This is a genomic window from Paenibacillus sp. FSL L8-0708 (genome assembly GCF_038009325.1).
In the GTDB taxonomy this organism is placed as follows: Bacteria; Bacillota; Bacilli; order Paenibacillales; family Paenibacillaceae; genus Paenibacillus_AQ; species Paenibacillus_AQ odorifer.
On sequence record NZ_JBBPBC010000001.1, the window covers coordinates 3,855,229 to 3,912,899 of the forward strand.

Here is a 57,671-nt window from a genome sequence, read left to right on the forward strand (position 1 = left end):
ACGGTCTGAATACGCCTCTCTTGCTCAGCTTGTGAGAGTACGGTGACGATATGTCTGCGCAACAACAGCGTTAACAGGCGGTATAGCTCGGACTTGACGGCCAGCTCGTAACCAAATTCGCGACGTTCCAGTTCCCGAATAATCGCCAAAGCACAGTCAGTAATATGCTGATCCCCCCGGATATGGTTACGTAACAGCAGCTGGTTCCGCTGAATCGGGGCGATGAACTTGGTTTCGGCAGCGTCGCTTACCGCACTATGCAGCAAAGAAGTATCTGCAATAATCGCATAATACAATAAATCAGAAGAAGCGCTTACCCCATAATGCAGCTCGTTGCTGTTCACAGCAACTAAATCGCCAGCCCGAACGTTGATCGGTGTTCGTCCGCACTCGAAAACAGCCTCACCACTTTCAATAAATATAAACTCAAGATGCTCATGCCAATGATGTGGGAACAACATAACTCCTTCTTGGTTGAAACGCTGGGTATGTACTTTAATCGGAAACTCGGGATCCGGCATGTCCATGGGTTCCTGTAGATGTTTATCATAGTCCAACATTTATAGACTGCACCTCCTATAGCACAATTGTACAAATGAAACCGCAAGGCTCTGCATGGTGTTTAGGGTTGAAATCATTATAATACGAATCATAACCTATGCAAAATAAAGGAGCGAGTGTTAATGGATAAGATCAAAATTGGCGTAATAGGAACGGGCTCTATCTCCGGCATGCACTTAAGTGCTTATCGGAATAATCCGCAGACAACCATATATGCGGTATGTGATCTGAATGAAGAACGTGCACGCGAAGTGGCTACAGAATATAACGTCGAGAAAGTATACACGGATTACCGTGAATTACTGGCCAATTCCGAAATAGATGCAGTAAGCATCTGCACATGGAACAACTCTCATGCCGAGATCAGCATCGCGGCGCTTGAGGCAGGCAAGCATGTGCTTGTGGAAAAGCCGCTTTGCCGTACGGTTGAAGAAGCGCTTCAGGTACAGCAAGCAGTGGAAAAGAGCGGCAAGATTTTGCAAGTAGGCTTTGTACGACGTTATGACTCCAATGCCCAGCTCCTTCAGACGTTGGTGGAACAAGGAGAATTCGGCGAAATCTATTATGCAAAAGCAACGACGTTCCGGAGACTAGGCAATCCCGGCGGCTGGTTCAGTGATATTGAACGCTCCGGCGGCGGACCGCTGATCGATATTGGTGTCCATGTGATTGATCTATGCTGGTATTTGATGGGCCGTCCGAATCCAGTATCGGTAAGTGCTAACACCTACCGGAAGCTCGGCAATCGTTCTAATATTAAGAATCTCTCATTCTATAAAGCCGCCGATTACGACGCAGCGAACAATACGGTGGAAGATTTAGCAAATGCACTGATTCGCTTTGAGAATGGAGCTTCGCTGATGGTCGATGTCAGCTTTACACTGCATGCCAAAGAAGACGAGCGTTCAGTACGCCTGTACGGTGACAAGGGTGGTTTTGAAATTGATCCTGAGATAGTCCTTGTTAAAGAACAGGCGGATACGATCGTCAATACCTATCCGCAGACCGATAATAAGGGGTTTGAGTTCAACAGTGCATTCCAGAATGAAATTAATCATTTTGCGAGCAACATCAGTACCGGCTCTACACCGATTAGTCCTGTGCAAGACGGCGTTACAATTATGAAGATACTCGGCGCGATCTATGAATCCGCAGCCAAAGGTGAAGAGGTGAAACTATGAAGTTAGGAATCAGCACTTACAGTCTGCATTCAGCTTTTTCGACGGGTGAGCTCACGCTTGAAGGTGTCATTGAGACGATCGCCGATCTGGGCGCAGAACATGCGGAGATTGTACCCTTAGGTATTAATCTGGTTGAAAATCCTGAGCTAATAGATCAGATTGTACGAACAGCAGCGGGTCGTGGACTAGAGTTATCCAATTATGCTATCGGGGCGAACTTTGCCGGGCTGGAGACAGCGGAAATGCAGCGGGAAGTCGAGCGGGTAAAGCGGGAAGTAGACGTGTGCGCGGCATTAGGCATTCAGCGGATGCGGCATGATGTAGCCTCCTCAAACGATCTATCCATCAAGCATTTTTTGGAAGAGCTTCCACGTTTGGCTGAAGCCTGCCGAGAAATTGCCGATTATGCCGCAGGTTTAGGCATTACGACCAGTGTGGAGAATCATGGATACTTTATTCAGCACAGCGATCGTGTACAGGCGCTGGTTCATGCGGTGGGTAGAGACAACTTCCGTACAACACTCGACATTGGGAACTTCCTGTGCGCAGATGAGAACCCGCTAATAGCTGTACCTAACAACATCAAGCTTGCTTCAATGGTGCATTTCAAAGATTTCTATATTCGTCCGCAAGACCGCCAGCCTGGCGAAGGTTGGTTCCAATCCTCCGGTGGAAACTGGTTGAGAGGTGCCATCGTTGGTCAAGGAGACATCGATATGCCGAGTGTAATTCGAATCGTTAAGGAAAGCGGTTACGATGGATATATCTCTGTAGAATTTGAGGGAATGGAAGAGTGCCGTAAGGGAACAAGACTGGGGCTGGAATATATCAAGCGGGTTTGGAACCAAATCTAATTCATTATACTGGAGGATTATGCCATGGTTAAACCAATTATTACTAATAAAATCGGTGTTATCGTAGACAGCTTTCAGGTTGGAGTGAAAGAGGGATTGCGCAAGGCAAAAGAAGCTGGGGCAGATGGAGTTCAGATTTATGCGGTACAAGGCGAATTTGATCCCGCTACTCTCTCTCAGTCAGCACGCCGTGAATGGAAGGATTACATTGCATCGCTGGGTTTAGAAATCTCTGCCCTCGTTGGAGATTTAGGCGGACATGGCTTTCAGGACCCTGCCCAGAACCGTGCCAAAATTGAAAAGTCCAAGCGCATTATGGAGCTGGCCAAGGAGCTAGGTACAGATATCGTAACTACACATATCGGTATTGTTCCCTCTAATCCAGCCAGTAAAATCTATGAAACCATGCACATTGCGTGTGAGGAACTTAGCAGATATGCACATGAGATGAATTCTTATTTTGCGATTGAGACTGGGCCAGAACCCGCAGCACGTCTGAAGACGTTCCTCGACGGTCTGGGTTCCAGAGGGGTTTCCGTTAATTTTGATCCGGCCAATATGGTCATGGTGACTGGTGATGATCCGGTGCAAGGTGTTCATACTCTAAAAGACTACATTGTACACACCCATGCTAAAGATGGTCTCAAGCTTGCCGATATCGATCCACGCGATGTTTACGGTCAATATGGTTATGAAGCACCAGCATTAGACCATGAGAAAATCGCTGAAATGGCCGAGACCGGCTCGGCATTCCGTGAAGTTCCGCTCGGAGCGGGTTCTGTTGATTGGAACAACTATCTGCAAGCACTGAACGACATCGGTTATACAGGATTCCTGACCATAGAACGGGAAGTTGGCACTAATCCGGAGGAAGATATCCGCCAGGCTGTGAATTTTTTAAAGGGTTTTCGGGTCTGAACACGGTAGTGATAAAGAATAAATAGTTCATCCAAACAGTCCCTGTGAAAAAAGATCCTACATCCATTGGGACTGTTTGTGTTATAGAGTGTGCGGGAAAGACCTAGGACGGTAATGTTCTGAATTTGGAAAGAAGGTGTGACGATGACAGCAGAACGTTTGCTCCTCCGCCGGGCGAAAGTCCTGAATGGAGCGGAAGTGGACATTGTCATAGCTGATGGCAACGTAGTCCAGATTGTTCCCGGTGGCACCGCCGAAGACCATGGTTTCAAGGTCGTGGAAGCCAATGGGGCGCATGTCTCTAGCGGCTGGGTAGACTTGCATGTACATGCGTTTGCAGAATTGAATCCGTATGGAGACGAGATCGATGAAATCGGAATCAAATGTGGTGTGACTACGCTCGTGGACGCAGGTAGCTGCGGAGCGGAGCGTATTGGTGGGCTGGCAGAGGCGGGGAAAAAGTCAGCAACGCAACTGCTTGCTTTTCTTAACATTTCAAAGATTGGCCTGATGCGAATTGACGAGTTGTCCCAATTAGAGTGGATTGATCATGAAAAGGTGCTTCAGGCGGTAGTTGCTTATCCTGAATTTATCGTAGGCTTGAAGGCCAGAATCAGCAAAAGCGTAGTGGGTGACAATGGCATTCAACCGCTTCAACATGCACTGGAGCTTTCGGAAAAGACCGGGCTGCCACTGATGGTACATATAGGCTCCGCACCGCCGGATATCCGTGAGGTTTTACCGCTACTTCAACGCAACGACGTGATAACCCATTATCTAAATGGCAAAAGCAACAATTTGTTCGATAAGGAGAATCTACCGCTCCAGGTGCTGAGAGATGCTATTGAGCGTGGAGTTCACTTGGATGTGGGACATGGTACGGCTAGCTTCTCGTTCGCTGTGGCCGAGGCGGCCAAACAAAACGGTATTGATCCGGATACGATCAGCACAGACATATACAGAGGCAACCGTATGAATGGTCCCGTCTACTCCATGGCGAATCTGTTGAACAAATTCCTTGCACTGGGATATTCCCTTGAAGATACAATTGCACGGGTGACGAGTAGAGCAGCTCAGTGGCTGGGACGCCCGGAACTTGGGGAGATTCGGATCAACAACAAGGCGAATCTGACCCTTTTTCGTGTGACGGATGAGAAGATTGAGCTGGTAGATTCTGAGGGGGAAAGCCGGGTAGCGCAGCAAACCATTCAAGCAATAGGAGTGATCATAGGTGACAAATACATGGAATGCGAAATACGGCCTGAAAAGAGTTATTAATGCAAGCGGCCGGATGAGCATCCTCGGGGTATCGGCACCGACCGATACGGTGATGGAAGCTATGCGTCAAGGCGGACAGAGTTATGTGGAAATCGCCGATTTGATGGATAAAGCGGGGGATTATGTTGCACGTCATACAAGTTCTGAAGCAGCGGTGATCGTGAACTCGGCTTCCAGTGGAATTGCTTTATCCGTGGCGGCGCTGGTAACCCGCGGTAATATTCGTACAAGTCTACGGCTCCATCAGGATAGCATTGTTAGAAATGAAATTGTGATGCTAAAAGGTCATAACGTACAATACGGTGCACCAGTGGAAACCATGGTTTATCTCGGCGGCGGTAAAGTGGTGGAAGCAGGTTATGCCAATGAAGGACGGGCGGAGCATTTGGCTGCTGCGATCTCGGATCAGACTGCGGCTATCTTGTATGTCAAATCTCATCATGCTGTTCAAAAGAATATGATCTCTGTAGAGGAAGCTTGGGCTGTGGCCCAAACTCATAACGTGCCGCTTATTGTAGATGCTGCAGCGGAAGAGGATCTGCAGAAATACGTGCAAATATCCGATCTGGTCATTTATAGTGGCTCCAAAGCCATAGAAGGTCCAACATCCGGACTTGTGGCGGGAAAACGTCTTTATATTGAATGGCTGAAAGTGCAGCTTCACGGCATTGGACGCAGCATGAAGGTTGGTAAGGAAACATCCTTCGGCCTGATGCAAGCGTTGGATGAATATGCTCACAAACAGGATACAAGCGAAAAGGAAAAAGCTACGCTCCAATTGCTGATGCCGCTCGACGGGCTTCCCGGAATTCGGGTAACTATCGTGCAGGATGAAGCAGGCCGGGCGATTTACCGTGGACGCATCCATGTGGACCCGAATCAGTGCGCAATAACAGCACTTGAGCTGTCCCAGCAGCTTCAACAAGGTGAAGTAGCTATTTACACTAGAGACTATGGGGTAAGGCAAGGTTATTTTGATATTGACCCGCGTCCGCTAATGGGTGATGACATAGAAATGATTACAGCGAGGATAAGGGAATTGACAGGAGGGGCAAGCAATGTCTGAAATTAACAAGCGGTTCTATAAAGGTCGGGTGGCCTTAAACGTATTGGCTAAGGATATAGAAAATGCCAAAGAGGTGTTTGCTGCTGCCGAAGGTTATGTACTGGTCGGTGTATTGTCCAAAGACTATGCAACGGTAGAGGAAGCCGTGCAGGCGATGGAGGCGTATGGGCGGGAAATTGACGGTGCGGTATCAATAGGACTAGGTGCGGGTGATAATCGGCAAGCTGCTGTTGTTGCAGAGATTGTCAAATCCTATGCTGGCAGCCACATTAATCAGGTGTTCCCGGCAGTTGGTGCGACCCGTGCCAACCTTGGAGCGAAAGATAGTTGGATTAACAGCATGATCGCACCAACGGGACAACCTGGTTTTGTGAATATCTCCACCGGCCCGGCCAGTGCGGCACAATCTGTACCCGCTGTAATTCCCGTAAATGCAGCGATTGCATTGGTTCGGGATATGGGTGGAAATGCTTTAAAGTATTTTCCGATGCAGGGGCTGAGCCGTAAAGCGGAGCTAATCGCTGTGGCCAAAGCCTGTGCAGAAGAGGGTTTTGCGCTGGAGCCGACCGGCGGTATCGATCTGGACAACTTTGAAGAGATCTTGTCTATTATATTGGAAGCGGGAGTGCCGCAGGTAATTCCCCATGTCTATACATCGATCATCGATCCGCAGAGCGGAAGAACGAGAGTGGCGGACATACAACAGCTGTATCGGACGATGAAAAAGCTGGCGGATCAATATGCCTAAACATATCGCCGCTTTTGGTGAAATAATGATGCGGCTACAGGTACCGGGCTTTGAACTGTTATCTCAGGGTAACCTGCTGAAGTATTCGTTCTCCGGCACCGGAGTCAATGTACTGTCCGCATTGTCCCGATACGGACATCGGGGGACTTTGGTGTCCAGACTGCCTGCGAATCCTATTGGTGACGCAGCAACAGCCTATCTTCGGCGACTGGGCATCCAGCCGGAGCATATCCAACGCGGGGGCTCAAGTATAGGGATGTACTTTCTTGAAAACGGATTCGGGGCTCGCCCCTCCCGAGTGACTTATTCCGGTCGCCCGGAGAGCAGCTTCAATACTGCTCCTCCGGGTACTTATCCATTCGCAGAGCTGGCAGACCTCGCGGATACTGTTCATTTCTGCGGGATAACACTGGCAATGAACGATGATGTGCGAAAAGCGATGAAAACATATGCGGAAACGGTTAAGCAACACGGTGGCCTAGTCATTTTTGACTGCAATTACCGCCCATCGCTCTGGGGGGAGAGAGGCTATGAGCTGGCACGCTCCCATTACGAAGACATGCTGCATTTGGCCGACATCGTGCTGATGAATGAAAAAGACGCAATGCTAATCCTTGGTATGAAGCCCGAAGGAACTTCAAGAGAAGAACAACTTCAGGAGCTGATTCCCACAGTAGCTTCACGCTACAGTCTAAGTACGGTAGCAGGAACGCATCGGTCCATTCATGATGATAACCGCCATTCATTGCGCGGTTATATCTTCAAATCCGGTCGCTTCGCATATTCCGAGACCTTAAGTTTTCCGGTGCTTGATAGAGTCGGGGCTGGAGATGCTTATGCCAGTGGTATAATTCATGGTGAGCTGGAAGGTTTTGATCCTCAGCATACTGTAGCCTTTGCGGCCGCGGCCGGAATGCTAGCCCACACAGTAGAAGGAGACTCTCCGCTGGCCTCCGAGCAAGAAGTTATTGGTGTACTGACGGGTGCTGTAAAAGATATATTGAGATAAAGAAGAAGCTGCCTTACAGGAGAACAGGCCTGTGCGGTGGCTTTTTTTATCGCTACAAACACTGTACTTTTGTTCAGGCCAAGAATCAGATCCAATGGTTACAGGCTAGATTTGGTTTAATTCGATCTTTTTAAATAGGTGTAAAATCTCATTTTTTGCAACTTTATCCTCTATCCGGCGTCAAAGAAGAGAGAATAAGAAGGGGGAGCCTGTATGAAAAAGTTAAATCTACTAGCCCTTTTAGCAGTTATTTCAATGATCTTTGTTGGATGTGTCAATACAGGGAATAAAGATAAAGGGAATCAAACGCTAATCGATCTGAGTTCTGTGGACTCCATTACAATCCATAATGATAGCGGCGGATTAATAACCATAACGGACCAAAAGCTAATAGAACGTTTCAATAAAGCTATACATACTGCTGAGTATGACAACGCGAAGCTTGATATTGCAGCACCTGATTATGAGGCTATTGTTGAATTGAAGAATAAAGAAAACGAAAAATTCTCATTCTGGATTATGGGCAATAATAATGGTCTTTTCACCAAATCAGGAGTAAATGGGCATTACAAGTTATCTGAAACGGATAAGGCTGCTTTGCTTACCTTATTTCAATCAAATGATCAGCATGTAGAATCCGATAATCTAAAGATAGATGAGACCATCAAGCGAATCACATTAGCAAACGCTCTAGCACATGGTTCAGTGAATGCTAACATAAAGGATGAATACACAGATCATGAAACCATAGATATTTTCGTCCGAGCCATCCGTACCGCTGAACAAATACCAGGGAATTTAAATACCGCAACGCCTAACTACGATATCGTTCTAATTTCAGATAATAATAAATATGCCTTTCATTTATGGATTAACGAGACAAGCGAGCAGGGCATGTTAATGAATGTGAACGAAACGGATACAGGCTATTCAGATAATAATAAATATGCCTTTCATTTATGGATTAACGAGACAAGCGAGCAGGGCATGTTAATGAATGTGAACGAAACGGATACAGGCTACACACTTACTAAGGAATCAACTGCCGAGTTAAAAAAGATTCTGTTCTCGGAAGCAAAATTTAATGGTTTGGAGTTTAATACAGAACGGAACTCTATTGGAGATCTGGTGGCCAAACCGATTGACCTATCCGAAAATAACTATCTGTTAAACGGTGGAGCAGTAGTTGAACTGCAAGGGATCTCTTATCATACCATTCATCTTTTCTATGGCGACCATAATGCTGTCAACGCTGTATTAGCCCATGATCCTGCTACGGATGAGGTAAAGGTGAAATGGAGCGATGAGCTCAACGATTCCAATAATCTATGGAATAATGCTTTTATGAGCAACTATAATATGCTAATCCCGCTGGATGAGGATCATCTATTATTTCTGGAATCGGATGTGACGAAAAAAGCTGGGCAATATCATTTGTCCTCATATAATGTTCTTACAGGAAAGATTGAACGACTTCGGGAAAACTTCTGGCCGCTTTCTGATGATTATGATTACATTTATAAATTTCAATGGAAAGCTGATGAGCAAAAATTGTTTATGCAGAGTTATCTCGGCAATGTATGGATCTTTGATCTGAAAACAGGAAAGGACGATGTCCATCTTCTGAAATATCGCGTAATCCCACATTCGACGACCGGGGCGCCATCCCTGTTCCTCTCACCAACTTTTAAAAGATTTGTACATGATGATGAGAGCGGCGAATTAACCTTTTACGATAATAAAGGAGTTTCTCTTCGTACTGTACCGTTACCACAAGAGCAATATGTACCTTCTGAGAAAATAAAGTGGAACCCGGCGGGCACGATTGCCTGGATGGATACAGCAGAAGTCAACGAAAACCGAATTCTTGACATCGATATCGATTATCTGAAAATAGCTGCACAAAAAATTAATTTTTATAATCAGGATGGTCTTTCCATCGGCTCCATTAAGACTGAAGGCAACCATGAAGATACAGCTATTGAAGTTGTGGGGTGGATGGACGCTAATGTAGCCGTGATAAAATCCTATACTGTAGAACTTATACACAAGGATAATGTAGGGCTTAATGTTAAGGATGTTTCTTATTATCTCTATGATGTAAAAAAGAAGCAGAAGGGGGCAAGCTTTTCGTCCATCCCTTCCAGTGCTACCGTTACTACAGATCTTCGAATGGGCGATGCCGATAATACGGGGGAAATCACTGTGAGTTTTAAAGAAATCACTTATAAAAAAGAAAAATAAATAAGCCTCGGGAGTTCACCGTAACGATCACACAAGATCATTGGGGAAGCTTTCCGAGGCTTCTTTTTATATTTAAAAGACAAATATTTAAGAATTCTCGAATTCTATATTTGTCCCGCTGTAGAACGGACGGAGGACAGCAGGTCTAGCCGGAAGCCTTGTACTAGAGTGTCACCGTTCATAAGATCGGTCTCATACGCACGATTAAAGCCTAAGCGCTGGTACAGTTTGATGGCTGAAGACATCATTTCCGAGGTGTGCAGGTTCAAGGTGGTGGCACCCAACTGTAGTGATCTCCGTGCAGCATCGCGAATCAGAAGGGTTGCAACGCCAAGACCACGAGCGGATGGAGATACGGCTAGCAGACGTAGGATAGGGGAGTGAATCCCTAGCTCCGGTTTCCCGTAAGCCGTTTCCGAGGAGCTGAACAAGAGTGCGCTACCAACGATTTTCTTGTCGATTTCAGCGATGATCCGTACGAGCGGGGTATCACCATGAACGGAATCAAGAAGCGATTTCCGATACTCCAGCCACAACGGCTCAGGCATGATCTCCGAATATTGGTGGTATGCATCTAACAGCACTTCGGCGATAGCATTACGATCTTTATTCTCAGCTTCATGGATAATGATCTTTTGTGACATGTTTTCGCTATCCCCTTTCAGACAAATGTAATGTTCATTCGAATGAAATTATTATATATGATAATTCCCAGTGGAATAAGAGGTGTTTTATAATTCTGATATAGGAATAGAAAAGTTCTATATGAAATAAACATAACGTTTGATTCAAAATCCGATTGATTTACATGGAATTAATTGTTGACAAAAAATAGGGTGATGACTAAGATATAAACAAAATCTATAGGAAAGCATCGCTATAATTCATTGTTTTTTCATCGGAATAGTAAAATTAATAAAAGCATAGGGGGATTAGGGATGAACATTGAAAATATTGAGGCCTTTGTCTACATCAATCATTATGGAAGCTTCAATAAAGCGGCCGAAGTCCTATATATCTCACAGCCGACAGTAACGGCCCGGATTCAATCGCTAGAAAGGGAACTGGATTGCAAAGTGTTTGATCGGTTGGGGAAGCAGATTAACCTGACGGATAAAGGTAAACAGTTTCTACCCTATGCCCAGCAGATTCTCCAGATTTATCAGAACGGAAAATATCAGGTTCAGGCTAAGGGGCACATTCCAAATGAACTGAGAATCGGCAGTACGGTCTCGGTTTCCAATTATTTAATGCCCCATCTGATGCTTCATTTAAAGCGCAGATATCCTCATATCACAATCAAGCTGATGACAGCTTCTACGGAAGTATTGACTGAAAAGTTAAAATCGAAGGAGCTTGATTTGGCTTTTATCCGTAAGGTCGTAAATCCGGCAATTCAAACCTTTCCATTCTGCGAGGACCCCATCTCACTGTATGTACATGAGGGACACCGCTTTGCTGAAGCACAGCGGGCTTCACTGGAGGATATCCGCCAGGAGACGTTGGTTTTTTTTGAATGCGGATCTTTGGATTGGATGCGGCTGCATCGTGTATTTGAGAGTATGGAACAGCCACCGAAGATTGAATATCAGGTAGATAACCTGGAGACAGCCAAAAAGCTGGTATTGAAAAAAGCAGGCATCTGTTTCCTTCCCGCCCTCAGTGTGCAGGAGGAAGTGGCGGTTGGGTCGCTGATCCGGGTGGATATTGCGGAGACGGAAGGCATCTCCTTACGAACCAGCCTGATTTCGCTAAATGGAGAGAACGCAGAATTCATCAAAACCCTGCTAGAACTGGGGATTGGTAAAGTGGGAGATCGACTAATTGTATAGATGTATTAAAAAACTCTATTAGCGCATGGACACATGCAGTGATAAAGTTAATTGCATATAATCACGACTATTTCGATAGGGATTATAAAGTTAATTTTCGAAAGGCTGGAGGGCATGTGATGAGTGAGGTATACAGGCTGGCAGAACTGAAGGATGCGGAGCAATTGCTAGATGTTACATATCGTGCCTATCAGCTGATTCGTGAACTCGGACTGCATTGGCCGGCGGCCACAGCCGACTTGGCGCTTATTGAAGACAATATAGCTACGAATGAGTGTTATGTGCTTGAAGTTGACAGAACGATAGTTGCGACCATAACCCATTCAAAAGAAGAAGAGATTAAGAAGATTAGCCCATTGCCTTTTATCAAATGGTTTGCTGCCCATCCAGATTACAGTAACAGAGGTTATGGTGGAAAACTTTTGGATTGGGTGGAAGAGAACATTATTGCTGGTCAGTTAGGTTCGGCTGCAGTCACGCTGGCAACGGCGAAGAAACATCCGTGGTTGGTTCAAATGTATGAACGCCGGGGGTACGAACGGTTTTTAGAACTGGATCAGCAGAACGGTGACGGCATTATGTATCTGATGAAAAAAACACTTACAGACAAACCACAGTTCATACAAAGGGGATAAAACAATGAAAAAGTCCATTTTACTAGTATTTGCATCGGTATTGACACTGGCGATTGCCGGCTGCGGAAACAACAGTAACAGCGCTAGCAGCAATCAGAATGGAAATGCAGCAGAAGCTGCGGCACCGGCAAAGGATTCGGCAAAGGTAACTAAGATCATTGTGGGCACGGGTACTGCTTTTCCGAAAGTCTGCTTCATAGATGAGAACGGCAAACTCACCGGATTTGATGTGGAACTGCTCAAAGAAATCGATAAGCAGCTGCCAGAATATGAATTCGAATTTCAAACCATGGATTTCAGCAATCTGCTGCTGAGCCTGGAAACCAAAAAAATCGATTTGGTCGCCCATGTCATGGAGAAAAATCCGGAACGGGAGCTGAAATACTCTTTTAACAAAGAAGCCTATGCCCACTGGAGAAACCGCATTGTAGTGGCAAAGGATAATAATTCAATCCAATCGCTTGATGACCTCAAAGGGAAAAAGGTGCTTGTAGGTGCAACGAGTGCACAAGCACAAATACTCGAGAACTACAATAAAGAGAATGACAATGCGATTGATATCGTGTATCAGAATGGTGCAGCGAATGATACCGTCGCACAGATTAGTACTGGGCGTGTGGACGCTACGCTGGCTGCAGATTTTGTCCTGCCGATCATTGATCCGCAGAGTCAGCTAAAAGCAACGGGCGACGAGCTATCCTCCGCGGACATTCTCTATGTTTTCCGTAAGGATGATGCCGATTCACAAAATCTGTCAGATGCGATTGACAGTGCGATTAAAGAGCTGAAGACAGACGGCACACTAGGCAAGCTTAGTACGGAATGGTTGGGTGCGGATGTTACAGCGGATTCGGTGAAATGATTGAGCCGGTGAGCACGGGAAGGGGGGGGAATATATGGGCGCACAGTTTGATATCAGCTTTGTATTTTCGTTTTTGCCTAAGTTACTAGGGACTTTAAGCACCACGCTTCTGATTGTCGCCTGTTCTCTACTGACAGGAATTCTTGTCGGCTTTCTCGTAGCTCTGCCAAGACTTTATAAAGTGCCTGTGTTAAAAACCATCTCCGAAATCTATATTTCTTTTTTTCGGGGAACTCCGATTCTTATCCAGCTCTTCTTGTTTTATTATGGTCTGCCCGAAATTATGAAGCTGGTTCATGTCGATATGACCCGGACTCCGGTGCTTGTTTTTGTGATTCTTACTTACGGGCTGCATACGGGGGCATACATGTCCGAAATGATCCGGGCTTCTGTAATGGCGGTGGATAAGGGGCAGGTAGAGGCTGCTTATGCTACAGGGATGACGGGGTTTCAAGCCTTTACGCGAATCGTGCTGCCGCAGGCGCTCGGAATCGCAGTTCCGGTATTCTCCAATCTGGTGATTGCTCTACTGAAAGATACGTCATTGGCCTTTACTCTTGGGGTGATGGAAATGTCAGGTAAAGCACAGACGCTAGGCAGCTTAACTCAGCACTTTATTGAAACGTATATCGCGCTTGCGCTAATCTATCTGGTCATCAGCTTTACAATCGAGAAACTGCTGCTTATAGCAGAACGCCGGCTGCTGCGGCATGAGAAACGGAATACACCGGAGAAAAAAACGTTCAAAATCAACAAAAGCTGGTCCTACCGCCGCATCATTGCTGAACTTGGACCGGGTAAAGGAGGTAGCGGATTATGAAGCTGGACCCATCTTTTATCTGGACTGCTCTGGTGCAAATTTTAAGTGCAATTCCTGTGACCTTATCTATTACTGCTGTCTCAGTACTCATTGGATTTGTGATTGGTGTGGCTGTAGCGTTGATCCGGATATACAGAATTCCGCTGCTGTATCCGCTGGCTGTCGGTTATGTTACGTTCATCCGCGGGACACCCATGCTGACGCATCTTTTGCTTATCTATTTTGGACTTCCCGTGTTAATCGATGGTCTGGCAGTGCAGTTCGGCTGGAGCTTCAGGTCGGTAGCCATTCCGATGATCGGTTTTGCCTATATTTCGTTCTCGATTACAGCGGGAGCCTATATGTCCGAGGTTGTCCGTTCCGGTCTGCTTGCTGTGGATCGCGGTCAGCTGGAAGCGGCCCATTCTATCGGAATGACCACGCCCCAGGCACTGCGGCGGATTGTTTTTCCTCAGGCGCTGGCGGCGAGTCTGCCTAATCTGTCAAATTCGGTAATTGGTATGCTGCATGGATCTACCCTTGCTTTTACCGTTTCGGTGGTGGATATCAATGCTAAGGCGCAAATTGTAGCTTCAACGAACTGGAAGTTTTTTGAGGCTTATCTGGCGGCAGCACTGATTTTCTGGGGACTTACGTTCCTAATCGAACGCGTGACGTCGCTGATTGAAAAAAGAATTAATCTGTACAATCGAGGTGGAGTAGCATGATCAAGCTTGCGCAAATTTCGAAGTCATTTGGTCGGAATCAGGTGCTCAATAATATAGATTTAACGGTGACGAAGGGTGAAGTTGTCGTCATTCTCGGTCCCAGCGGCTCAGGAAAAACGACACTTTTACGCTGTGTAAATTATCTGGAGAAGCCAAGCAGCGGAGAGATCGCCATCGGCGATTTCAAAGTGAACTGCAAACATCCCCGCAAAAAGGAGATTCATCTGCTCCGGCAAAAAACGGCAATGGTGTTCCAGCAGTACAATTTATTCCGCCATAAAACCGCGCTGGAGAACGTGATGGAGGGACTGCTGATTGTCAAAAAGCTTCCGAAGGACGAAGCGAAAAATCGGAGTATTGCCCTGCTTGAAAAGGTTGGTCTTGGCAGCAAGCTGGACGCCTATCCAAGTCAGCTGTCCGGAGGCCAGCAGCAGCGGGTTGGCATTGCCCGTGCCTTGGCGCTCGAGCCGGAGGTTATATTGTTCGACGAACCCACATCGGCGTTGGACCCAGAGTTAGTGGGTGAGGTGCTGGCCGTCATCCGTAAAATTGCCAAGGAAGGCATCACAATGATTGTGGTGACTCATGAAATGGGCTTTGCTCGCGATGTGGCGAATCATGTGGTTTTTATGGACGGAGGCGTCATTGTTGAAGAAGGGACTCCGGCAGAGCTGTTTAACCATCCGCGCGAAGAAAGAACGAAGCAGTTCCTGAAGCGGATCACACCTGAATTTAACTATTCCATATAGGAGGAAAAATAATGGCTATTACAATCAGCGTACTTGATCAAAGTCCGATCTATCCGGGAGAAACGCCGGAGGAAGCATTCCAGCATACGATCAAGCTGGCACAATTGTCCGAAGAGCTTGGATTCCACCGGTTCTGGGTTTCGGAGCATCATGACTCCGAGCAGGTAGCCGGCTCTTCCCCGGAAGTACTTATCTCACATCTTCTGGCTAAAACAGAGCGAATCCGCATTGGCTCCGGTGGCATCATGCTCCAGCATTACAGCCCATATAAGGTAGCGGAGAACTTCAATGTGCTGTCCACACTGGCTCCTGGACGAGTGGATCTCGGTGTGGGACGTGCTCCCGGTGGACTCCCACGTAGCACACAGGCACTACAGCAGGGAAAAGCTGAAACCCCAGACCTGACGGATAAAATCATCGAGCTGGAAAAATATGTACATAACCACCTCGAAGAAAACCATCCGCTGGCAGGGTTGAAGGCAGGTCCCCTTCCTGGTATTCCTCCTGAGTTGTATGTCCTTGGCGCGAGTGTAAGCAGCGCGGAAATTGCCGCTGAACTGGGGTTACCGTACGTATTCTCCCTGTTTATTAACAGCGATAAGGCGGTAGCGCTGGATGCCATTCGTGCTTACCGCAGCGGTTTCGCTTCTTCACAGGGCAGACAACCGCAAGCCATTATCGCTTTAGCGTTAGTGGTGGCTGAGACTGAAGAGGGAGCGAAAGAACTGGCAGGTGCGCATAAGCTGATCCGGATTCAACTGGCGAGCGGGAAGAAGCTGACAGTAGGGACCTTGGAACAGGCGGAAGAATTTGCCCGCCAGAGCAATGAAGCCTACACGATTGAAGAGCTGGAACCAGAGATTACCAAAGGAACTAAATCATCTGTCCGCGAACAGTTGTTGAAACTTTCAGAGGCATCCGGTGTCGAGGAGTTCATCATAACGACGAATGTACAGCCTTTTGATAAACGGCTCCGATCCTTTGAGCTACTGAGTGAAGCAATCGCTGAAGTGGCGGCAGAGGCATAAAGCGGGCTCGGTATCACACAGGAAATCGTGTAAAGGAGGGTGACTGTATATGACAAGTAAAGCTAAAGAGTTGAGTGCGGAAGCGCTTGAAGAAGAATTAATCGGGATACGCCGTCATCTGCATCGGCACCCGGAACTGTCCAATGAAGAATATGGCACAACAGAATATATTATTTCCCTGCTGGAGCGGGCAGGAGTCAGGATCGTAGAATACGGTCTGTCTACCGGCGTGATCGTAGAGATTGGCGGCAAAAAGCCCGGTTCGGTCATCGCACTGCGCGCAGATATTGATGCCTTGCCAATCCAGGAGGAAAGCGGAGTATCCTTCGCTTCATTATATCCCGGCAAAATGCATGCCTGCGGGCATGATTTCCATACGGCTGCCTTGATTGGTGCCGCCTATCAATTGAAACAGCGAGAGCAGCAATTACAGGGAACGGTGCGCCTGTTATTCCAACCAGCGGAGGAGAAGGCGCAGGGTGCACAGCGAATCATTGCTAGCGGGGCACTAGTAGACGTCCGGGCAGTGATCGGGCTGCATAACAAGCCAGACCTGCCAGTCGGAACCATCGGTATTAAGGGTGGTCCTTTAATGGCAGCAGCTGACGGGTTTGTGATTGAAGTGCAGGGTGGTAGTTCTCATGCTGCCGTTCCGGAAGCTGGCATAGACCCGATTGTAGCGGCTTCGCATATTGTGACGGCATTCCAGTCCATTGTAAGTCGCAATGTCAGTCCTCTGCAGAGTGCGGTGGTCAGTGTGACGCAGATTCACAGCGGCAATTCATGGAACATTATCCCCGAAAAAGCGGTGCTTGAAGGGACGATCCGCACCTTTGATGAAACGTTGCGCAGCAAAGTGCTGGAGCGGTTTCAAGAAGTGGCGGTCGGTGTAGCAGCGGCTCTTGGAGCAGAAGCTACCGTTCGCTGGATAGAAGGGCCACCTCCGGTTATCAACGATCCCTCCCTAGCAGCGCTTGGAGTTGAATCGGTCGAAGCTCTTGGCTACCGAGCGATTCAGCCAGAGCTTTCTCTGGCTGGAGAGGATTTCGCATTCTATCAGCGCGTGGTACCCGGACTGTTCGTTTTTGTAGGTACTGAAGGAAGCCAGGAATGGCATCATCCGGCCTTCAATCTGGATGAACGTGCACTCCCTGTGGCAGCACGTTTCCTTGCGGATGTAGCTGTACGATCCCTAGTGCAGTACAGTCCCGATGGAGGTGCAGAATTATAGCTGAACATAACAGTTACGATGTAATTATCGTCGGCGCAGGCTCGATGGGCATGAGTGCCGGTTACTATCTTGCGAAGCGCGGAGTGAAGACGCTGCTAATTGATGCCTTTGATCCTCCACATACACAGGGAAGCCATCACGGGGAAACGCGGCTGATCCGGCATGCTTACAGTGGTGATCCCGCCTACATTGATTTGGCTCTGCGGGCAGATCGTTTATGGAAAGAAGCTGAGCAGTTGAGCGGAATAGAACTGCTTGTCCGCTCGGGCGTTTTGAATCTCGCAGATAGTGCAGTGTATTCCTTCAGCGGTCGTCTCGCGGAAGCAAAGAAACGGAAGGTGCAGGTCCAGCATCTGGATGCCGGAGAGATCCGGCGGCGCTGGCCGGGATTGAACATTCCGGAAACATTCGCAGCAATGTATGAACCAGATGCCGGGTATTTGTACAGCGAGCGCTGTATCTCCGCCTACCGCCAGCTTGCCCTTGGACAGGGTGCGGAACTGTTGACGAACACTTCGGTAGTAAACATCACCGCCCGCGAAAGCAGTGTAACAGTTTATACAACAAACGGCGATTATCACGGAGCGTCAGCTATCCTTAGTGCTGGAGCCTGGTTTGGTGCGTTAGCGCCTTTTGTGCATTTGCCAATCAAGGCGATCCGCAAAGTTGTGGGCTGGTTTGAGAGCTCACCTGCTTTTGCAGCCGGTAACTTCCCTGGCTTCACGCTAGGAGCTGAGGAAGGTGGCTATTATGGCTTTCCCAGCATTGCTGGAGCCGGTCTGAAGATCGGCCGGCACGATACGGGGCTGGAATGGAAACCAGGCACACTACTTGCTCCCTTTGGCAGTGAAACCAGCGATGAGCAAGACCTCCGAAGAGTACTGGAGACTTACATGCCGGGTGCAGCTGGCCGATTACTTAAAGGATCTGTATGCAAATATGAGCATACACCTGATGAAGATTTCATTATTGACCGCCATCCGCTCCACTCCAATGTGCTGGTAGCCGGAGGGTTCTCAGGGCATGGTTTTAAATTTTCTAGTGTTGTAGGTGAAATACTTGCTGATTTGGCGACAAGTGGAGCTACCAACCACAACATTCAACCTTTTGCGTTATCACGTTTTACACCTGATCATTCGCAAGCAGGCCTAATTTTGGAGGGGATTTAATGAGCAAAGTTCAAATTAGCAATTTTTTAAGTACGCACAACCAACTGGTGCATGCAACCGCAGGGTTATCAGAGGAACAGCTGAAATGGAAGGCAGCACCAACGAGTTGGAGTATTACTGAGGTGTTAGCCCATCTAGCTGATCACAGCATTGTGGTTTCGTTCCGTATCCGTGATATTCTCGCTGCTACAACTGCGCAGCTGCCAGTCTTCAATCAGGACACTTGGGTCAGCGGCCAGTACGCCAATAGTGGTAGTGCTTCCGATAGTCTGGAGTTGTTCCGCAGCCTGCTTTATTATAACAGTCTATTGTTTGAACGACTCAGCGCAGAGGATTGGGAGAAAAGCGGGGTTAACTTCAAGGGGGAAAACGTTAAAATTTCCGATATCGTCCATAGCTTCACCGCACATGTAGAGAGACATCTTGGCCAGATTGAGCGAATCAAGCAGGGCGCAGCCAATGCATCGTTCGTGCAATGAATACTTTCATAGTTAGTTTTGCATGAAGTAAAACCTGGGAATCGTATGCTCACAAAACTTTTAGGAGGAATGAACATGACCAAACCAAAACAACTGAAGCTAGGCGCACTGCTGCATGGAGTAGGAGGCAGCACGTCGATGTGGCGCCATCCTGATGCTAAGCCGGATGCAAGTGTAAACTTTGAATTATACAAAGCGTGGGTACAGAAGGCAGAAGAAGGCAAGCTGGATCTGATCTTCATCGCAGACGGTTTGTACATTAATGAAAAGTCCATTCCGCATTTCCTTAACCGATTTGAACCGCTGACCATTCTTAGCGCACTCGCCGCCGTCAGCACCAACATCGGTCTGGTTGGTACCCTTTCCACCTCCTACAGTGAACCGTTTACCGTCGCGCGTCAATTCGGCTCACTGGATGTAATCAGCGGTGGCCGGGCCGGCTGGAATGTGGTGACTTCACCGCTGGAAGGCTCTGCCTCGAATTACAGCAAAACAGAGCATCCTGACCATGGCAAGCGTTACCGTATTGCTACCGAATATTTGCAGGTGACACGCGGATTATGGGATTCCTGGGAGGATGATGCGTTTGTTCGAGATAAAGAAACAGGTGTATTCTTTGATCCGCAAAAAATGCATACCCTGGACCATCAAGGAGAGTTCTTCTCCGTGAAAGGACCGCTCAATATTGCTCGTTCGAAGCAGGGGCAGCCAGTCGTGTTTCAGGCAGGTTCCTCAGAAGTTGGTAAAAATTACGCCTCAAAGGAAGCGGATGCTATCTTCACTGGCCACGAAACGCTAGAAGATGCCCAGGCATTCTATAGCGATGTTAAGACACGGGTAGCTTCATTTGGCCGGGATCCGAATGAGGTGCTGATCTTTCCTGGTATTGCACCAATCATTGGCGACACATCAGAGGAAGCAGAGCGTAAATATCAGGAGGTTGCTGGTCTCGTGACGATTGAGAATGCACTGAACTATTTGGGCAGATTCTTCGAGCATCATGATTTCTCGCAATATCCGCTGGATGAACCGTTCCCTGAGCTTGGCGAGTTGGGGCGTAATAGTTTTCAGAGCGGCACGGATAAAATCAAAAAGGACGCGAAGGAGAGAGGCTTAACACTAAGACAGGTCGCCTTACAATCCGCTACCCCGCGCAGCAGCTTTATTGGCACACCTGAGCAAGTGGCTGATCAGATTCAAACCTGGTTTGAGGGTGGAGGAGCAGACGGATTTATGATCGCAGCTGCTGTTCCTAATGGACTGGAGGAATTCGTCGATCGGGTAGTGCCGATTCTTCAAGAGCGGGGCCTGTTCCGCACTGAATACGAAAGTAGCACCCTGCGTGGAAATCTCGGTATTCCATTGCCAGAGAACCGCTATTCCAAGGCTTCACAACCGGTAGGGCAAAAAGCCGTACATTAACAATAATAATTTGAATCGAATAATTAGCTTTCGTCATAAAAAATGTAACGCAGCCGTTTAAGGCTGCGTTTATTTGCGTGCGAGCGGAGCTTGTCTAACAACGTAAGCGCTTTAAAGAACCAATCAGAGCAATAGATAACCAATCACTGTTATATAGGCAGGGTTCCCGCTGCACCTTATGATAGAAATATCAAGGAGGGATGTAAATTGTACGCTAAGTTCTACAAGTACCGATGGCAATATTTAATGATTCTTCCGGGAGTGCTGTTGCTATTTTTGTTCAGCTATATTCCGATGGCAGGGATTCAGGTCGCCTTCCGCGACTTTCAGATTGGCACCTCGATCTGGAACAGCACATGGGTGGGATTAGACAACTTTTCTTTCCTGCAAGATCCCCAGTTTTTAACTGTCGTCAAAAATACGTTATATATATCTGTGCTTAAGTTCATCTTCGGATTCCCGGCACCGATTCTACTGGCACTGGTGATTAACGAGGTAACCCGGCCTGTATTTAAGCGATTCGTGCAATCGGTCAGCTATTTGCCTCATTTTTTCTCATGGATTGTAGTCGCTTACATCCTGCAGTCTTTTCTGACTTTGGATGGTGGGCTGGTCAATCAGTTCATCGAGAAAGCAGGCGGTGATCCTGTATTTTTTCTAGGTTCCACGGAGTGGTTCCGGCCCATGGTTATATTAAGCGGCTTGTGGAAAGAGACCGGATGGAACACGATTCTCTATTTGGCTGCGATCACAACGATTGATCCGCAATTGTATGAATCCGCCAAAGTAGAGGGTGCAGGAAAGCTAGCCCAGATTCGGCATATCACCTTCCCGGGTATTCTACCGACAATATCGATTGTGCTAATTCTGAGTATCCCAAGCCTGATTTCAGTAGGGATGGATCAGATTTATCCGCTGATGAATTCTGCTAATCAAGGGGTCGCGGATGTACTGGATACGTATATCATCCGCAACGGATTGCAGCAGGGATATTTTGGAATGGCGACCGCAGTGGGGTTGTTATCCTCAGTGATCAGCTTGATATTGGTTGTTTCGACTAATCAGTTATCCAGAAAAATAAATGGTGAAGGATTATGGTGATGGCATATGAAGCTCAGCAGAGGTGAAAAAATAGCTCAATACGTCATCGTCATAGTACTGGCAGGTCTGTGCTTGTCTGTACTATATCCATTCCTATACATGCTGGCCATCTCACTGAATGACGGTGCAAGTGCGGCCAAAGGTGGCGTGTATCTATGGCCCAAAAATTTCACATTAATTAATTATGAGATTGTATTAGGAAATGAGATTATCCGCCAGTCTTATCTAATTACAATCGCTAGGACAGTCATTGGCACATTCGCAGGACTTATCGTCACACTTCTGGTGGCCTTTGGCTTGTCCTACCGCGGCCTTCCATTAAGAAGCACGATTCTAGGCTATATTCTTTTAACCATGCTATTCAGTGGAGGACTGGTTCCTTTCTATATTCAGCTTAATAATCTTGGGCTTATCAACACGTTCTGGGTGTATATTTTTCCCGGGCTGTTCTCGGTCTGGAACATGTTTGTCATGCTGAAGTTTATACAGGGAATCCCTGAAGCTCTGGTAGAATCCGCTGAACTAGATGGAGCCGGTCCTGTTCGTACTCTGATTCAGATTATTATTCCACTCTCTCAACCTATGCTTGCCGCACTTGGATTGTTTACCGCAGTGGGACACTGGAATGACTGGTTTGCCGGTGCTTTCTTCGTCACGAAGCAGAACCTGATTCCGGTGCAGACCTTCCTGCAGCAATTGCTCGCTGCTCAGGATTTATCCGCTGTCCTTGGCTCGAATACCAACCAGGAAGCTTTGGCGAGAAGCTCACAAATGCAGAATATTACACTGATGTCGATTAAGATGGCAGTCGTTATGGTGAGTGCAATCCCCATCCTGTGCGTGTATCCGTTCCTGCAGAAATATTTTGTGAAAGGAGTTCTTGTAGGGTCAGTAAAAGGCTGATTTTCAATAATAGAACAGGGGGAAAAATCAATGATATTCAAAAAAACGGGTCTAGCCGCTTTGGCTGCAGCAACCTTACTGATGTCTATTGCCGGATGCTCCGGATCAGGTGAGAATACTGCGAACAAGCCTGGAAGCGACAATGAAACGTCAAGTAACCTGCCCGCCAGTGGCTCGACTTCCTTTAATCTCTGGCTTGGATGGACGGCAACCATCAATAATGATAGTTTGGTCCAGAAATATTGGCGTGAACAGGAGCCTGGAGTAAATGTGAAACTGGAAACCACTCAAGGCGACGCAATGACTGCACTTAATTTGAAGATAAACACAGGCGGCTTTGAAGATGCAGCTATCTTCAGCCGAAACGAAACGGTCAAAAGCGCGATGAACCGGTCGAAACAGCTTATGCCGCTAGAGCAGTATTTCGACATGCCTGACAAATATCCAGGACTGGCGTCTATTCCAAAGCAGTATCTGGAACTTATGAAGGATAATGAGGGTCATATCTGGTCCATTCCTACCTGGTTTGACCAAAACCCGGAAGATCCGTGGCCAGGCTGGGCATCTCAAGCCTGGATTGTCAGAAGTGATGTGCTGGAGAAAACAGGTATGACCAAAGAGGACTTAGCAACGTTAGAAGGAGTTGAGACCTTCCTTCGGAAAGCTGCAGAAGAGAAGGATGCTTCCGGCAAATCGCTTATTCCTCTATCATTCCTAATGGACACTAGTGATAATCTGGGCTGGAGCGATGAAAACGCGATTTTGACAGCATTCGGGGTGACTACAGCAGGTAATGGCGTTGACAAACGCGGCGATGATTTTGTATTCGCTTACGACGATCCCAATTATAAAGCAGCGTATCAATGGATGAACAAGATGTACCAGGAGAAGTTGATCGATCCAGAGGTCGTCACCAGCAAAAAAGAACAGTATACAGAAAAGAACAAATCAGGTCGTATTGCCTTCAATGTCGGCAGCTTCTGGAACATTCCTGCCTCAGCCTGGGAGACATTGGACGGTCCAACAGAGCCAGGGTGGTTTTACGAAGCGATCCCTTTTCCTAAAGTGGATGGTGTAGAGAAAGTCGGAATTAATCAGGTTACCAATCCGAATCCAGGCTATGATGTCTATGTTAGTGAAAAAACTAAAAATCTGGAAGCTATTCTGAAATTCTTCGATTATACCTTGCAACCAAAACCCGAGCAGCAGCAGGTCATTAATGAAGGACCGGCGGGATTATACTGGGATTGGATTGATCAACCGTTGGGCAAATGGAAATTCACAGACGAAACCTACAAGACGAGCCGCAATTCCGGAGACACCGCACAAAAAGCTAAAGTCACCCCTGAGCTTTACATGACTGCCTCTTACAGCAATGAATGGTACCCATGGTGGAACACAGAGGATGCAGGAAAAGCCGGAGCTGCTAAGACCATTAAGTTCACTGAGGCTATCGGCAAAATGGGAACGATCCGCGTGGCAGAGCCTTATGATCTATTCCAGATGAAACAGGGCGGCGCATGGGAGAAATATTCACCGGAGATCGAAAATATCCGCAAGGAATATCGAGCCAAGCTTTTAATGGCCAAAGACGAGGGGCAATTCGAAAAGAATTGGAGCGATTTCCAAGCAGCACTAGAGAAGCGTGGGCACTGGAGTGAAGTCAAGCAGGAGTGGCTGGATACGTACAAGGAGGAAGTAACAGCCTTGCAATAGACAACCGTGATGCTCTTTCAGTCGCGGATCGTAAACGATAAAAAATTAATGGAGCACCTCTCACTTGGAGGGGGCTCCCTTTGCACTTCATGGGGGGAATCTATGATTAAACAACAAATAGAGAAATGGATCATCCGTATGACCCGTTCCATGAACCTGAGGAGTAAAATTGTATTATTCTACGGACTCATTGTATTTCTCCCCACCGTACTGCTGGCTGCAGGTGCAGGGTACATGATGCTTCATACGGTGCGGGCCAATTATATGCTTACGATCAGGGAAGCCGTTCGGCAAAGTGCGCAGAGTATTGAATTCAGGAAGCAAAGCTATGATCTGCTGGCTACCCGGACGGCTACGGATGGTGAGCTGATCTCTAGATTAGCCAGGGACTATGCGGATATCGATGAACAATTGGGTACGGTCAATTATGTGGACCGATCCTTTCTGCTCACCAGCAAATACTTGCCAGGTATTGAGAATTTCCGAATCTATCATACCAACGATACACTAGTGCAAGATGGAGGGCTTCTGTGGAAGCCGGAAGAACGGAGCCTTTCGGGAATTCGAGAGCGGGATTGGTATACGAAAATGCTTCGTACAACAGACAATCTGGTATGGACTAATGCAGCTGACGACAGGACTAAGCTAGTGGTATCCCATAAAATTCTGAACGCGTATGGAGATGTTTACGGGATTGTGTACCTGTTACTGAACTATAACGGTGTCTTCATGGAATCGTTCGAACATCCTTTTGAAGGGGCCGGAGAATTGTATATCGTTGACGACAACGAACGCATTATTGCATCCTCGGAGCCCTCTGAAATTGGCAGCCGGTTATCCTCATCCTCCTTAGGTCAGTACTGGAACAACTCGTTGGAAACCTCAGCAACAAAAAGCGGGATGATGCTGATCACTCAGGAGATTAAGTCTGGCTGGACGGTTGCCGCACTTGTGCATCTTGACCGACTGGAGGAGCAGTCTACGCGGATTATGTACTATATCGGAGCAGGTATTGCATTTTTCCTGCTGCTGTCCATCTTTCTAATCATGATTGTACTTAAAAATGTGATTTGGCGGATCCGCAAGCTGGGCACCAGGATGACAGATATCTCACAGGGCTATTTCGAAGTTACAGTGAGAAACCGTGACAACGATGAGCTGGGGGAGCTTGAGGTATTGTTCAATTCCATGTCTGGCCGTTTGAGAAAACTGGTCGAAGAACATACAGAGGCCATGCTCAAAGAGCGGGAGCAATCATTCAGGGCGTTGCAGGCACAGATTAACCCTCATTTTATTTATAATTCGTTAAGCCTGATCCGTTGGCGGGCATTAGATCAGCAGGACGAATTGCAAATCCGAACCATAGATGCGCTGACGACATTCTATCGGCTGGCACTCAATAACCGGGTTAATGTGACGCTGATCCGTGACGAAATTGAGCATCTGAAAGCGTATATCGAAATTCAGCAGCTGCGTTATCCCGGTCAGGTATCCGTAGAGTGGCTGGTAGAGCCGGACGTTCTTGACCTGTACAGCATTAAGCTGATCCTACAGCCAACGGTCGAGAACTGTTATCTGCACGGGGGCATCACAACTAGAACTCATGCTTTTATACAAATTACGATCAAACGAGTGGAGAATACGGTGCAGTTTCAGATTTTTGATAATGGAAAAGGGATTGGCAGTGAGAAGCTGGAACAGATCCGTGCCGGCAGCTACAAGGGTACGCAAAACGGATTCGGGATGAACAATATCCGTGAACGTCTTGCATTGTATTTTGGCACAGAGGGCCGCTTTGAGATTGAAAGTGTAGAAGACGAATGGACTTGTGTAACCATTGATATCCCTGTTTGCAAGGAAAGTCCTGAGATAAAAAAGGGGGATGGAGCTTAATGCGGGCATTAATTGTCGACGACGAGCCTATGCAGATTCAAGGGCTTCTTCGTCATATTGGCTGGAAAGCTCTGGGGTATGAGGAACCGTTAACTGCATTATCTGGTGAAGAAGCGCTAACGATTCTAGGAGAAACTCCTGTGGATGTGCTGATCGCTGACGTCTCGATGCCCGGTATGACAGGGATCGAACTGCTCGCCAGATGCAGAGCGGATTATCCGACACTCCAGTCTTTACAGACTGTGATGATCAGTGGATATGACGAGTTTGAATTTGTGCAGGAGGCTATACATCTGGGAGCTAAGGCTTACGTTCTGAAGCCCATCAAGACGGAAGAACTCGAAATGAAACTGGCTGCGTTCAGAGAAGTAGTTGAGAAGAAAAAACAGATTGAACAGGAAACCACTATACTTAGGGAGAAAGTTACAGAGAGCTATGAGGTGCTGCAGGAACGTTTCGTCAAAGATATGGTTGAAGGCTGGATCCACAGTGAAGAGCTGCTCGAATCCTGGCGGCGCCTGCTGGATCTGCCTAATGGGGAATGGCAGGCAACATTATTCCTGTTCGGATATGACCGCAGGTTCCTAGATAATCCGCATGATGCCAAGGATCGGATCCTGCTTAGCGAAGGGCTATTGAACTGCGTTAAGACTGGTCTATCTGGTTTCTCCGGTACCTATATAGGGAAGACAGGAGCGGATGAACTGGCCGTCATTGTGCTGAACGCAACGCCATTGGTGCGGGCAAGACTTGAGAAGCAGCTTGCGTTTATCCAAGATATCCTAAGAGAGCAGTATAAAGCCTCCGTCTCGGTCGGAATCAGCAGAGAGTGTTTGTTCTGGACGGAAATACCGTTGCTGTATAAGGAAGTAAGGCATATGATGAGCGGTGCCAGGCTGGCCGGCTACGGACAAATCCTCTATTTCGACCGGAACTTGATGAATGAATATCATGATTTCAGGTTGCGTGAAGAATACATTCCGGAAATCGTTAAGCTACTGGACAGAGGAGAGAGCGATAAAGCTTCCGCTTATTTCAATCATGCTTTCGAAGTGTTACTTGCACGAGAGCCTGTATCCTTTTCCTATGTGCAGGCTTTCGGAATGGGTTTGCTTAGCGAGCTAGCCAGAAAACTGAAGCGTGTACATGAGAAGGAAACAGAGATGAACATCCTCATGTGGCAGCGGCTGATCGACTGTACAGGCGTAGATGAAGTCAGGAAGGTCGTACTGGAATATTTGGCGCAATATGCTAAGCTTAATCAAAGAGAGCAGGTCGCTCAGCAGCATAACCTTATCCAGCGGGTCGCCCGCCAACTGGAGGAGCATCTGCATGAGAACATGACTGTTAAGCAGCTTGCTGAGCAGTTCCACTTGAATCACAGCTATTTAAGTGTTCTCTTCAAGAAAGAAATGGGCCGGACGATTTCCGACTTCGTGCAGGAAGCGCGTATGAACAAAGCCAAGGAACTGCTTCGTGACCCCAATATTAAGGTTTACGAGGTTGCCGAGCAGGTGGGCTTTCAGACCGCGGCTTATTTTGCCTTCCTTTTTAAGAAAACAACCGGCACTACACCTCAGGAGTTCAGAGATTATCATTATTAGGAGTGATATTTTGCAGACAAAGATCAGCCTGGAAGGCGAATGGAAGTTGCAATTGGATGAGGGAAAACAAGGACTGCTGGCATTGCCTTTTACAGATGTTATCACACTGCCCGGAACAACGTCCTACGCACGCAAAGGTCCGAAGAACGAGGATGTTTTAGTAAGCGCATTAACGGATGAGTATTTGTTTGAAGGGCAAGTCTGGTATTCAAAAGAGGTCGTCATTCCGGAAGAACTAGCCGGCAAAGTCTGCTTCCTATTTTTGGAACGTACGAGACTGACGACTCTATGGCTGGACAATCAGGAAATAGGCAGCCGTAACAGTCTAAATACCCCACATATATATGAGTTGCCGCAGCTTCAACCTGGGAATCATACGCTCACCATCCGCGTGGACAATACTGGTTACCCAACCAAAGGTGGACATTTAACGTCGCAGGATACCCAGACCAACTGGAACGGGATTACCGGACGTATGGAGCTTCAGTTCTATGGTGAGTCACGGCTCAGCGGTATCCGGCTCGATCCGGATCTCTCAGCCCGCTCAGTCCGAATCACGGCAACCTTGGACAGCAGGAATGAATCTATACTTACAGTGTCTGCTCAGAGCTTCAACAGCGACAATACACATGCTGTGGACGAGCGGGAGTACCCAGTCTCACCGGGTAGTTTTTCCTTCAACTATGAGCTAGGTCAAGACGCGCTGCTCTGGAGTGAAGGCGCTCCCAATCTTTATAACATAAACCTTGTTTTGAAAGACAGCGATGGATATATAACGGACCGACAGGAGCTCGTTTTTGGATTGAAGGAATTCCGGGCAGAAGGCGATAAGTTTACAATCAACGGAGAAAAAACCTTCCTCCGCGGCAAACATGACGGCCTGATCTTCCCGCTTACCGGTTATGCCCCGACTGACGTCGAGGAATGGGTAAGAATCCTGGGCATCTCCAAGTCTTACGGCATCAATCATTATCGCTTTCATACCTGCTGTCCGCCGGAAGCTGCTTTCACCGCAGCGGATATGCTCGGTATCTACATGCAACCAGAGCTTCCCTTCTGGGGAACAATCACGGAAGAAACCGACGAGGGCCATAATCAGGCGGAGCAGGACTATCTGATTAGCGAAGGCTATGCCATTCTCCAGGCTTTTGGCAATCACCCCTCCTTCGTGATGATGTCGCTTGGCAACGAGCTGTGGGGCAGCAAAGCCAAGATTGATTCCTTCCTAAAGGACTATAAAGCATTTGATAACCGGATTCTCTATACACAGGGGTCCAATAACCACCAATGGGTGCCAGAAATTCTGGAACATGACGATTTCTTCAGCGGCGTGCGCTTCTCCAGAGATCGGCTGTTCAGAGGCTCCTATGCGATGTGTGATGCTCCATTAGGTCATGTCCAGATCGATCTGCCAGGCACGATGAAAGACTATGACGATCAGATCGTCCCTCAGGATCTCTTCAACGGAGAGGGGATGGAAGCTGCCGCTGGCGGAGAGATCCAGATCCAGTATGGTACGGAAGCCAAGACGGTGAAGGCTGGAGACGCTTCCGCAGAATGGATACCGCACATTCCGGTAATCTCGCATGAGATCGGACAGTATGCTACCTATCCTAATTATGAGGAAATCGATAAATACAACGGTCCGCTCAAAGCTGAGAATTTCATAATTTTCCGTGAACGACTGGAAAGTAAAGGGCTGGGTCATTTGGCTGCCAAATATTTCGAATGCTCAGGGCAACTGGCAGTAGCTTGCTACAAAGAGGAACTCGAGGCGGCATTCCGCTCCCGGCGGCTTGCGGGCTTCCAACTGCTTGATTTGCAGGATTTCAGTGGCCAGGGAACGGCGCTGGTGGGTGTCCTCGACGCCTTTATGGATTCCAAAGGAATGATAAGTGCTGAGGACTGGCGAACTTTTTGTAATGATGCCGTTCTGCTGGCAAGATTCCCCAAGTATAACTATGTCTCTGGTGAAACGTTCGATGCCCATGTCGAACTGAGCTGTTTCCGCAGCGGGATGCCGAGTACATTTGAACTGCATTGGGAGCTTACCTCAGATAACGGTATACTCGCCGCAGGTTCAACCGAGGTGGACGTACCTGCAGGAACGAATTATATCGATATCTGCGATCTGGCAATAAAACTACCTGTAGTTGACCGGATGAGTACTATCGTATTGTCCCTCTCCATACAGGGAACAGATATCCGTAAGAGCTATGACCTGTGGATTTATCCAGTGAAGAGTGGCAACATGCTGGAGGGTGTCCATGTCTTCGACAAGCTATCTGATGATGCACTTGCATTGCTGGAGCAAGGTGAGAATGTACTGCTTATGCCGAAACCGGAATCTCTCAAAAATGCTGTTGAAGGTTATTACTGCACAGATTTCTGGTGTTATCCAATGTTCCGCTCGATCTCAGAGAGCATGAACCGGCCAGTACCCATTGGTACTATGGGGCTGTTGATTGATAACAACCACCCGGCGCTGCGTGAGTTCCCGAGCGAGGAATATTCTACTTATCCTTGGTGGAGTATTGTTGAGAATTCGAAATCGCTCATCATGGATGCAGCTGACCGCAACTGGAATCCCGTAGTGCAGACTATCGATAATTTTGAACGCAATCATAAGCTGAGTTTCCTAGTGGAATGCAGTGTAAGAGCAGGCAACCTGCTGATATGCGCATTGGATGCTGTTAAGGTTAGCGATACACCGGAAGGCAGACAGTTCTTATCCAGCCTTGCGGGTTATATGAAATCAGACGATTTCAAACCACAGTACAAGGCCAATGTTGCGGAGCTACTAGAGCTGATCCAATAGGCAGAGGCAGGCGATTACTGAGCTACTTATCGCATTTCATATGGATGAACAGTCCAAGGGCGCTATACTAAAAACTACTTTTTTATTGAGTAAGACAGAAGGTTTCATCGTAAAAAGATCTAGAGCAGCGATTCTCTTAATAAAGAGAGATTCGCTGCTCTTAGTTTTTTTGCTGCTTTTAGTTTATTGGTAGCCGCCAGCTTCAACAGTGTCATCGTTATCTGAGTCTCTGAGGGTTTCGGACCCAGATGACACTATTTGCTAATTTTCAGCCTTTTGAACAACATTTCGGACTCCAGTGACGCTATTGCTTAAAAAGAGGTCCATATGTGTTGTATTTCATACAGATAGTGGCTATGGGGACCGTTAGCCCACCAAAAGTACAATAATACTGCTTTTAGCGTCATCTATGTCCGATAGGTGGTGCTACATTGTTGCAATAGTTCTTAAAACTTCTATCGAACAAAAAGTAAAGGAGTTCACCAAGCAGCCTTTCGCGGCTGAAGGGAACTCCTTTTTTCGCGTTCGACGTATTACACGTATTGGTAAAGCACGGGAGTCAGAGGCTCCGAAACAAAACAAGCCTTAAAAAGTCACCTCTATAGATGATTGCTGATAACCCTCACTCCAGCCTAGAGGGGTTGTTTGTGTTTATCAGCAACTGAGCAGTTTTACAAACGATTTCACAGGGTTGGAGACCTTTGAAAACATTAACCCGGTGCTATCATTGGTAATGAAGCTACACACCTAAAGTTGTAAGCGCATTAACGAATGGCGCCAGAGCCGCTCATCGTCAGGAACAGCGCCAAATTTAGCAGGGTTTGGGGGAACGGGAGAAGACATGAATGAAATTCTATTGAACGATTTGAAGTGGGAAGTCAAAGGGTATTGGCCCTGGGTTCCGCTAAAGGGCACCAGTATGGAGCTGGGACAGGAATTGATGGGGGTTACGGACTGGATGCCTGCCACTGTGCCGGGTGGAGTTCACTATGATCTCTTCAGACAGGGCTGGATTACCAACCCTTATCAAGAGTTAAATAGCCTGAGTTGTGAATGGGTGGAGAACCGCTGGTGGGTTTACCGTACGACCTTGAAACAGCCTGAGCTGAGAGCAGCCAGAGTTGAACTGGTCTTTCAGGGACTGGACTATGAAGCCTCGGTATACGCTGATCATTTACTGCTGGGTGAACATAAAGGTATGTTCGAGCCGGCTGTATTTGATGTTACAGACCTGCTCTCCGGGCGGGAAAGCCTTGAAATTTCAGTGCTGTTGAAGCAGGCGCCAGATGAAATGGGGCAAATCGGCAAAACCTCGACTACCTTCACGCAGAAGAGCCGTTTTAATTATAAATGGGATTTCTCTACCCGGTTGGTCAATGTCGGAATCTGGGATGATGTGGTATTGAGGGTACATCAACAGTGCTCTTGGGATGATGTGTCGATCACTACAGATGCGGAGTTTGGCGAGAACGATAGAAATCAGATCTCGTCTGGTCGAATCACCATTCAAGCAGGAATCAAGCGAATGGCTGGCTCTGAAGATGATGGGACACTGACAGCGAGCATCACCTGTACTGATCCGGAGGGGAATCTGCTGCTGGTTCAATCGCGACCAGTTCGAGCTGGAGAGCTTCTGAACGCGGAGCTGGAAATACCCGAACCTGAGCTATGGTACCCAAACGGTTATGGAAAGCAGCCACTGTACAATCTTGAACTAAAGCTACTGGATGAAGCTGGAATGGAATTGGATACCCAGAGCTTTCAAACGGGCATTCGCAAGCTCGATTATATCCACAATGTAGATAGTCCAGACAACGCCCTACCATATACAGTGGTGATTAACGGAAGCAAGATCTATATGAAAGGGGTGAATATGACCCCTCTGGACCATCTCTACGGGAATGTAACGGTTGAACAATATCAACTGATGATTCGTCTGATGAAAGCAGCTCATATTAATCTCGTTCGGGTATGGGGCGGTGGAATCATTGAGAAAAAGGCTTTTTACGACTTATGTGATGTAAACGGCATTATGGTCTGGCAGGAGTTCATTCAGTCCAGTTCAGGTATTGACAATATCCCTTCGAAGCAGCCGGAGTTTTTGGAGCTGCTTCACAAGACTGCCTGCACAGCGCTCTGTGACAAACGCAATCATGTATCGCTAACGGTATGGAGCGGCGGCAATGAATTAATGAGTGAGCCAAATAAGCCTTCCGACAGCAGCGATTCCAATCTGGCGATGTTGAAAGAACTGGTAGAACAGTATGATCCGCAGCGACTCTTCCTACCGACCTCAGCTTCCGGCCCGGTAGAATATATTACGGATGCAAAAGGTCAGGGGCATGATGTACACGGTTACTGGAAGTATATGGGAAACCCTTATCACTACGAGTTATATGGCAGCAACGATAATCTGCTGCACAGCGAATTTGGGGTGGACGGTCTGAGTTCTCTCAAAAGTCTGGAGAAATTTCTGAGTGAGACCAACCGGCGACCGGTTTCTATGGAGAACAACGCGATATGGAGACATCACGGGGAGTGGTGGGATACGCTGAGCCGTGAAGAAGAAATGTTCGGCAGCATGACAGATTTGGAGCAGTTCTCTGCCTGCAGCCAGTGGATACAGGCGGAAGGAATCCGGTTCGTGCTGGAGGCTAACCGCCGCCGTAAGTTCCGAAACAGCGGCAGCATTGTCTGGCAATTCAACGAGCCGTGGCCGAATGTGTCCTGCACTAACCTTGTCGATTATTACGGTGAAACGAAGATGGCCTACCATTGGGTGAAATCTGCCTTCCGTCCGCTACATGTTTCGCTGGACTACCGCAGTCTACTGCTTACACCAAGCACCGGATTTCAGGGAGATGTATACGTGCATGGAGGAAATGGACACAGGGTAGAAGTCGACGCGGAAGTCTTCGATGCAGTCGGACGGTGCATCTATCAGCAATCATTTGAGGCAGAGGGAAACAAAGATCAGGCTGTCGGCGCTGGGGTGCTGAATTTCAACGTGCCAGAGCATGACGATGCTTTATATTTCGTCAGATTGTCCTACCAGGACGGCGATGAAGCACCACAGCAGAATTTATATGTATTCTCTACCAATAAAAAGCATCCATATGCTCCCGCGCTTGCACTTATAGGAGGCAATCTTGAGGTGCGTCAGGAGAGTTTATGGCAGCCGACGGGTCCTCAGGAGAAGAGCCAGCAGGCCCGTTTTACAGTCCGAAATACCGGTAGTGAAGTTTTGCTGCATGTACATGCAGAGGAAAGGGGAGACCGCTACTGGATGGAAGCGGATGAGCAGTTCCATACCCTCTTTCCGGGTGAGACCAAAACAGTAACGGTTACTTGCACTCCTAAACTCTCAGGAGGATTCCTGTCTGGGGAAAATTATAGGATCACAGATGGCTTGCCAGAAATTAGATTCATGTCGTTCCTAACAGCACAGAGCAGAATGATACAGGTTGGAGGAGAAAAAAATCGTGAGTAAAACATTGTGTTTTGTACCGGAGGCATATGTTCCGCTAAGTCGGTTTATTCAAGCCGAGGGATCTACACCTGTCGCTATACCTGTTAGCAGAGCAGTGGCTGATTACTTAAGGCTGCACAACGTTCCACTGCTGCTTGCTTGCTTGCGAGGCGGCGAAGTAGCTTATCAGAAAGCGAATTGGTCAACCCTCCATGAAGACACTGTTGAAGCTGAAGCAGCAGAAGAGATCTCCGAGAAAGGGGAGGGGGTATTTGTATTAGTCAGTCCTTTGCTGACCAATATGCTTCCTGTAGTGTCTCACTGGGATAATAGCGTTGCTGAGGGAAAAGGAGGCTTCCGTTATGGCGGAACAGATGGCATAGGGACATTGCGGATGGACGAAGCCGGGGAAAAGGTTGTTTCCGAGCATGCGCGGCTCTACAATAGCGACCCAGATAGCCCTTATGTATACAATACGGAAGATCATCAGCTTTTCGGAGGCAACGAGGGGAATAAGAATCTTAAAACTCCGCAATTCGAGCATTATATCGGTGACCGCTACAGTCTCTATGCTGTAGATGATCTAGTTGCAGTTTCCCTGAGCGACCGCATCCTTAAGACCTTCGGATTTCCGGTGGTTTTCCGCAATGCATCCACAGACAATGCTGCACTTTTAAGCAATGCGCCTGTATTTCAGCTCATCAGCGGCAGTCTGCTAGTTATAGAGAATGACCAGCATAGCCTTGCTTCCTATATTCTGCCGCCCTTCTGGAGTGCGGCAAATGTTAAGGGATATCCACTGTTGTTCAATGGTTATTATGATGCCAATGAGAATACCTTCAGCACGGTAGGTCCCTCATTTCTGGAAATCATCGGCAAGACTCTGGCCAGCACCGGCAAAGGCGTTGTCGGCATTCTGTGGAACGGAGGAGGATATATCGGCAGCCGTTCCTTGCAAGGCTCCATCTATGCTGGCATTGGGGCGGCAATTACCAGAGGTCAAGAAAGTTATGGCGGTGATGCAGAGCAGGTAGTGGCTGTAGGTGGTTCGCGCGGCGGCTTAACTGCGCTGCTGGCTGGAGGCAATCCGCTTTGCTTACCCTATCGGGTGCGCTACACACTGTGTTATGCACCGCCGTTGATTCTGAACGGGCTCACCCGTGAGTTTGCCGAAGGAGCTTGCCCACTGATCTGGCATGTGGCGGAAGTAGACACCGGTTACCGGGAAATCTGGAAGAAAGATTGGCAGCATCCACAGAACGGCAGCACGGGAATCGAGACTCTGCTACAGACTCTGACGGGAACTATTGACTCTGCAAGTCTAAAGGAAACGACCGGACTGGAATCCGAATTTTTTCTGGAGGGTCTTAAAGCGAGTGGCACAAAGCTGCTGATTAACCATGGCACGCATGATGCCTTTACCCTCAGCCGCTTCAGCTTTTCCTTCGCGGCTTTGGTTCGGAGTCACGGGATACCGCTTCGCCATGAGATCGGATACCGCTTCGGCCATAACAACTGCACGGATCTTTACGAGCAAGCTACTCTATGTCTAATAGCTCTGCTACAGGAACAGGAGCTCGAATTCACGGGCACGGTGCATTATCGCAGACGCAGTCCGGCTGCGGGAGAGTGGGAGCAGACCGAACGTTTTGTCCCAACTCATCAACCCGTTTTTCTGGAAGCACCTAAGTTCGTAGCGGTGGGTAGCCCTGTGGCTTGGACTCTTTATGGAGAGCCGGGAATGGAATACCGCCTGGATCTGGGAATCCTAGATCAGCAGGCTTGGGAACAGAAGCAGCAGGTAGTTCGAAATGAGCGCATCACACTGGCGTCCGGTGTATTGCCGGACAAACAGCATCCGCTTGAACTCTGCTCGTGGCAGGTTGGCGTAAGCCAGCTCACTGACGGACAACATGCGGGCTTTTATCTTTATGAGCTGTCATACAGGCTCAAGGGTGAGCAGAAGTGGAGCGTAGTTTCTCCCTCCCGTGTGCCACAGCCCGGCGTAGAGCCTCAGTCGGTGCTTCGTATTTTGGAGGAGCAGCCCAATCCGGCGAGCGAAGCGTTTCGGGCGGAAGCGGCCGTCCTCTGCATCAGCGCAGGGTTAAGTGAGGCCTAAACGATTCACCATAACATGAACATAAGCGGTGTGCGGCCATTCCGGTGCGTGCACTGCTTTTTTTTGCCAACAAATAAGTAGCTTTACAAACGCTTTCGCAGGGTTACCGGATTTCGGCGCTCAGTAGGAAGCGCTATCATTTAGGTATAACAACTATACAACGCCTGACCGGATTAAAGCTTGATTCCGGGAGGAAGGAAGGACAGGAGCATGATTGGAAAAACCAGTGAACTAAATCCTTTAATGACAGAGAAAAAGAAAGGTTATCCTGTACGGCGTTTATTCAAAGATTGGTCATCCTGGATATTAATTGTACCCACACTGTTTGCCTTTTTCTTTTTTTCCTGGCAGCCGCTCGTGAAGGGCATTGTGCTCTCTTTTTTCAATACTGAGGGTTATAATGCCGTAAGCTTCGCCGGACTGCAGAATTACAAGGATGTTATACAGAACTCGGCGTTTCAACAGACATTGACCAACTCTTTTGTGTATGTGTTCTGGTCACTACTGATCGGTTTTGCCGTACCCATTATTGTCGCTGTCGTGATTAATGAATTGAGACATGGGAAGTCATTTTTTCGCTTTTCGGTCTTTTTTCCGAGTATGGTTCCCGGCATTGCCGCTTCGATGTTATGGATGTTTTTGTTTGAGCCCGGAAAGGGTGGCGTGCTGAATATTATGCTGAGTGCCATGGGATTTCCGGTGCAGCAATGGCTTCAGGATCCGCAAATGACGATAATGCTGATTATCTTCACGATTACCTGGCGAAATTTCGGGGGAACAGTGCTGCTTTATCTGGCAAGTCTACAGAGCATTAATCATGATCTGTACGAAGCAGCCTCTATTGACGGTGCGAATGTATGGCGGAGATTCAAAAGTATCACCATTCCGCAAATCTCTAGCATGATCGGACTGATGATGATTTTGCAGATCAGCGGTGTATTCCAGATCTTCAATGAACCCCTGGTAATGACTGAGGGTGGACCGAACAATGCCTCAATGACCTTGATGCTGCAAAGCTATTATTATGCGTTCCGGAGTTTTGAAGCAGGCCATTCAATGGCGCTCGGGGTTATTACTTTTCTAGTCCTGATGGTGCTTACCATTATTTATTTCCGGCTGGATAAGAAATTGAACAGGGAGTAGAAGCTATGAAAACTAAAGAAGCATATGGCATTATCGGCAATATAGAATACAGATCACCTTGGGTGCGCCTGCTGTATTGGTGCATGTTCATTCTGATGATTGTGCTGGCCGCTGTCTGTATTTTGCCTCCGGTCTGGATTATGGTCTCAAGTCTGAAGGACATCAAAGAGTTTTATGCAATCCCGCCCACCCTGATCCCCCGCTCGTTCAATGTTGGCAAGCTATGGGAGACCTGGCAGGAGTTTAACTTCCTCAGTTATTATCTGAATACGGCTTATCTGGCCGCAGGTTCTGTACTGTTCTGCCTTACTTTTAACGGACTGGCCGGGTATTTCTTCTCCAAGCTGAAGCCGCGGGGCAGTGCCCTGCTGTTTGCACTGATCGTGTGGACCATGATGGTGCCGAATACAGTGGGCATGGTGCCGCTGTTCAAGAATTTGATTGATTTTCCGCTGTTGCACTTGAACCTGACCAATACTTACTGGCCGATGTGGTTTATGGCTGCTGTGAATCCGGTGGTAATTCTGATCTTCAAAAACTTTTTCGATACCATCCCACAAGCGCTGCTGGAAGCAGCCAAAATTGACGGAGCGAGCACAATCGGTATTTTTATTCGAGTCATTCTCCCGCTCAGCGGACCAGTTATGGCTACAATTACAATCCTTACGATGAACAGTGTCTGGCAGGACTTCTTCTGGCCCTTTATGGTGCTGAAGGATAAATCGACCTGGTCGGTCATTGTGGCTATTTACAATCTGAAGGCGACATTGCCGCAGGACATACAGTTTATTGCGTTGACTTTTGCGATTCTGCCGCCGATTATCCTGTTTATTTTTTTCCAAAAGTACATTATGAACGGGCAATCCTTCGGCGGCAGTATTAAAGGGTAACATCACCCGATCACAAACCATTTCACAGTTTTGCCCCGTAGGGTGCTGCAGAAGGTGCATGTTAAGATGATTTCAGATTCAAAAAGAAAGCGCTTTACATGTTGCGAAGAATGCTTTATCAATAAGACTAGGGGGAATTACATTGAAAAAAGGACACACCAAGAACCTGACAGCTACACTGGCACTTACGCTGCTTTTTTCTGCCGGACTGGCTGGCTGTGGAGGCGGCTCCAATGAGAAGAATGCCGGAGGAAAGACGGAGACAGCGGGCAATCAACAGGTGACGATCAAGGTCAGTAACTGGCCAAAGCCGAATGAGGAAGCCAAAATCGCCCAGTATGAGCAGGTCATGGCGAAGATGAAAGCCAATTATCCGGAAATTATTGTGGACAAAGATGAATGGGGTTATGATGTCAGCTCATTCCTGCCAAAAGCGGCCAGCGGCCAGCTTCCGACGGTATACGAAACCTTTTTTACAGAAACAAGCAAAATCATCAAGGCAAATTACGCGGCTGACATAACGGATACGATGAAAAAATATGGCTACGACAAGGCGATCAATCCAGATCTGCTGAAAATGGTTACCAAGGACGACAAGTATTATGGGATTCCGAAGGACGGATACGTCATCGGTATGCTCTACAATATGAATCTTTTCAAGGAGGCTGGACTGCTGGACGACAAGGGGATTCCTAAATTTCCTAAAACATATGAAGAGCTAGCAGAAACTGCGCAGATTATTAAACAAAAGACCGGTAAAGCCGGAATGTTCTTGCCTACAAAAAGTGGTCAAGGCGGTTGGATGTTCATGAACATTGCCTGGGCATACGGAGCAGAATTTGAAAAACAGGTAGACGGGAAATGGCAGGCGGTGTTCAATTCGCCGGAAGCAGCAGCGGCCCTGCAATATGTGAAGGACTTAAAATGGAAATATGATGTACTGCCCGACAACAATCTGGTCGATGTTACGAACGATATGTTCCGCTTGTTCGGAACCGATCAGGTCGCTATGAGCTTCGGCACGAATGACTGGTCACCGGTCATCCAGCAACAGACTAAGATGTCCAAGGACAATGTGGCAATGTCCGCGCTTCCAGTAGGACCAATCGGGAAACCTGTAACCCTGCTCGGTGGCGGCCTATATATGTTCTCGCCTAATGTAACACCTGAGCAGATTGATGCCGGATTCAAATGGCTAAAAACCTACGGATTTACACCAGAGTCCTCTGAAGAGGCACTGACCGGTTGGGATATTGAGAAGAAGACACTGAGCGATCAAGGGCTGATCGTAGGGCCTTACGGGCTGCGGATTTGGACTGATGAGAAACGGATTGGAGAAGAACAAAAGATTCTCGACAAATACAACAACGTCAATCTGGATTTGTTCCGTGATTATATGGACAATGGCAGCAAAGGCATGCGGGCGGAAGAACCAGTCAACGCACAGGAATTGTACCAAAAGCTGGATATCGTACTGCAAACCGTACTGACGGACAAGAACGCAGATCCGCAACAGATCTTGGACAGGGCTGCCGAAGAATTCCAACGTGATTATCTCGATAAGGTTAAATAAAACGCAGACCAACGGCGACGTCGTCCTTCTGAAGGGCGGCGATGCCGTTTCTGCGTAGATTGCCTTAACTACTTAAATGAGATAAAGGAGATATGCATAACATGGCAGCAAAAGAATGGGGAGACTGGGGAGCACGCTGGATCTGGCCGCAGGAGGAGCAAGGATCAGCGGATAGGGAACAGCAGCACGAGCGTGCGTACTTTCGCAGAGTGTTCGAACTGCCAGCTGGTATCGGAAAGACCTGCACCCTGGATTTGGCCATTACCGCAGACAGCCGCTACAGGCTGTTCGTCAATGGGCAGCGTTTATGGGCCGGTCCTTGTAAAGGACATGGTCATATACAGTATTATGAAGAATTCAGTCTGGACAATGTTCTACAACCAGGTTTAAATGTGCTTGCTGTTATGGTCGTTCATTATGCAGGGACTACGCCCTTTGAACTGGGTGAAGACGGACCTTTGTCCGTCTGGCGCTCGCAAAAAGGCGGGCTGCTTGTGGAAGCAGCAGTTACACAAGGAGGGCAGCTAGTACAGGAGCTAAATACGGATAGCTCATGGAAAAGTATTAAGGATCGCAGCTATAAGCTCCAGCAGTTTCCGATCATACGCTGGATGGGTGGACTGGAAGAAGTGGAGGGTGACGCAGCGCTGCTGGATTGGACACTGCCCGAATATGATGACAGTGCCTGGCTTGCTAGCGGAATTGTGCAACCGGTGCGGGATGAATATGGCCAATTAACCCCTTGGCAGCTGGCCCGGCGTCCGATTCCGCTGTTGTATGAGCGGGAGCAATTTTTTCTGAAGCTGATGCGTAGCAGTAGCGGGGAAGGGCATGCCTTTTTTGAGGAAGGGCATAGTCTGGAGCTGCGAAATGGAGATGGCGGCGCTTCACCCAACGCAGTACTGCCTTCCGCTGGAATAACAATAGAAGCAGGGCAAGATTTTTGGTTGGAGTTGGATGCTGGCGAGCTAACCGCAGGGTATTTGCAGCTTAGACTTCTTGGAGGCAAAGGTAGCCGGATTACCCTACTATGCGCTGAGTGTTATGAAGAAGAAACGGGGGATGATGAGATTCGCCGCAAAGCTGTCCGCGATAATACGAAGGAACATGTATTAAGAGGCGGTTACGACAGCTATCACCCGGCAGGTTACGGCATCTCTGCGCGGATGGAAATCTACGAACCGTTCTGGTTCCGTACCTTCCGCTATGTACGGCTGGAAGTGCAGGCTGGTGTCGAGCCTCTAACGATTTCCAGCTTTAGCTATAGGGAGACCGGATATCCACTGCAGCCGGAAGGAAACTTTCACTGCTCCGATGAACAATATAACCAACTATGGGAGCTCAGTGTACGAACACTTCAGCGCTGCATGCATGAGACCTACGAGGATACTCCGTATTATGAACAGCTGCAGTATACCATGGATACCAAACTGATGATGGAGTTTACGTACCTATTATCAGGGGACGACCGGTTAGCGCGGAGAGCTATGGAAGATTATAAGGCCTCTCAGCTACCAAACGGGATGCTGCAAAGTCGCTATCCCTCAGTGCTGCCGCAGGTCATTCCTTCCTTCTCCCTATATTGGATCGGAATGATTCATGACCACTACAGATCCTTCGGGGATATGGCCTTGGTGAATCAGTACCGGTTAGCGCTGTTATCTGTGCTGGACTGGTTCGATCAACATCTGACTCCGGAGGGTCTGGTGGACAGAACGCCCCGCCAATATTGGAATTACTTCGATTGGGTGGAGGAATGGCCGCTCGGCGCACCGGATTGTACTGATGATGCACCCGCAACCGTACTGAGCCTGATGTATGCGGCCGCGCTGGAGCAAGCGGCTGAATTGCTTGCAGCCAGCGGTTGGACACAGATTGCTGGTGAACTGCGTCAACGCAAAGCGGCGGTCAACGCTGCGGTATTGGATTGCTGCCGGCTAACGAACAGTCTGCTGTTCCGCGACAGTCCGGAGGCAACTGCGGGAACGCAGCATAGCCAGCACACGCAGGTCTGGGCGGTTTTAGCGGGCACAGTGGATGTTGTAGAAGGGGCGGCACTGCTGGAGTCAACGTTAACAGACACATCACTGGCTAAGCTTTCGTTGCCGATGAGCTACTATCTATTCCGCGCGCTAGAGAAATGCGGAATGTATGACCGCTCGTTCGGACTATGGACACGGTGGTTGAAGCAGTTGGAGCTTAATCTCACTACACTTCCAGAAATAGATTCAACCGGCACCAGAAGTGACTGCCACGCATGGAGCGCACTGCCGATCACTGAGTTCACCAGAGGGATATTGGGTGTCCAACAAGGAATAGAGGGAATAACTATAAAGCCCCACTATGGAGAACTGCGGCAGGCCAGCGGAACCGTAAATACAAGTATCGGCCCAATAAACATCAAATGGGAGATCCGTTCAGTAACAGGACAGGAGATCTTCCACATGAAAGCTTCCTGGCAAACCGGATCGGCAATTACAATAATTCTGCCTAATCATGAAGTGCATGAGACAGATGAGGGTTCCTTTTACAAGGAGATCGACATTAGTCACCTTAGCTGTTAGTCTGATTTCAGTTGATTTTGTTTTCATGATTCATACACCGGAGGGGGATGGGGAAGTCATATGTTCAGATCGTTCGGCCGCAATATCCGCCTAGTCCTGGTGTTGTTCATTACTGTCTATATTGTCGCTTCGAGCTTCATTCTGTACCGTACTATGGAGCATAGAAGCCTTGACATGCTACGGCAGCTATCCGTTCAGTACACTGGCCAGCAGCATAAGAACACACTTCTGTTCATGAACTGGCTGGAGGAGACCTCGAAGCTTATATCCAACAACCAGGTGGTGCAGAATGCGCTGAAAAAACCAACATATGACGGGGCAATCTCTCCGATACTTGAGGGCATACGTTCTTCCAGTAGTGACATTCTCGGCATTTACATTTGGGGAGAAGCAGGGGGAACTTACTCCTCGAGCAATGTTTCCGGGTTGCTGCCCTTTGCAGAGATCAAAAAAGAACCAGGGATGGAACAATTTCTAAATAACCGAGAGCAGGCTTTGCGCTGGACGGTGCTGAACCGGGAGTATCTAATGAATGCACCTTCGGATCTGCGCGACCGTCTGTTGCTTAAAGTAAAAATTAAGGGTTCGATGGGAGACGTCCTCGGTCTGCTCTCGCTCGAAGTGGAGATTGACAAGCTTTACAGCTTCTACCTATCTGGCGAGAATACAATCTACGGGGAAAATGAAGTTTACCTACTGACCGGAAACGGGAAGCTATTGAGTGCTGCCGATGTCCCGAAGGAGCGACTGCAGGAGATCAAAGCAGCACTAGTTACTTCGGAAAAAGCTACCTTGGCTGAGCCAGTGACACAGGGTATCGATCAAAATAGTACAGGCAGAGGTGATGCAGATCTGCTGGAGCGGGAAACGGCTGACGGCCTGATTTTGCTCTATCCACTACCGGAATCGGCAGAGCGGATTGTCACCTATATCTCAGCAGATGGCATGAATGCAGAGCTGCGAACGTTTAAGTATTTAATGCTCGCCCTGAACATCGTAGTGTTCATAGTGTTCTGGCTGCTGATCTCAGTGCTTAGCGGCAGTATAGTTAATCCACTGAAGCAGTTGTACCTGAAGATTAATTCAACAATGAAAGACTAAGATAAGATGGAGTCTGAATCATGAAAATCGCTAACCGAAGTGTATTTCATACATCTAGCGTGGGCAATAAACGGATGAAGTAAGATATAGTTGTATTCAGTACACTTATTATTCGGAAAGTTAGTTGCTGCCAACAGAATTGGAACGTATAGATGTACCAAATACACTTAAACTTCTGCTCGCTGCAAAAAAAGGGTGCTTTAGCAGTATTAAATACAACTAAAGCACCTATAATTCTCAAAAGTATCTTTAATTTGCCACTACTCAGAAAAAAATAAGAAATCGTCTTTTTAAGCAAAGTAGAAGTCCCTTCTACCCACTCAAAAAGGATCGATTTCTTTGTTATGTCCGCATTTATAAACTAAATTCGCTAATTGGGCAGTTCATTCTTCAAGTTGATCGTAACCGTGGTGCCTTGCCCCGGCGTGCTGGAGATACTTAAACCATATTGAGGACCATATTCCAGTTTAATTCGTTCGTCCACATTTCTTAGTCCATACCCGCTCTGAAACAACACATCTTCCTTGGCTTGGCTAAGCGTCGCACCGTTGGAAAATCCCACCCCGTCATCAGTCACTGTGAAGCGAATCTCATCTGCCACTAATTCGCCTTTAATCCAGATTCGGCCCATCCCGCGTTTCTCGCTGATGCCGTGTTTGATCGCATTCTCTGCAATAGGCTGAAGAATCAGCTTCAGAATGCGAACCTTGCGCAGCGATTCCTCAATCTCGTATTCAATCTCGAACTTATCCGGAAACCTCATTTGCTCAACTGTCACAAAACTCTGCACCAAGCGGATTTCTTCGTCCACGGTCACGAACTTGTCGCCTTTATGCAAGCTGATTCGAAAAAAGGTAGCTAATGAAGAAATCAGCCGTTCGATATCGGGCTGCTTCTTCAGTCGGGCAATCCAGGCAATTGCATCCAGTGTGTTGTAGAGAAAATGGGGATTGATCTGTGATTGAAGTGCGGTCAGCTCAGCTTTCCGTTGCTTTTCTTTCTCCTCATCTTTCTCCAGCATTAATTGGCTGATCCGCTCCACCATCTGATAGTAGCTGTTCTCAAGCTGAAAAATCTCATCAACCTGACCGCGCTGTTCATAAACAGCGGCCAGATCTTTTTTGCCAAACAGGCTCAGCTTCTTCTTCAAGTTCAGCAGTGGACGGGTGATTTTGGCTGCCAGATAGAAGGAAAAAATCAGCAGCACAATAAAGGTAACGCTGGCGAACAGAAGCGCATTTTGATTGCCTTTGGCGATTCCCGAGAGCAGTTTGTGATTGGAAATCACGCTGGTGAATTCCCAGCTGACCCCAAGTGTCTCCAGCCGGGGATTCAAAGGATAAGTAGCAATGATGTAGGAATTTCCGTTATCTGACCAGGTACGATAGCCTTCTTTTTTACCTGGGCGAAGAGGGGCGTTTTCCTCCAAAAAATTGCCCAAGAGCCGTTTGTCGGGGTGAGAAATAATCCGATTGTCGGAAGTCAGGAAGGAGTAGCCGATGCCAGTGAAGCTGGAGGAATACAGGTCCGCCAAAGCAGCCTCCCTGACATAAATGATCACGACCCCGATATTTTGCCCTGTATTGAAATTGCGGAACTGCTGGCCGAATGGAATATACGCATTGCCTTCTCCATCCCGTTTGATCTCACCGACAACAGGCATGCTGCTCTCCTGAATGCGTTTGATGAACAGGGCTTCAGGCACCTCCAGCATCTGCTCCTTAGACTGGTAAGAATAAAGCATATTATCGTTGGTGCTGATAATCACGTTACCCACCAGGTCGTTCTGGGCCAGCATACCGTCGATGATAGCTCCGATTCGCGATTCCTTATCAGCTGACGGCAGGGAATCATTATTGATGATTTGGTAGATATCACTGTTCACCAGAAACCGCAGAAACAACATTTGAATGTCATCGACCATGAGCTCCACGCTAAGCCCAATTTGGCGCTGAGTCTGAACGACATGGCGGTACAGATCCTTTTGCAGGTAGGTATAGGAATAAAAATTGAAAATAACGAGCATCAGCACCAGATGCAGAGACAGTCCTGCTAACAGAACAACAACAATCCGGCTTTTGATCTTGAACCGCCTCATCCAGGAATCCATCCGGTTGGCTAGTCTCCGCTTACCCATAGGTTTTTGCATATTCACTCGGCGGGATGCCCGTCATTTTTTTGAAGATCTGGCTAAAGTATTTGGAGTCGGTGAAGCCGACCTGATTGCCAACCTCGTACACCCGATACTTCGGATTGCGCAGCATACGTTTGGCTTCCTCGATACGGTATTCCGTCAGACATTCGTAAAAGGTTTTGTTCAGATCTTTACGGAATAGATGCATCAAATGGGTTGGACTGACGAAGACCGCCGCAGCAACCATCTCAACGGTAATGTTTCCGGCATAGTGCTCCCGGATAAAAGCGAGTGCGTCCCTGATTTCACGCCGGCACCGAGCCCCAGCCTCTTCTTCAGCATACAGCACACGTTCAATGCCAGAAAGGGCACGCTGCGCAGCAAGTACAGCCTGCCGGTATGAATCTACGATCCCGTTCCATTCTCCCGCAGGTTTACCTATGCCGACGCTTAAGGCCTGGCCGAAGTGCTGTTGGCTCCATTCAGATAGTTGTTTGCCCAATTTTCGTGCAGAATCTCCGGCCAGCTCTGGTTCCCCGGTCCGAAGGATCATAACCCACTCCAGATGGCTGTCCCGGAATAGACACAGTTGCTCAAAAGAATGCGCTTCCAGAATAGTCGCCGCTGCATCCTCCAGCGCTTTGCCTACAGTATTTCCTTGAAGGCCGTTATCAGGAGGAAAGGTAATGGACAGCGGTAGGATAGCTTTTCCAGGTTCCAATTGCAGTTCCAGTAATTTTATCTTATTTGAAATAAACTCTTCGTTATGCAGTTGGTCATGCAGCAAATCCTGCCAGAACTGCTTGGAGATCGAGGCCAATTCCTCATTAAGCTGTGAATACCGCTTGGAGAGTTGCTTTTTGCCAAGGATTTCATCCCCGACGCTTCGAACTGTATTTGCAAGTTCTTCTATATTAATGGGCTTTAGCAAATAGGTGGAGGCGCCATAACGCAAAGCAGCCTGCGCATATTGAAATTCGTCATAACCGCTGAGCACGACAATCCCTACGAGCATGTCCTGTTCCCGTATTTTTTCGATGAGCTCAAGACCGTTCATATACGGCATACGAATATCGGTAATGATCACATCTGGACGGTGCACTAGGGCAAGCTCCAATCCTTCCTCGCCATTGCTGGCTTCTCCTATGATCTCGACGTTGTATTCTGCCCAGTCTATGGTCTGGGTGATGCCCATGCGGACCAGATATTCGTCATCCACTACAAGCGCTTTCAACATTGGCTTCACCTCGAAGTAGTTTCTAATATGTCTTACAGCCATTATAAACATGAAACCTCTTAAAGAGGAGGTATAATTTCTGAGGTTGTCAGGATCGCAAACGATTTCGCAGTATATTCCCCGGTGACTCTGCGCAGTGACTGCCACGTAGCGTAAGGATCAAACATTTCAACAGCTTCGCAAACCGTTTCATAGGATTCCATCCTAACTTTTGCAAAATCCACTGTGATAGACTTTAAGCGTAAAAGAGCAGTAAGCGCTTTTATAAACATAGAGAGATCGAAATTGAACGTTGTAGGAGGAGTACACTAGATGCAAGATTCATTTATTCCATTTGGGTTTCAATATTACCGTTCCCCGACCCCCTTCCGTGATCAATGGGAACAAGACCTAAGCAATATTGCCGGACAGGGCTTCAATTGTGTGAAATATTGGGTACAATGGCGCGCGAGTGTGTCCAAAGAAGGGACCTATCATTTCGATGATATTCAGGAGCTAATGGATATTGCGCAGAGGAATGGTTTGAAGGTCATTTTGAATGTAATTTTCGACGTGGCGCCGGCCTGGTTCTATAAAAAATATCCTGATTCCAAAATGGTTACAGCGGACGGTTCCATTCTGGAACCAAGGGCGATTAACTGCCGCCAGATCGGCGGAGCGCCGGGGCCCTGTTATCATCATCCAGCTGCCGCCGAAGAAAAGGCAAAGTTTCTGGCGGAGACGGTGAAGACTTTTAAGGATCATCCGGCGCTCTGGGTCTGGGATTTATGGAATGAGCCTGAACTAACCACAGGAATCAAGCGCAAGTTGTCTTTTGACAACCAGGTGTGTTATTGCGAGCAATCGCTGTGGGTGTTCCAAGAATGGCTGAAAAATAAATATGTTACTTTGGAAGCCCTCAATGAATCATGGCAGCGGACTTACGGGAGCTGGGAGGAAGTAGAGGCACCGCGTGGACAAGGCGTATTTAATGATCTGGTGGACTGGCGCCTGTACATGTCCGGTACTTTAACGGATGAGCTGCGGAGCCGGGTAGATATAGTGAAGTCACTGGATCTTTTGCATCCTGTTATGGCCCACACTGTGCCCGCCCCTATCTTTAATATGATTACAGCAGGTTCGGACGACTTCAAGCTGGCTGAGCCCTGTGACTTGACAGGCAATAGCCTTGGGTCCTCGGCCTGGTCTGCTGATCTACTGATCTCTGCCGCCAAAGGTAAACCCATTATCAATTCGGAGATTCATGCTTTGCCAGGCAATACTGCAATGAAGCCGCGTCAGCCGGACCTGCGGGAAATGAAACGGCATATTCTGACCCCGCTCGCTCGTGGCATCACGGGATATTTGTTCTGGCAGTACAGACCAGAGATATTGGGACAGGAGGCCCCTGCATGGGGCAGTGTATATTTGGACGGAAGTCCAACCCCATGGTACAAGGATATGGCTCATCTAAATAAGCTGGTGCAAAACAATAAGCAAGAGCTGATGCATGCAAAACGGCGCGGAGACGGGATTGCCATTCTGTTCAGTCCGCAGAACCAGGTTGCTAACTTTGCGGCACATGATCATCTGGACACCTACAACGATTCCTTACAAGGCGCCCATAAACTACTGCATGAGCTCAATTATAAAGTTGAATTTCTGCATGAGACGGATGTTAACGAGAAGACACTGGAGCAATACCACTGCTTGTGGATGCCTTATCCTCTATATTTGAACCGCAAACTGTGTGACATCCTACGCCAGTGGGTGGAAAAGGGCGGGATCTTGATTTCGGAATGCTCGTTCGGTGCACTTCAGGCAGAGAATGGCTGCCACAGCTATACGGTGCCCGGTTATGGATTTGACCAGGTGTTCGGGGTCCGTGAGACTTGGATTCATTCCGCTGAGAACCTGGATCACAGCTATCATCAGGTTGCGTTCGAATCACGGACAGCGATTCCGTTGCGGAATGTTATGGAGCACAGCAAGGCGGAGGAATCGGCAGCAGACGATACGGTGCACGGATCCTATTACAAATCGGATATCGAGCTGGAAAGCCATGTGAAGGTACTGGCTGAATTTGCCGAGGACCGCATGCCTGTGTTGACTACCGCCGCTTATGGCAACGGGCGTGCCGTATGGTTTGGTACCTTGCTTGCGGCTGCCTACTGGCAGGATGGACATCCCGGAACGCTTCAACTGGTGCGGGATCTATTACAGAAGGAACTAAAGCTGCAGCCGTATGTACAAGCAAGCGGCGGTGTCCGCGCGGATCTCTCCGAGTGGGAAGGTGAGCAGGACCGAGGGGCATTTCTTTTTGTTCATAATGAAGGGGATATGGCGGTTAAGGCTGACGTTACGCTGGGTATTGTTTATACTTCTGTCGAACCGTGGTTTGATGATGGCAGCGCTGAAATTCAACCAATGAATCTATTGAAACCCACAACTACAAAACTGACTGTGCGGGTAGAAGCTGGAGATGTTCAAGTATTCCGATTATCTTAACCGGTATCAGTAAAGAACGGAGAATATAGAGCTGGTGAAAACTGGCTAAAGGAGTGTATCTATATGCGTTGGTTAGATTATGTTAATCCATTGCAGGGGACGGAGTCAGATTTCCGGTATTCACATGGCAATACGCTGCCACTTACAGCGCTGCCATTTGGTATGGCGGCTTGGTGCCCGCAAACCTATGAAGCAGGTGGAACCTGGTTCTTCCACCCGCGCCATCGCCACCTAGAGGGTATCCGGCTGACCCATCAGCCCAGCCCGTGGATCGGAGATTATGGGCATCTGACCCTGTTGCCGCAGACAGGTCCACTGCTGCTCAGTCCCGGTTCACGTTCTTCTTCCTTCAAAACGGAAGAGATGCAAGTGTCCCCTCACTATTTCGATGTGTTTCTTCAACGTTACCGCACCCGGCTGGAGCTGACTCCAACCGAACGTTGTGCAGCGATAAGAATAACTTTCGCTGAGAGGCAGCAGAACAGGCTTATTATAGCACCTCTGAAAGGTGAGTCACATCTCACCTTCCAGCCGGATAAACGTAGAATCACCGGCTACACAAGAGGCCATACCGCCGGGGTGCCCGATAATTTCGCGATGTATTTCGTGTTCCAGTTCGATAGGGATTTTCACATGGAGGATTCGGGAATCTTTAACGGAGATTATCAGCCACTGGAGACCCATGAAGGGACTGGCGAACGACTGGGCGCTTACGTAGGAATAGCTGCACCGGAATCTGGCATAGTGGGAGTGAAGTGCGGGACTTCCTTTATTAGCGGAGAGCAGGCGCTGCTTAATCTGAACCGAGAGATTGGGGAAGACAGCTTCGGAGAGATCTTGAATAGAGCAGAGGCAAGCTGGGAAGAACGGTTGGGGCGCATTGTTGCTGAAAGCGCAGATGAAGAGAACCTCCGCACCTTTTACAGCTGCATGTACCGAATCTGCCTGTTCCCGAGAACGTGGCATGAATATAACGAGCAGAACGAGCAGATCCATTACAGCCCCTTTAACGGCAGCATCTGCCAGGGTCCAATGTATTCGGATATCGGGCTGTGGGATGTATACCGAACCAGCCTTCCTTTATACAGTATCCTATTCCCATCTTTATTGGGTGAGATTATGCAGGCGTGGACATTGGCATACAAGGAGAGCGGCTGGCTGCCAAAGTGGCTGTCACCAGGGGAGCGCAGTGCCATGCCAGGCACACTGATTGATGCCGCAGCTGCGGATGCCGTGGTTAAGGGCATCGGCGGATTTGATACAGAGGTACTGTATGAAGGTCTTCTGAAGCATGCAGATCGTCCATCAGTGGACGAGAAGCTGGGCAGAAGGGGCCTTGAATTGTACTTGCAGCATGGTTATCTGCCGCATGACCGTTTCCATGAAAGTGTAAGCAACACGTTGGATTATGTATACGGAGATTTCTGTATTGCGCAGATTGCCAAGACACTTGGCAAAATGGATGATTATGAGCGTTTTATGGCTCGGACACAGAATTATAAGCTGCTGTTTGATCCAACAGTTGGGTTTATGAGAGGTCGCAATGAGGACGGTACTTGGCAGGAAGCATTTGATCCTCTGGAGTGGGGTAATCCGTTTTGTGAAGGCGGGGCTTGGCAGGGGAGCTGGGCAGTGCCCCACGACTTCCCGGGACTAGCCGGGCTGATGGGTGGTGAAGAGGCTTTTGTCCAGCGTCTGGATCAGTTGATGACCGAGGAACCGGTATTTAAAGTGGGATCCTATGGTTTGGAAATACACGAAATGTCGGAAATGGCCTCCGCCGATCTGGGGCAGTTTGCCATCAGCAATCAGCCGAGCTTCCACATTCCTTATATATTTGCCAGACTGGGTGTGCTGTCCAAAACGCAATATTGGGTCCGCAAAACCATGGCCGAACTGTTCAGCAGCCAGATGGATGGTTTACCCGGCGACGAAGATAACGGCAGCATGGGTGCTTGGTTTATTTGGAGCGCCATCGGCCTGTACCCGTTAAGTCCCGGAATTCCTGAATATGTGCTCGGCAGCCCGCTTTTTGATAAGGTAACTATTCAGCTTGAAAATGGGCAGCAATGGATCATTGAAGCAGAGAACAACAGCCCCGCCAATGTGTACAGCAAATCGGTCCACTGGAACGGATCGCTATGGGAGCACCACTCTCTGTCACATGACGAGATTGTCAAAGGTGGAGTCTTGAATTTCTGTATGTTTTCGGGCACAGATCAGTCTTAAGAACAATGCAAAGCAGTCTGGAAAATTCCGGACTGCCTTTGTTTTTATTAGATGATTTTACAATCAAAAAAAATTGAGGAACACACTGAATCAGTGATGATTGCAAATCGACTTTTCTATAAATCACTCTGATCCCGTAATTGCATGGATATCATGCTTGATATACAACAATCTGCTGCTCAATCCCGACAAACGCGCTGAATTCCTGCACATTGTACAACATTCCACGTTCGAATACGTAACTTCTCTATTCTCCGCAGCATTTTTTATGGGGCGAAAACTGGGCTTTACAGTCAAATCGTGAAATGGCAAACCATTTCGCAGCTTTCCCGCCTGTTATTTCAAGGTGAACATGTCTAATATCGAAGATAATGAAAGCGCTTAACATCGAGGATGAGAGAGGAGGAAATAACTTATGACTCTAAAACTTCATTCCAAAAGAAATCAGCTAATCGTTATTCTGACCGCTCTGTTAGCAGGAAGCCTGCTGTTGATTGGTGCGAAGAAGTTGCAAGCTCCACAAGCAGAAGAAATGCTTCTGACCCTTAACGGCCAGGAGGCCACAGCTGCGGAGTTCAACTGGCATCTTCAAATGAATCGGGCACTGATTGTTGATTATTTTAAACAAACTTACAACGCCGACTATTCAATAGACTTCTGGTCTGCCTACTATTCCGGCGAAAATCCAATGCAGAAATGGATCAATACAGCTCAAACTCAGCTTTTGACGAAGCGGATGGAGCTACAGCTTGCTCAAGAAGCAGGAGTCGTAACGGATATCAGTTTTGAAGATTTTCTCAAGGAAATGGAGCGCGAGAATAATCGGCGGAGTCAGGCAGCAGCGAATAAGGAGGTGGTGTATGGTCCTCTTCATCTGGAGACGCAGGCCTATTTCAGTTATTACATGAGCAACCTTGAGGATGCCACGATTGAGGCCATGCGCAGTAACGGAAGTATCGTGATTTCAGACGAACAGGTGAAATTGGAATATGCAGCAAATCTAATTGCGAAATATTCTCTGCCGGGAACGATTCGTCTGGAATGGGCAACGCTTCCCTTTGGCCCAGAAACAGAGTACAAAGATCAGCAAAAAGCCTTAGAAAGAATGGAAAAGCTCCATGCAATAGCAACAGCGACAGCAGCAACAGATTCTTCAGGCACAGACTTCCAAGACCAGGCAAAAGAGTTTGGCGTAAACGTTGGCGAGGTGAAAATAACAAGTGCTTCACGGCGAACAGCAGCTTTGGAAAATCCAAAGGTATTGCTTACCGCAGAGCAACTGGTGCCGGGAGAGTTTAGCGGTTTGTTTACTGAAAATGGGGCTATTCACCTAATTTACTGCCTGTCGGCAGATGATGCAGCTGTTCAGCCGCTCGATCATGTGAAGGATGCCATCGCACTGAATTTGGCGCAGCAGAAGTATAGATCCATTGTGGACGAAAAGCTGTCCGAAGCTGTCGTGGAATGGAATTACCCGATGGCTGAAGATCTCGCAAACCATACCATCCAATAAATGTTCAAGGGGGAATAATACAATAATGTTCAAAAAACTCGCAAAATCACTGCTTATAATGGTGCTGATCTTCACAGCGGTGCTTCCTGTAATGGGCGTTTCTGCCCATGCTGAAGAGACGAATGCCGATGATTTCTCAACCCTACCGGCAGCGGAACACAGGTCCGAGAACTGGCTAATTGACAGTAGTAATCCTCAGTTTTTCGAAGGAGATGCAGCCCGGCTGGTCAGAACCTCCACGGAGACTGGCTATGCCATTTACACTTTGACTGGAGTTCAGTCGTTTACGCTTCAAGCATATTATTTCTCTGGTTCCACGGCTGTTATCAAGTTCTACGGATCGCCAGATGCAGATATCTGGACGGAGCTTCCAGCCATCAACGACAGTCCCACCGCAACCGGTTCTGGCTGGTACGGAACAGTATATACACCCTCGGGGGCGCTGCCGGATGGTGTCAATTATCTCAAAATTGAAGTCAGTGGTGACCTCGATACCTGGCTGATGCAGCTTGGGCACCTTACGCTCTCCAATGTGTCGCTTGCACCAAAAACGATTGTTGATGAGCTTGACGACATTGCACAGCTTTATGCACACAGTACAAATTGGTCTTTAGATACAAGCAATCCCGCTTTTTTTGGTGGAGATCATTCTCGTGCGGTGAGAACAGCAGACTCAGCAGAATCACTCGTGTACCATTTGCATAATCTGCAACATTTCACAGCCCGCATGCATTCCTTTGCCGGGTCTAGCGGGACTATCAAGTTCTATGGTTCGGCGGATGCATCCACTTGGACAGAACTTTCTGCTGTTCATGAACCTCCACAGGCCACTGGTGATGCGGCTTGGACTGGGACGAATTATACTCCGGCACAAGGGATACCTTCCGGCATTCATTATTTAAAAATCGAGCTTAGCGGTGATTCCGCACCCTGGCTGATGCAACTAGGATCGGTCACTTTATCCAACCGCTTGCCTGGAGATGGAGGGAGCAGCGGTGGAGACGGAGAATATTATGTGGATTCATTTGCAGGTAGCGACAACAACGATGGAAAAACACCGGAGACTGCCTGGAAGACCTTCTCTGTAGTGAATCAGACTACCTTTGAAGCTGGGGATCGTATTTTGTTAAAGAAGGGTGGAATCTGGAACGAACAATTATATCCTAAGGGCAGCGGCACAGATGAAGAACCGATTACAATATCTGCCTATGGGAGTGGAAGCAAACCGATTATCAACGGTGGAGGCATGGCCGGAGCAGCTGTATACCTACGTAACGCTTCGAACTGGGTGATTCGGGATCTTGAGGTCACTAATTATGCTTCCGAGAGGGGAAGTGTTTACCGGGAAGGTATTATGGTGGAGAATGCTAATGGAGGAACATTAAGTAATATCCGCATTCAGGATAACTATGTCCATGATGTATCAAGCAGTTTCCGTTATCCGACGGTTTCCGGAGCCGAAGGTGGCCCGCATGCGTTTGGAGGTATCTCCGTATATGTGGGCGGAACGACGGGCACGGACAAGTTCGAATGGGTATGGATCGAGGGCAATACAGTGGAACGGATAGGCCGGACCGGTATTGTGGTATGGGATCAGCGTTTTAACGGAGCAGACTATGCTACGGTCAATGTTACGATCCGTGGAAATTATGTCAAACAAGCCGACAGCGACGGTATTCTCACCTTCGGTGCGGATGGAGCGGTGATTGAGCATAACATAGCGGAGGAAGGCGGAAATTATTCCGAAGAAGGCGAGTTTAACGGCTCTGCCGCAATTTGGCCGACTCGCGGCAAGAATAATATCGTCCAGTTCAATGAGTCTTTTAACACGAACAAACCAGAGGGAGATGGTCAGGGCTTCAATCTGGATATCGATACGATGGACAGTGTGGTTCAATATAATTACAGCCATGGCAACAAAGGCGGATTCATGCTTTTTGTCGATGCCCGTTTGACTCCGGGAGTGCTGACAGGCTCCTCTAACAATGTAGTCAGATACAACATCAGCCAGAATGATCTAACGCATACGTTTAATTTTGCAGGCGGGGTTACGCCAGATACACAAATCTATAACAATACTATCTATATCGGAGCTGGGCAAAACACCAAAATTATCGATCATGAATGGGATGACGCAGGAAATATTAACGCTCCATATTCTTTTAGGAACAATCTGGTCTACAACCTTGGTCAAGGAGGTTATAATCTGCCAGGGGTGAACGGTAGCTTCGACCATAATCTATTATATGGCAACCATCCAGTAAGCGAGCCGGAAAATACCAATCCTATCACAGCAAATCCACTCTTAGTTGCTCAGGGCACCGCCGGAATGGGCTGGAATACAGTGGACGGTTACAAGCTGAGAGAGGGGTCTCCTGCACTTGGGGCCGGTGCTGTCATTGCTGACAACGGTGGGCGGGACTACTGGGGCAATCCCGTTTCAGCAGCAACTCCACCGAATATTGGAGCTTATAATGGACCCGGACTTGATCCTGCTACTCTTCCAGAAGCCCCTGTAGATGATCTGCGACTATATTTTCAAGGTTTAAAAATTGCTCCTCATATTACAGATGGTAATAACGGCGGCATGTCGCTACAACTTCAATTTACGAACAATTCCAGTGTGGATCCTCTGAGAATTAAAAAGATTTCCTGGACCCTAGGGGAAGAGACTGGTCAGATCAGCGGTAGTGAATCGCAATTGTCTGAAATTGCCCCAAATAGTGGATTTACTTATTCAATTCCACTGCCGGGATTCTCTGAAGGGGTTAAATATCCTCTTGAGTTGACAGTTGACCTTGAAGGTTATGAGACAGTTCACCTCAAGCAAAACATAGATATTAACCGGATGCAGCATCAGTCCGATACACGAAGTCCAGCTCTGATTGATCTTGCGGACGGAACCCCTTTGCTCAACGGATATAAGGGTGCGGATGATCTTAGTGGAACAGCGCAACTACGCTGGGATGAAGAACACATTTATTTGACCGCCGATATCCGCGATGATGTATTCAGCCATAATGCCGCCGGGATTAATATTTGGCAAAATGACAGTATTCAGTTCAGTCTTGCTCCCGGTGTACCGGGCGATTGTCAATCCTGGTATGAATACGGAATCTCGCAAACACCAGAGGGGCCGCAAATATATCGTTGGCTGTCCATGAAAGGTGCAGCTACCGGAGTGTTGACTAAGGGAACTTTAAGTGTGACCAGAGATGAGGCGACCAAGGTTACATCATATGCACTGGCACTACCTTGGAGCGAAATAAGCCCGATCCGTCCAGCGGCGAGCGATATCTTAAGCTTCTCCATGCTGGTTAACGATAATGATGGCGCGGGTCGAAAAGGATATATTGAATGGGGATCAGGCATTGGCGCTGCGAAGGACGCCTCACTTTTCCGCACCTTCCAGTTTATGAACGTAGAAGGTGAAGAAGAGACACCACTGAGTGATAATGCCGATTTGAGCGTTTTGAGTATGGACGGTACAGACATCCCTGGGTTTGACCGTAAGAAACTGACCTATACAATAAATGTGCCCTTTTCCAAGACAGCGGTGGCTGTAACTGGGACACCTTCTGATGCAGAAGCCAAATTGACGGTAACAGGCGGAAGTGAGCTTAAGGTAGGAGATAACAGAATCGATGTTAAAGTTACCGCTGCGAACGGCATAACAACTAAGACATACACTTTGAATGTAGTGCGGAGTGAAGAAGGTGGGGGAACAGATACGCCCGGCAATTCGTCCGGCAGCAATAATAGTGGCAACACAAATGAGAGTAGTGGAGGAAAAATAGTTAATCCAGTGAATATAATTTCAGCGGGCCGTATTCGCATTCAGGGTTCACCCGGTGCTAAAGGAATGATAATTGCACAGCTTCCCACAGGAGAACTCCAAAAAGCGATGAAGGGAGTGCAAGATGGAGCTTTAGTACTTGAGCTTGCTGAAGAGGATGCGACTGCCAGTGGTGTGGCTTTTCAAGTGCCCATTCCCGAACTAAAAGATAATGTTACTTCCCTAACTGTAAAAGCAGGTGCTGCCACAATAACACTTCCAATTAACACTTTAGGTGAGAATATTCCAGAGGGTGCCCGGCAGTTGGAGCTATCTATCCATTTTGTTGATGCGTCAACCCTTCCAGTTGCCTTAAAAGAGAAATGGAAAACGCATGCTTTGTTCCGGATCTCAATGACGGTAGACGGTAAGTCCAAAGAAACATTAAGCCCTTCTGCGGCAATGAAGGTATCATTTGGATATGAATTAAACCCTGATGAAGTTCCACATCAAGCCATCGTCTACTCTGTTACCGGCGAGGGAGTGGCCGAAGTGGTCAAAAACTCCAAATACGTATCAGGTACAGGCAAAACAACGTTTACAACAAGG

Annotated in this window: 41 protein-coding genes (2 of these 41 only partly in view); 36 read left to right on the forward strand and 5 right to left on the reverse strand. The window is 47.9% G+C overall.

Annotation, left to right across the window (positions count from 1 at the left end; translation table 11 throughout):
• A protein-coding gene (locus tag NYE58_RS18375; RefSeq protein ID WP_341002579.1) for an AraC family transcriptional regulator crosses the window boundary here: on the reverse strand, positions 1–560 show its 5' portion. 310 nt of this gene lie to the left of the window's left edge; only the first 560 of its 870 coding nucleotides appear in the window; it begins with the start codon at positions 558–560; the stop codon falls past the left edge of the window.
• Positions 561–683: 123 nt separating this feature from the next.
• On the opposite strand from NYE58_RS18375, the gene NYE58_RS18380 reads away from it, so the two are divergent.
• From NYE58_RS18380 to NYE58_RS18415, 8 genes are all read left to right on the forward strand, one after another.
• The gene (locus NYE58_RS18380; protein WP_076276545.1) at positions 684–1,742 is read left to right on the forward strand and encodes a Gfo/Idh/MocA family protein; all 1,059 of its coding nucleotides are present in this window, start codon (positions 684–686) and stop codon (positions 1,740–1,742) included.
• A complete protein-coding gene (locus NYE58_RS18385; protein WP_076218098.1) occupies positions 1,739–2,596 on the forward strand; it encodes a sugar phosphate isomerase/epimerase family protein in 858 nt (285 codons plus the stop codon). The genes NYE58_RS18380 and NYE58_RS18385 overlap by 4 nt, the downstream gene beginning before the upstream one ends.
• Before the next feature lie 24 nt (positions 2,597–2,620).
• The gene (locus tag NYE58_RS18390) at positions 2,621–3,514 is read left to right on the forward strand and encodes a sugar phosphate isomerase/epimerase family protein (protein WP_036677301.1); all 894 of its coding nucleotides are present in this window, start codon (positions 2,621–2,623) and stop codon (positions 3,512–3,514) included.
• A gap of 144 nt (positions 3,515–3,658) precedes the next feature.
• On the forward strand, positions 3,659–4,792 hold the full coding sequence (locus NYE58_RS18395) for an amidohydrolase/deacetylase family metallohydrolase (RefSeq protein ID WP_341002583.1): 1,134 nt from the start codon (positions 3,659–3,661) through the stop codon (positions 4,790–4,792).
• Positions 4,793–4,805: 13 nt separating this feature from the next.
• Positions 4,806–5,858 carry a DgaE family pyridoxal phosphate-dependent ammonia lyase gene (locus tag NYE58_RS18400; protein WP_445671788.1) on the forward strand — a complete coding sequence of 351 codons (1,053 nt, stop codon included), beginning with the start codon at positions 4,806–4,808 and terminating at the stop codon, positions 5,856–5,858.
• On the forward strand, positions 5,851–6,606 hold the full coding sequence (gene dagF, locus NYE58_RS18405) for a 2-dehydro-3-deoxy-phosphogluconate aldolase (protein ID WP_076184626.1): 756 nt from the start codon (positions 5,851–5,853) through the stop codon (positions 6,604–6,606). Before NYE58_RS18400 ends, dagF begins: the two co-directional genes overlap by 8 nt.
• Positions 6,599–7,615, forward strand: coding sequence for a sugar kinase (locus NYE58_RS18410; protein ID WP_341002585.1), 1,017 nt, complete (start codon positions 6,599–6,601; stop codon positions 7,613–7,615). Before dagF ends, NYE58_RS18410 begins: the two co-directional genes overlap by 8 nt.
• A gap of 213 nt (positions 7,616–7,828) precedes the next feature.
• Positions 7,829–9,859 carry a hypothetical protein gene (locus NYE58_RS18415; RefSeq protein ID WP_341002587.1) on the forward strand — a complete coding sequence of 677 codons (2,031 nt, stop codon included), beginning with the start codon at positions 7,829–7,831 and terminating at the stop codon, positions 9,857–9,859.
• A 104-nt stretch (positions 9,860–9,963) separates the two neighbouring features.
• On the opposite strand, the gene NYE58_RS18420 is transcribed toward NYE58_RS18415, so the two are convergent.
• Complete coding sequence (locus NYE58_RS18420; RefSeq protein ID WP_076276549.1) at positions 9,964–10,503, reverse strand: GNAT family N-acetyltransferase; 540 nt, start codon at positions 10,501–10,503, stop codon at positions 9,964–9,966.
• A 294-nt stretch (positions 10,504–10,797) separates the two neighbouring features.
• Here NYE58_RS18420 and NYE58_RS18425 point away from each other — a divergent pair, with 294 nt between their 5' ends.
• The 24 genes from NYE58_RS18425 (at position 10,798) to NYE58_RS18540 (ending at position 43,687) form a co-directional block, all read left to right on the forward strand.
• Positions 10,798–11,691, forward strand: coding sequence for a LysR family transcriptional regulator (locus NYE58_RS18425; RefSeq protein WP_076276550.1), 894 nt, complete (start codon positions 10,798–10,800; stop codon positions 11,689–11,691).
• Positions 11,692–11,810: 119 nt separating this feature from the next.
• Positions 11,811–12,326: a GNAT family N-acetyltransferase gene (locus NYE58_RS18430; RefSeq protein ID WP_076218976.1), complete on the forward strand. Its 516-nt coding sequence runs from the start codon at positions 11,811–11,813 to the stop codon at positions 12,324–12,326.
• Positions 12,327–12,330: 4 nt separating this feature from the next.
• Positions 12,331–13,188: a transporter substrate-binding domain-containing protein gene (locus tag NYE58_RS18435; protein WP_076218975.1), complete on the forward strand. Its 858-nt coding sequence runs from the start codon at positions 12,331–12,333 to the stop codon at positions 13,186–13,188.
• A gap of 34 nt (positions 13,189–13,222) precedes the next feature.
• Complete coding sequence (locus tag NYE58_RS18440; RefSeq protein ID WP_076218974.1) at positions 13,223–14,008, forward strand: amino acid ABC transporter permease; 786 nt, start codon at positions 13,223–13,225, stop codon at positions 14,006–14,008.
• Entirely contained in the window at positions 14,005–14,715 is a 711-nt protein-coding gene (locus tag NYE58_RS18445) for an amino acid ABC transporter permease (RefSeq protein ID WP_076125553.1), read from the forward strand. The genes NYE58_RS18440 and NYE58_RS18445 overlap by 4 nt, the downstream gene beginning before the upstream one ends.
• Positions 14,712–15,464, forward strand: a complete 753-nt coding sequence (locus NYE58_RS18450; protein WP_076125552.1) for an amino acid ABC transporter ATP-binding protein — start codon at positions 14,712–14,714, stop codon at positions 15,462–15,464. The genes NYE58_RS18445 and NYE58_RS18450 overlap by 4 nt, the downstream gene beginning before the upstream one ends.
• A gap of 11 nt (positions 15,465–15,475) precedes the next feature.
• Entirely contained in the window at positions 15,476–16,492 is a 1,017-nt protein-coding gene (locus NYE58_RS18455; protein WP_341002588.1) for an LLM class flavin-dependent oxidoreductase, read from the forward strand.
• A 49-nt stretch (positions 16,493–16,541) separates the two neighbouring features.
• Positions 16,542–17,723, forward strand: a complete 1,182-nt coding sequence (locus NYE58_RS18460) for an amidohydrolase (RefSeq protein ID WP_076276552.1) — start codon at positions 16,542–16,544, stop codon at positions 17,721–17,723.
• On the forward strand, positions 17,720–18,892 hold the full coding sequence (gene solA / locus NYE58_RS18465) for an N-methyl-L-tryptophan oxidase (protein WP_341004277.1): 1,173 nt from the start codon (positions 17,720–17,722) through the stop codon (positions 18,890–18,892). Before NYE58_RS18460 ends, solA begins: the two co-directional genes overlap by 4 nt.
• Positions 18,892–19,371, forward strand: a complete 480-nt coding sequence (locus tag NYE58_RS18470; RefSeq protein ID WP_076190340.1) for a DinB family protein — start codon at positions 18,892–18,894, stop codon at positions 19,369–19,371. Before solA ends, NYE58_RS18470 begins: the two co-directional genes overlap by 1 nt.
• 75 nt (positions 19,372–19,446) lie before the next feature.
• Positions 19,447–20,793, forward strand: coding sequence for an LLM class flavin-dependent oxidoreductase (locus tag NYE58_RS18475; protein ID WP_076125544.1), 1,347 nt, complete (start codon positions 19,447–19,449; stop codon positions 20,791–20,793).
• 207 nt (positions 20,794–21,000) lie between these two features.
• Positions 21,001–21,894, forward strand: a complete 894-nt coding sequence (locus tag NYE58_RS18480; protein WP_081383282.1) for an ABC transporter permease — start codon at positions 21,001–21,003, stop codon at positions 21,892–21,894.
• Between the two features lie 6 nt (positions 21,895–21,900).
• Positions 21,901–22,797, forward strand: a complete 897-nt coding sequence (locus NYE58_RS18485) for a carbohydrate ABC transporter permease (protein ID WP_036677267.1) — start codon at positions 21,901–21,903, stop codon at positions 22,795–22,797.
• A 30-nt stretch (positions 22,798–22,827) separates the two neighbouring features.
• Entirely contained in the window at positions 22,828–24,513 is a 1,686-nt protein-coding gene (locus tag NYE58_RS18490; protein WP_076276554.1) for a hypothetical protein, read from the forward strand.
• Positions 24,514–24,615: 102 nt separating this feature from the next.
• Entirely contained in the window at positions 24,616–26,406 is a 1,791-nt protein-coding gene (locus NYE58_RS18495; protein ID WP_341002589.1) for a cache domain-containing sensor histidine kinase, read from the forward strand.
• Positions 26,406–28,010, forward strand: coding sequence for a response regulator (locus NYE58_RS18500; RefSeq protein ID WP_340012681.1), 1,605 nt, complete (start codon positions 26,406–26,408; stop codon positions 28,008–28,010). Before NYE58_RS18495 ends, NYE58_RS18500 begins: the two co-directional genes overlap by 1 nt.
• Before the next feature lie 10 nt (positions 28,011–28,020).
• Complete coding sequence (locus tag NYE58_RS18505; protein WP_341002590.1) at positions 28,021–30,828, forward strand: glycoside hydrolase family 2 TIM barrel-domain containing protein; 2,808 nt, start codon at positions 28,021–28,023, stop codon at positions 30,826–30,828.
• Positions 30,829–31,669: 841 nt separating this feature from the next.
• Entirely contained in the window at positions 31,670–34,318 is a 2,649-nt protein-coding gene (locus NYE58_RS18510) for a glycoside hydrolase family 2 protein (RefSeq protein ID WP_341002591.1), read from the forward strand.
• A complete protein-coding gene (locus tag NYE58_RS18515; RefSeq protein WP_341002592.1) occupies positions 34,311–36,416 on the forward strand; it encodes a hypothetical protein in 2,106 nt (701 codons plus the stop codon). The genes NYE58_RS18510 and NYE58_RS18515 overlap by 8 nt, the downstream gene beginning before the upstream one ends.
• Before the next feature lie 210 nt (positions 36,417–36,626).
• Entirely contained in the window at positions 36,627–37,559 is a 933-nt protein-coding gene (locus tag NYE58_RS18520) for a carbohydrate ABC transporter permease (RefSeq protein WP_197740348.1), read from the forward strand.
• 5 nt (positions 37,560–37,564) lie between these two features.
• Complete coding sequence (locus NYE58_RS18525) at positions 37,565–38,449, forward strand: carbohydrate ABC transporter permease (RefSeq protein ID WP_051490964.1); 885 nt, start codon at positions 37,565–37,567, stop codon at positions 38,447–38,449.
• 142 nt (positions 38,450–38,591) lie between these two features.
• Positions 38,592–40,022, forward strand: a complete 1,431-nt coding sequence (locus NYE58_RS18530; RefSeq protein ID WP_081383668.1) for an ABC transporter substrate-binding protein — start codon at positions 38,592–38,594, stop codon at positions 40,020–40,022.
• A 101-nt stretch (positions 40,023–40,123) separates the two neighbouring features.
• On the forward strand, positions 40,124–42,586 hold the full coding sequence (locus NYE58_RS18535; RefSeq protein ID WP_341002593.1) for an alpha-L-rhamnosidase-related protein: 2,463 nt from the start codon (positions 40,124–40,126) through the stop codon (positions 42,584–42,586).
• A 60-nt stretch (positions 42,587–42,646) separates the two neighbouring features.
• Entirely contained in the window at positions 42,647–43,687 is a 1,041-nt protein-coding gene (locus tag NYE58_RS18540; protein ID WP_341002594.1) for a hypothetical protein, read from the forward strand.
• A gap of 370 nt (positions 43,688–44,057) precedes the next feature.
• On the opposite strand, the gene NYE58_RS18545 is transcribed toward NYE58_RS18540, so the two are convergent.
• From NYE58_RS18545 to NYE58_RS18555, 3 genes are read right to left on the reverse strand one after another with little or no spacing between them, the layout of a single operon-like run.
• A complete protein-coding gene (locus tag NYE58_RS18545; RefSeq protein ID WP_139331061.1) occupies positions 44,058–45,836 on the reverse strand; it encodes a histidine kinase in 1,779 nt (592 codons plus the stop codon).
• Positions 45,817–47,100 carry a response regulator gene (locus NYE58_RS18550; protein WP_036677246.1) on the reverse strand — a complete coding sequence of 428 codons (1,284 nt, stop codon included), beginning with the start codon at positions 47,098–47,100 and terminating at the stop codon, positions 45,817–45,819. The genes NYE58_RS18545 and NYE58_RS18550 overlap by 20 nt, the downstream gene beginning before the upstream one ends.
• Before the next feature lie 17 nt (positions 47,101–47,117).
• Complete coding sequence (locus NYE58_RS18555) at positions 47,118–47,282, reverse strand: hypothetical protein (RefSeq protein WP_179089032.1); 165 nt, start codon at positions 47,280–47,282, stop codon at positions 47,118–47,120.
• Between the two features lie 88 nt (positions 47,283–47,370).
• On the opposite strand from NYE58_RS18555, the gene NYE58_RS18560 reads away from it, so the two are divergent.
• From NYE58_RS18560 to NYE58_RS18575, 4 genes are all read left to right on the forward strand, one after another.
• The gene (locus tag NYE58_RS18560; protein WP_341002595.1) at positions 47,371–49,545 is read left to right on the forward strand and encodes a beta-galactosidase; all 2,175 of its coding nucleotides are present in this window, start codon (positions 47,371–47,373) and stop codon (positions 49,543–49,545) included.
• Between the two features lie 63 nt (positions 49,546–49,608).
• Positions 49,609–51,774: a GH92 family glycosyl hydrolase gene (locus tag NYE58_RS18565; RefSeq protein ID WP_341002596.1), complete on the forward strand. Its 2,166-nt coding sequence runs from the start codon at positions 49,609–49,611 to the stop codon at positions 51,772–51,774.
• A 415-nt stretch (positions 51,775–52,189) separates the two neighbouring features.
• Positions 52,190–53,287, forward strand: coding sequence for a hypothetical protein (locus NYE58_RS18570; protein ID WP_341002597.1), 1,098 nt, complete (start codon positions 52,190–52,192; stop codon positions 53,285–53,287).
• A gap of 25 nt (positions 53,288–53,312) precedes the next feature.
• Positions 53,313–57,671, forward strand: partial view of an S-layer homology domain-containing protein gene (locus NYE58_RS18575; RefSeq protein ID WP_341002598.1) — the 5' portion only. It continues 567 nt past the right edge of the window; 4,359 of the gene's 4,926 nt are visible here — the first part of the coding sequence; the start codon lies at positions 53,313–53,315; its stop codon lies off the right edge, out of view.

Excerpts from the sequence above, each read along its gene's own strand:
- NYE58_RS18565 (WP_341002596.1), top strand. The coding sequence starts at position 49,609 with ATGCGTTGGTTAGATTATGTTAATCCATTGCAGGGGACGGAGTCAGAT.
- NYE58_RS18490 (WP_076276554.1), top strand. The coding sequence starts at position 22,828 with ATGATATTCAAAAAAACGGGTCTAGCCGCTTTGGCTGCAGCAACCTTA.
- NYE58_RS18525 (WP_051490964.1), top strand. The coding sequence starts at position 37,565 with ATGAAAACTAAAGAAGCATATGGCATTATCGGCAATATAGAATACAGA.
- NYE58_RS18495 (WP_341002589.1), top strand. The coding sequence starts at position 24,616 with ATGATTAAACAACAAATAGAGAAATGGATCATCCGTATGACCCGTTCC.
- NYE58_RS18445 (WP_076125553.1), top strand. The coding sequence starts at position 14,005 with ATGAAGCTGGACCCATCTTTTATCTGGACTGCTCTGGTGCAAATTTTA.
- NYE58_RS18435 (WP_076218975.1), top strand. The coding sequence starts at position 12,331 with ATGAAAAAGTCCATTTTACTAGTATTTGCATCGGTATTGACACTGGCG.
- NYE58_RS18510 (WP_341002591.1), top strand. The coding sequence starts at position 31,670 with ATGAATGAAATTCTATTGAACGATTTGAAGTGGGAAGTCAAAGGGTAT.
- NYE58_RS18430 (WP_076218976.1), top strand. The coding sequence starts at position 11,811 with ATGAGTGAGGTATACAGGCTGGCAGAACTGAAGGATGCGGAGCAATTG.
- NYE58_RS18380 (WP_076276545.1), top strand. The coding sequence starts at position 684 with ATGGATAAGATCAAAATTGGCGTAATAGGAACGGGCTCTATCTCCGGC.
- NYE58_RS18475 (WP_076125544.1), top strand. The coding sequence starts at position 19,447 with ATGACCAAACCAAAACAACTGAAGCTAGGCGCACTGCTGCATGGAGTA.
- NYE58_RS18470 (WP_076190340.1), top strand. The coding sequence starts at position 18,892 with ATGAGCAAAGTTCAAATTAGCAATTTTTTAAGTACGCACAACCAACTG.
- dagF (WP_076184626.1), top strand. The coding sequence starts at position 5,851 with ATGTCTGAAATTAACAAGCGGTTCTATAAAGGTCGGGTGGCCTTAAAC.
- NYE58_RS18535 (WP_341002593.1), top strand. The coding sequence starts at position 40,124 with ATGGCAGCAAAAGAATGGGGAGACTGGGGAGCACGCTGGATCTGGCCG.
- NYE58_RS18545 (WP_139331061.1), bottom strand. The coding sequence starts at position 45,836 with ATGCAAAAACCTATGGGTAAGCGGAGACTAGCCAACCGGATGGATTCC.
- NYE58_RS18485 (WP_036677267.1), top strand. The coding sequence starts at position 21,901 with ATGAAGCTCAGCAGAGGTGAAAAAATAGCTCAATACGTCATCGTCATA.
- NYE58_RS18425 (WP_076276550.1), top strand. The coding sequence starts at position 10,798 with ATGAACATTGAAAATATTGAGGCCTTTGTCTACATCAATCATTATGGA.
- NYE58_RS18395 (WP_341002583.1), top strand. The coding sequence starts at position 3,659 with ATGACAGCAGAACGTTTGCTCCTCCGCCGGGCGAAAGTCCTGAATGGA.
- NYE58_RS18385 (WP_076218098.1), top strand. The coding sequence starts at position 1,739 with ATGAAGTTAGGAATCAGCACTTACAGTCTGCATTCAGCTTTTTCGACG.
- NYE58_RS18570 (WP_341002597.1), top strand. The coding sequence starts at position 52,190 with ATGACTCTAAAACTTCATTCCAAAAGAAATCAGCTAATCGTTATTCTG.
- NYE58_RS18550 (WP_036677246.1), bottom strand. The coding sequence starts at position 47,100 with ATGGCTGTAAGACATATTAGAAACTACTTCGAGGTGAAGCCAATGTTG.
- NYE58_RS18460 (WP_076276552.1), top strand. The coding sequence starts at position 16,542 with ATGACAAGTAAAGCTAAAGAGTTGAGTGCGGAAGCGCTTGAAGAAGAA.
- NYE58_RS18440 (WP_076218974.1), top strand. The coding sequence starts at position 13,223 with ATGGGCGCACAGTTTGATATCAGCTTTGTATTTTCGTTTTTGCCTAAG.
- NYE58_RS18450 (WP_076125552.1), top strand. The coding sequence starts at position 14,712 with ATGATCAAGCTTGCGCAAATTTCGAAGTCATTTGGTCGGAATCAGGTG.
- NYE58_RS18390 (WP_036677301.1), top strand. The coding sequence starts at position 2,621 with ATGGTTAAACCAATTATTACTAATAAAATCGGTGTTATCGTAGACAGC.
- NYE58_RS18415 (WP_341002587.1), top strand. The coding sequence starts at position 7,829 with ATGAAAAAGTTAAATCTACTAGCCCTTTTAGCAGTTATTTCAATGATC.
- NYE58_RS18455 (WP_341002588.1), top strand. The coding sequence starts at position 15,476 with ATGGCTATTACAATCAGCGTACTTGATCAAAGTCCGATCTATCCGGGA.
- NYE58_RS18540 (WP_341002594.1), top strand. The coding sequence starts at position 42,647 with ATGTTCAGATCGTTCGGCCGCAATATCCGCCTAGTCCTGGTGTTGTTC.
- NYE58_RS18520 (WP_197740348.1), top strand. The coding sequence starts at position 36,627 with ATGATTGGAAAAACCAGTGAACTAAATCCTTTAATGACAGAGAAAAAG.
- NYE58_RS18500 (WP_340012681.1), top strand. The coding sequence starts at position 26,406 with ATGCGGGCATTAATTGTCGACGACGAGCCTATGCAGATTCAAGGGCTT.
- NYE58_RS18400 (WP_445671788.1), top strand. The coding sequence starts at position 4,806 with ATGAGCATCCTCGGGGTATCGGCACCGACCGATACGGTGATGGAAGCT.
- NYE58_RS18560 (WP_341002595.1), top strand. The coding sequence starts at position 47,371 with ATGCAAGATTCATTTATTCCATTTGGGTTTCAATATTACCGTTCCCCG.
- NYE58_RS18420 (WP_076276549.1), bottom strand. The coding sequence starts at position 10,503 with ATGTCACAAAAGATCATTATCCATGAAGCTGAGAATAAAGATCGTAAT.
- NYE58_RS18410 (WP_341002585.1), top strand. The coding sequence starts at position 6,599 with ATGCCTAAACATATCGCCGCTTTTGGTGAAATAATGATGCGGCTACAG.